This window comes from Methylorubrum sp. GM97 (assembly GCF_024347855.1).
In the GTDB taxonomy this organism is placed as follows: domain Bacteria; phylum Pseudomonadota; class Alphaproteobacteria; order Rhizobiales; family Beijerinckiaceae; genus Methylobacterium; species Methylobacterium extorquens.
Window position 1 is genome coordinate 112,257 of sequence record NZ_AP025942.1, and the last position, 57,671, is coordinate 169,927.

The following is a 57,671-nucleotide window of genomic DNA, read 5'->3' on the forward strand; positions in this document are numbered from 1 at the left end:
GGTCGGTCGTGGACAGTAGCAACCGTCATCGCTCATCATCCGGGTGGGAGGGGCGTCCGGCGCCATCGTTCGGGACCGGGGGCGGGGCGCGCCCTTCGGTCTCAGGGCTACGCTCCGCCTCACTCCGCCGGGGCGGCGGGAGCGATGCCGGTGACCTGGGCTGACGGCTCCGCGCTGATCCAGTGGTAGAGTATGCCGCCGAGCGCCCCGCCGAGGATGGGCGCGACCCAGAACAGCCAGAGCTGCCCGATGGCCCACCCTCCGGCGAACAGGGCCGGTCCCGTGCTGCGCGCCGGGTTCACCGAGAGGTTCGTGACCGGGATGCCGACGAGGTGCACGAGCGTCAGGCAGAGCCCGATGGCCAGCGGCGCGAAGCCGACCGGCGCCTTGCCGTGCGTCGCGCCCATGATCACGAACAGGAACATCATGCTCAGCACCACCTCGGCCAAAAGGCATGACAGCAGGCTGTACTTGCCCGGCGAGTGCTCGCCGTAGCCGTTGGCGGCGAAGCCCTTCGCCAGGTCGAAGCCCGGGGCACCGCTCGCGATGGCGTAGAGCAGGGCCGCGGCGACGATGCCGCCGATAACCTGGGAGGCGACGTAGGGGCCGATGTCGCGTCTGGGGAAGCGTCCGCCCGCCGCGAGGCCGACCGTTACGGCCGGGTTGAGGTGGCAGCCCGAGATGTGGCCGATGGCGTAGGCCATGGTCACCACCGTGAGGCCGAAGGCGAGCGAGACGCCCACCAGGCCGATGCCGACCTCGGGGAAGGCCGCCGCGATGACGGCGCTGCCGCATCCCGCGAAGGTGAGCCAGAAGGTGCCGATGGCTTCGGCAGAGCACTTGCGGATTTCCATGGAAACCTCCTGCGTTCAAGCCGGGCAGCGGTCCCAGAAGCCCTTCGTCCGAGAAGAGTCGGTGTAGTACCAGCAGTAGCCGGGGGCCGGCGGCGAACCCGCCCAAGCCGCGGCCGTCGCGGCGCCGACGAAGCCCAGGGCGGCCCCCGCCGCGAGGGCCCCGCCCGCGGGCCACCAGGCGCCGTAGGGCCGGTAGGCACCGTTCACGAACACGATCCGTCGCACGACGACGGCGTTGCGGCGGACGCCGCCGCCGTGCCAGCCGGGTCGGCCGTAGCCACCGGCGATGCCGCGGCGATACCCCCCATCCCGCGACCCGCGAACCCGCCGCGCGCGAAACCGCCCCTGGCGAAGCCGCCGCCCCGGAACCCGCCCCCGCGAAAACCGCCGCCACGAAAGTTGCGGCGCTGGGCGACGAGCTCGACTGCCGTATCCGACACCCCGACGAGGGGTGTCGGCGAGAAAGGCGCTGAAATGGCGGGTCCGATGCCGGTCGGTACGCAGTACGCGAAGGCCGCAAGGAACAGTGCTCGACAATGATGCCGCATGTCGCCTCCCACGAGTAGCTGCCGGATGCCCGCGCTCACCTGCCTTGTACGCCCGCCGGGCGCGTTTAACTTGGGTGAGACTAGTTGCTGCCGCGCTCCAAACCTATTGGGGCAAACCCCAGGTTGCGTTGGCGGAACGCCCGAGACGCCCCCGGAAAATACCCTAGGGTTCGACCAGCTTATTGCGGACGGCGTAGCGGACCAGGGCCGCCGTGCTGGTCAGCCCCAGCTTGTGCATGGCCGAGGCGCGGTGCGCCTCGACGGTCTTGAGCCTGATGGCGAGCGTTTCGCTGACCTGCTTGTTCGAGTGGCCCTCCGCGATGAGTTGCACGACTTCGCGCTCTCGGCAGGTCAGCGCGTCGAGCTGCGAGCTCTCGCCGGGATGGGCCAGGTAGTGGGCGAGCAGAGCCTCGTTCACTCGCCCCGTGAAGAAGGGCTGGTGGTGGGCCAGGGCGTCGACGGCGGCAAGGAGGTGTTGGTCGGCGTCTGACTTCAGCAGGTACCCGCGCGCGCCGGCCCCGAGCACGTCGCGCACCAAGGCATCGCTCTCGTGCATGGTGTAGACCAACACCTCGGTGCGTGGGCTGACTTCCCGGAGGCGCCGGGTCAGCTGCGACCCGTTCATAGCCGGCAGCGAGTAGTCGATGACCGCCACGTCTGGCTTGTGCCGCGCCGCGAGGTCGATAGCCTCGGGCCCGGTAGCCGCCTCGGCGGCGACCTCGAAGCCGTCGCGCCCCTCCAGAATGGCACGGACGCCGCGCCGGATGGCGATGTGGTCGTCCACGATCAGGATGGTCACCGTCACGAGTATCGACCTCCCGCGTAGTTCCCGGGCATGCCAAACGCCCACCGCCCCGGGACGGGCGAGGGGATCGCGGATTGCGGTATCAAGCGCCCGATGCCTGCCCTCGGCAAGCCTCGGTGCCACCGCTACGGTTCCTCCACCGGTCGGGAGGCATGCTCAAGACTTCGTCGCCAGCGGCCTGGGTTCCGGGGCCGCCTTCGGAGGAGCGACCCACAGCGGGAAGGACACCTGGAAGAAGCCGATGGTACCCTGGAAGCGGTTCTCCACCTCGACCTCGCGCAGCACCTTGATCCGGGCGGTGACCGGGATCTTCCCGAACTCGCCGGTCACGCCGATGGTCCCGCCGACGGCCGTCGTGCGTCCCTTGAAGGGGCCGAGCCGGGCGCCGGGGCCGCTGTCGCCGGTGAGCTGCTGGTAGTGCGAGGCGATGACGCCGACCGACACCTCCTTTGACAGGTACTTCGAGGCCGAGACGTCGATGTGGAACTCGTCACCGGTGTTGTAGCGCGTGGACGGGTTCGTACCGTTGACCGTGAAGCCGGCTGCCGCGGAAAGTTCGTAACCGTGGACCGGGTCGAGGTAGGTCGCGGCGGCCGAGATGTCGCCGATGTAGCGGTTCAGCGCGACGTTCGAGAGCTGCCCGGGCTCGTAGGCGCCCGCCGGGATGCTGAGCACGCCCGCCAGCTTCCAATGCCAGTTGCCGGAGTGCCAGCCGAGCGTGGCCGATACGATGGGGTCGCCGGGATTGAAGTCCCGGTCGCTCACGCCGATGCCGACGGGTCGGCCGACCAACTGGTTCACGAGAGGACCGTTGACGAGCACGCCCGCGCGTACGGCCGGCTCACCGAACGGCATCACGAAAGCGAACGCCAGGTCGCCGCCGAGGACGTTGACCGGTGTGACCCACAGCGCCGTCACGAAGTCGGCGACGAGGTTCACCTTCGCGTCGGCGATGACGTTGCCGCCGATCTGGGTCTGACGGTTGCCGCCGATCTTGGCGCTGTAGAAGTAGGTCGTGCTGTCGAAGTAGAGGCCGGGCGGCGGGACGATGCCGCCAAGCGGCACCGCCTGACCCTCGACGTAGAAGCTGAGGCCTCCCTCGGCGGCCCGGGCATCGGGGACGGGAGCGAGCGCGGACGCGAGGGCGAGGCTTCCGACGATACGCCGCGCGAAGGACCCCATGCTCACCTCCCCCGGTGCTACTTAGTATTCAAGCCGTAACTTCCCTGTCTGGCGCGGGCTCTGGCAATCAGGGTAAACCCTCAAAACGGTGGATTGAAACCCTGGTGTGTTCGCGCTGCCGCGGTCAGTACGGCCGCACGTGGATAGTTCGCGGGTGCCGGCGTTTGCCGGTCTAGGCGGCGCGAGATCGCCCTCGCGCAGGAATCGTCGCAAAGACGACAAGGTTCGGTAACCAGCCGCTACACCATTCAACCCTAGGATTTCCGCACGCGCGCGACAGAAGCTGAAGGTGGGCCGGCGCGCCGGAGGATTGACCGACAGGGAGGCCTCGCCGTGGAACCGAGCCACGCCAAAGGTGGAAGGAACCTTGGTCCGGATGGACCGGCGAGCACTTTCAGCTGGCCCTCCGGGGCGTGGCTGAGGGCACGTCCGCCGACCCTTGCCCTGTTCCTGAGCATCTGGTCGGCGTTCGCGGCGATGCTTGCCGTTCCGACGGTGCTCTGGGCGATACAGTCCCGCGGCGCGGCCCTGACAAGGGTGGCGGAGGAGGTCGCCCATGTAGCCGCGTCCGGCGCGCGGTTCACCGAGAGCACCTTCGGCGTCGTCGACGTCGTGCTGAGAAGGCTCGCCGAGATCGCGGTGGAGAAGGACATCGACCGCGTCGCCGACGACAAGGTTTGCCCGTCCCTGGTGTGCTCAAATAACGAGCGGCTATCACCCTACCTCCTCCTCGCCTTCGCCCGTCCGAACGGGGACGTGCCGGTCCACCGCCCGAAACTGCAAGGGTTGAACGTGGCGGACCGGGATTACTTCCTCGCACAGCGCGAGCGGGACACCGGCTTGTTCGTGGGTGCATCCAGGCCCACCCCGTTCATGCAGGGCCTCGTCCTTCCGATGAGCCGGCGCCTGTCCTCGCCGGGCGGGGAATTCGGAGGCATCGTCGCGGCGGGCGTCAGCGTCGACCTGCTCCGAACCGTGTTCCGGGGATTGGGAGCCGGCAGGGCGGACGCCATCGGCTTGCTGGGCGCGAACGGTCGGCACTTGGCCGGCTGGACCGCGACCGCCCCGGAAGGCGACCCGGGCACATCGGTTGCCGGCGGATCGCCGTGCAGGCCGGGGGAGGATGGATCCTCGCCTGACGGGATCACGTCGACGGTACAGGTCGGCCTGGGGAACCTCTCGGTGACGGCCTGCAGGTCGACGTTCGGGGCGCTTGAACGGTGGCGGGAGGAAGTCTTCCGGGTCGCGGCGGCAGAGGTCCTGCTCTTGCTGCTTCCGGTGCTGGCGTTCCCGGCCGCGCGGCGCCGTCTCCGTCGCAGTCTCCGGCAGCGAACGGGTCTGAGCGGCCTCGTGGCCGGGTACTCCGACGTGCAGTTCATCATCGCGCTCAAGCCGAACGGACGGTTCGTGCTGGAGGCGCTCACGTTCAGCAATACCACGGAATGGGGCGTGACCTCCGCGCGCCTGGTCGGGCGCACGACCCAGGAACTCTTCCCTCCCGCCGAGGCCGAACTCGTCGAGGCCGACTATTGGGCGGTGCTCGCCACGGGAAAGACGCGCCGGTTCGAGCGCGAGATCCGGCTCGGGGAGAGGCGTTTTGTCTGGAGCACGGTCCTCGTCCCGCTACGCGATGCCGGCGGCGAGGGTTACATCTATGGCGCCGCCACCGACCTGGGTGACGACGGGGCACTGGGGGATGGCCTCCGTCGCTTTACCGAGGATGCCCTGCACCGGGAGGACAACGAGCGGCGGCGCATCGCGCGCGAGCTCCACGATACGACCGGACAGAACCTGATCGCAGCGGGATTCGAGCTCGGGGCGGCCGAGCGCGGCCTCGTCGACGCGCCGCCGCAGGTTCGTGCCGCCCTGACCCAGGCGCGGGCGCTCATCGACGCCAGCGTGACGGAACTGCGGACGCTCTCCTACGTGCTCTACCCGGCACTGCTCGATGAGGCAGGCCTGGGGACCGCCCTCCAGACCCTCGCGGAGGGGTTCAGCCGGCGAGCGGGGGTGCAGGTGACCGTGTCCGTCGCTGACGGCCTGGTGGGCCGCCGCTGGTCTCCCGAGGTCGAGCTCGCGCTCTATCGGGTTGCCCAGGAGGCTCTCACCAACGTGCAGCGCCATTCCGGGACCAAGGCGGCCCGGGTCCTGCTGCGGGACGGCGGGCCGGCGCTCCTGCAACTGATCGTCGAGGACGGAACCGCCGTCCTAGGTGGCGCACCGGGCGACGCGGCCATCGTCGAGGGGACAGGCATCCGGGGCATGCGGGACCGTCTCGCGGCCCTGGAGGGTACACTGACGGTCTCGCGCCAGGACGGCGGCATCCGGGTCGTCGCGACGGTTCCGGAGCGAACCGTCGCCGAGGTCTGAGGTACGGACCAGGGGTTACCGATGGAAGCGCCCGCCACGGTGGAAGCCGCGGCCGCCATGGAAACCCACGACCCGGCCGCCGCGGAACCCGCCCGCCCGGTATGCGCCGCCGCGATAGACGCGCCCACCGTACACGCGCCTGCCGTAGACCGCCCGGCCGCCGTAGACCACGCCGCCGCGGTAGTAGCCCGGGCCACCGTAGTAGCCGCCGTAATAGTTCGGCCGGCAGCCGCCGTAGGGGCCGCGATGGAAGCCGACGCCGCAGCCTCCCGCCGCCTCGGCGGGCGCGAAACCGACCACGCCTCGCTCGACCGAACCAAGGCCAAGCCAAGTCGCCAAGACGAGGCTACCAAGTGCCATCCGCTTCATGAGGTTCATGGCGGGCTCCCAGGGTGAGGTCGCGGCCACGTTATGCGCGGGCGTGCTCGCCTCCTATTGGGGAGAACCCGGAGCGAGGGCGGGATTAACCCCGATCCGCCTCACGGGCGCCGTCCCTTCAGCCTGCCTTGCGCGCGTAACGGCCCTCGTCCCGGGGTTCGAAGTAGCGCCCGTGTGCGACGCGCACGTCCATCTTCTGCTTGAGGGTGACCGGGGTGAGCGGCTCCCTGTACAGGGCCGCGCCGCGAACGGTCACGCACTTGAGCCCCGGCAGGATCTCCTCCGGCGTCATCGCCCCCTCCGCCGGCAGGATCTTCCAGACCTCGCGCATCACCCGGTCCCAGAACTCCTCGGACCGCACCCGCTCCAAGCGGTTCTCCGGCCGCTCGACCCGCTCGCGCAGCCAAGCCGCCTCGGCCTCCGCCACGTCGAGGCGTGCCAGCGCCTCATCCAGCAGCTCCTCCCCCGCTCCCGCCCGAACCTCCAGGTTCTCCCGATCGATCAGCAGGGTCGCCGCAGCCTCCGCCTGCGTGGCCTCCCATATCTCGGACGCCGCCTTCGCCAGGGTCCCATGCAGGCGCTCCGGCAGCCCTGCAGGCGGAGGCCGCGGCCAGTAGGCCCGCTCCGCCTTCCAGTCCCGGAGGCCCCACGTCCCGGAAGGAGCCCCCGCGCGCCGGTCCTGCCTTCAGCGCGGCGATCACGCTGCGCAGCGATAGTAGCTCGCCGAAGGCGAACGTTGACCTGCCCGCGTAATGGGCCACGACATGCTGATATCGTGACCGCCGCACATAGGTCTGCTGCTTTCTACTAAGCGGACGTCTCAGCCAGCAGGCCTGAAGGTCTGCAAGGGGTCAGGAGTTAGCATGCCGCTTGTTCTGCTGTGCGCGATCAGCGGACCTCCGACCAAAGACACTGGAATGGCCGCTTGGAGGCCAATAGCTGCCGTTGAGATGGTATGGATGGTCCGGCGGCTACCACGTCCTCCTGTTGTGGCCCATCAAACCAACGTCCGATGTTGGTCAGGACCCGCCATTTCGCTCTACGGCCCACACTCTGGGCCCGCAATTGGTCCGCGACCTTTAAGACCTCGACCCTTTCGACTATGACCCGCGCCCCGAAACACTCGGGTGATCATGGGGCCCAGGCGTGAAGAAGCGGTCACTTCCGAGCCGATGGGTTAATCGCCGTGTCGGGAAGGCCGCGCCCCACCAAGCCCAGCTACTGGCACGGCCCAAGGACCGACGGAGGGGTCGACACTTCAAGCCGGAAATAACTTCCGATCCGCCGCTGCCTGCATCACGCGGGGAATGTTGCACGGTTATCCACCGTACGCCCGTCGGACGCGAGGACGGAACCACTCAAGGCGCTCGGGTCCACTTGCAGGCGCTTTGCCCACGCCTCAAGTCCTGGGGGTCTGTAGTCGGGGTTGGCTCGCCAACGGTCGAACACCGACCCGTCGATGGTCTCGTTGATCCTAGGGCCTGTTGTCACTTGAGCCAATCGAGCGTTGCGGCGAGGCAGAGGACACCGGCGAAGCTGACGGCGGTCTTCTCGTAGCGTGTGGCGACGGCGCGCCACTCCTTGAGGCGCGCCCATAGCCGCTCGACGATGTTGCGGTTGTTGTAGACCCAATCCGGACAAGCGAGTTGCTCCTCGTTGCGCTTGGTCGGGATCGCGGGGCGTGCACCGGTGGTCCAGATGTGCTCGCGGAAGCCGTGGCTGGAATAGCCGCGGTCGCCCACGACCCACTTGGGCACGCCGGGCAACCGGTCGAGGAGCGGGATGGCGTAAGGCAGTTCGTGGGCCTGCCCCGGAGCGATGCGGAAGGTGACGGCGCGGCCTCTCCCGTCGGCGATCACGCAAGCCTTGGTGCCATAGCCGCCACGAGAGCGGCCAAGTGCTTCACGAGCATCTCGCTCGGCCGCAGATCCCCCCTTTATGGATGGCCCGCCCCTCACCGGACTGCGCTGCTAGGCTTGCAGGGTAGCCGAGATGAGGAAGGGAGCGGGACGATGACGATTGCGGTTCTTGGGATCGACCTGGGCAAGAACAGCTGCAGCCTCGTCGGGCTGGACGCGGCGGGGCGGGTCGTGCTGCGCCGACGCATGCGGCGCGAGGGGGTGATCGCCTTCGGCGCGAAGCTGCCGGGGTGTGTCGTTGCGATGGAGGCCTGCTGCGGCGCCCATCACATGGGCCGCGCCCTGGCCGAGCAAGGCCACACCGTCCGGCTGATGTCGCCGGAGTACGTGCGCCCCTACGTCAAGGCGCAGAAGAACGACGACCGCGACGCCGAGGCCATCGCCGAGGCGGCCACACGCCCGACGATGCGCTTCGTGGCACTCAAGTCCGAGGCGCAGCTCGACGTGCAGACCCTGCACCGGGTCCGCGACCAGCTCGTGGGCGAGCGCACGGCGCTGACCAACCAGATCCGTTCCGTCCTGCTGGAGCGTGGCCACGTCGTGGCGCAGGGGCGCGCCAAGCTCACCGCTTGCCTGGCCGCGTTGCTGGACACAGACGCGGGCGCGTCGCTCACACCGCGCATGCGCACCCTCATGGCCGAGGTGCGCGAACGCTGGCAGGAGCTCGACCAGCGCATCGCCGCGCTCGACGCCGAGTTCGCTGAGCAGGCCCGCATCAACGAGGACGCTCGTCGGCTGACCACGATCCCGGGCATCGGCGCACTTAACGCGACCGCGCTGGTGGCGGCCATCGGCGACGTGGCCAGCTTCGCCCGCGGGCGCGATCTAGCGGCTTGGCTTGGTCTCGTACCGCGGCAGGTGACGACCGGCGGGAAGCCTCGGCTCGTCGGCATCACCAAGCGCGGCAGCAAGTACCTGCGCAAGACGCTGGTCCAGGGTGCCCGCGCCGCGCTGCCCTCGCTGCGCCAGAGCGACACCCATCTCGGGCAGTGGCTGCGCGGGCTGCTGGCGCGGTCGCACGTCAACACGGCGGTGGTCGCCCTGGCGGCCAAGATGGCGCGCATCGTCTGGGCGCTGCTGCGCCACGGGCGGGTCTACGAGCCGGCGGCCGTGGCCGCCTGATCCGAGTTCGGCCGGCGCGGACGCGCCGGCCTTTCGATGTCTGCGGGCGGTGAGAGGAAGATGGCCTGACAGTCGACCGGTGTTTTGGAAGCCTCTCCGCAAAAATGGCGCTCGACGCCGACCCCTTTATGAGGCCCAGGACGCGCGGATCTCCATCTTGGCCAACGGCGCTGCCGGAAGGCCGGATACGTTTATGCAGACTGCACAGACCAGCGGATCCGAGCCACTTGCGGACGGGGCGGGCCATACGTTTTGCGGCACCTGCCGCTTTCTGGTGCGCCCGCACGTTGCTGCCGTCGAGGAAGACCATGCCCAGCGCGACGCCGCGCTCCTGCACGCGATCGAGCAGCCGCTCCCACACCCCGGCGCGTGCCCAGCGGATGAAGATCTGTGCCGCCTGCCACCAGGGCCCCAACTCCTCGGGGATGGCGCGCCACTTCGCCCCGTTCTGATGTCGCCAGAGGATCGCAGAGATCGTCCGCCGAAGCTCCTTGGGCGGTGTCTTGGCCTTCGGGCGGCAGGCCTCGATCAACGGCTCCAACTCACCCCACTGCGCGTCTGACAGCATCACGTCTCCTCACTTGAAAACGAGAAAACGCGAGCACCGACAATCCGTTCAGGCGACGACAGGCCCTAGCACTCGTTCGTTGAGCGGCTCGTCTCCCGACAGCATGTCGCAAGGCAATCGTCGCGTGGGTCGCACGGCGGCCGGCACTTCATGGACGGACGCGTCCTTACCGGTACACCCGCACTGTGACCGTATAGCCCAGGTAACGTTTTCGCCGCTGAATGCCCAGATTGTTTGCGGGTGCCGACCCAAATGTTATGAACCATGAAATGATGCGATCCGGTCTCATCGACCACTACGGGGATGACCTCGCTTGAACGTACGGAGCGCTGACACCTTCGCGGTCGATCTGACGGCCTGCGACCGCGAACCGATCCACATCGTCGGCAGCATCCAACCGCACGGCTTCCTGCTGACCGTCGATGCGGCGAGCCTGGTCATCGTGCAGGCGAGCGCGAATGCGCCGGCCGGGACGGATGTCGGCGCGGCCCTGGAAACCGCGCTTCCCGAACTTGTCCCCATCGTGCGGCGCTATCTCGACGATCAGCCGACCGAGGATGGGGCCCACTACCTGCGGACCGTCACCCTCGCCGCCGCGGCATCCCAGGCCTACGAGGTCGCGGCGCATCGCGTCGGCGGCCTCGTCGTGGTGGAACTGGAGGAGTTCGCCGACCCATCGGTCGAGGCCGGGCTCGACGCGCTCAGCCTTCGCCTGCGCGCCTTCGTGCAACGCCTCCGCCAGGCACGGAACGTGGAGGATCTGTGCGCCATCGTCGCTGAGGACGTCCGGCACGTCACCAGCTTCGACCGTGCCCTGGTCTACCGGTTCGACCAGGACTGGCACGGTACGGTGCTGGCGGAAGCAGGCAACGGTAACTTGCCTTCCTACCTCGACCTACGCTTCCCCGCCTCCGACATCCCTGTCCAGGCGCGCGAACTCTACCGGCGCAACCGTCTGCGCATCATCCCCGACGCCGGGTACGTCCCCGTCCCGATCCGACCGACGCTGACGCCGGCAGGGCCACCGCTAGATCTCAGCCAGTCCGTGCTGCGCTCCGTGTCGCCGGTCCACGTCGAATACATGCGCAACATGGGCACGCTGGCGTCCATGTCGGTCTCGATCCTCGTCGACGACCGCCTCTGGGGCCTGATCTCGTGTCACAACGCGGAGCCGAAGCGTGTGCCGCTCCAGGCCCGCAACGCCTGCGACTTCCTCACCCAGATCTTCGCCCTGCAACTCTCGGCGCGCGAGCGCGCCGCCCAGGCCGAGCAGCGCCTCGCCCTCAGTGCGATCCAGGCGCGCCTTCTCGGCTTCATGGCCGAGGAGGACAGCTTCGTCGACGGCCTCCTGAAGCACCCCGATGACGTCATGGCGCTGGTGAACGCCGCCGGCGCCGCCATCGTCACCGGTGACCGCTGCCGCCTGATCGGCGCCACCCCGGGCGAAACGGAGGTGCGGGCCCTCTATGACTGGCTCTCCGCCCGCGAGGATGCTGACGAGGTCTTTGCCACCGATGCGCTGTCTGACGTTCTGCCGAAGGCGGAGGCCTTCGCCGCACAGGCCAGCGGACTCCTCGCGATCTCGGTCTCGAAGAAGTATGCAAGCTATATCCTCTGGTTCCGGCCCGAGGTGGTGCGCACCGTCAAGTGGGGCGGCAACCCGGCCAAGCCCGCGACCCCCGCCCCGGAGGGCGGCCCGGACCGCCTGCACCCGCGGAAAAGCTTCGAGATCTGGAAGGAGACCGTGAAGGCGCGCTCGCTGCCGTGGTCCCTGCCCGAGATCGAGGCCGCCAAGGACCTGCGCTCCTCCGTACTCGGGATCGTCCTGCGCCGCGCCGAGGAACTCGCGGCCATGAGCGAGGAGCTCCAGCGTTCCAACAAGGAATTGGAGGCGTTCTCGTACTCGGTCAGCCACGACCTGCGCGCGCCGTTCCGGCACATCGTCGGCTACTCGAACCTGCTCAAGACCCGCGAGGCCACGAACCTTTCGGACAAGGGCCGGCACTACGTCGACACGATCATCGAAGCGGCCTTCTCGGCCGGCACCCTCGTGGACAACCTGCTGACCTTCTCGCAGATGGGCCGCCACGCCCTGAACAAGGTGTCCGGGGAAATGAACGCCCTCGTCGAGGAGGTGCGCCGGAAGGTCCTTCGCGACGTGCCGCCGGAACGGACGATCCGCTGGGAGATCGGCCCCCTGGGGCGGGCCTACGCCGACCCGTTCATGCTGCGGCTGGTCATCGAGAACCTCCTGTCGAACGCCGTGAAGTACACGCGCGACCGCCCGGAGGCCGTGATCGAAATCGAACGCGCGGCACCGAAGGACGGCGAGGCGGTTTTCTACGTGCGCGACAACGGCGCCGGTTTCGACATGGCCTACGTCGACAAGCTCTTCGGCGTGTTCCAGCGCCTGCACCGGGTCGAGGAGTTCGAGGGGACCGGCATCGGCCTCGCCAACGTGCGGCGCATCGTCGAGCGCCACGGCGGGCGGACCTGGGCTGAGGGCGCGCTCGGCAAGGGCGCGACCTTCACCTTCACGCTGCCCCTCCGGGGCGAGGGATACTGAGATGGCCGGCCTGAAGCCGATCCTCCTCGTCGAGGACAACCCGAACGACATCGAGCTGACGCTGGCTGCCCTCGAATCGAGCCAGCTGGCCAACGAGATCGTCATCTGCCGCGACGGTGCGGAGGCCCTCGACTGGATCTATCGGCGCGGCCCCCATGAGCGGCGGGCGCCGCAGGACCCGGCCGTGATCCTCCTGGACCTCAAGCTGCCGAAGGTGGACGGCCTAGAGGTCCTGGCCAAGGTGAAGGGCGACCCGACGTCCCGGGGCATCCCCGTGGTGATGCTGACGTCGTCTCGGGAGGAAACGGACGTGGTCCGTTCCTATGACCTCGGGGTGAACGCCTTCGTGGTGAAGCCCGTCGGCTTCGAGGAGTTCTTCGCGGCCATCAAGGACCTCGGCGTGTTCTGGGCGGTGCTGAACGAGGCGCCTCCGCACAGGGGAGGCTGGCCATCGAACGTGTGACTGGCACGCCGGGGCCCTTGCGCATCCTTCACCTGGAGGACAGCGACCTCGACGCCGAACTCATCGAGGCGGAACTCGACGGTCTCGGCCATCCGGTCGTGATCGAGCGCGTGATGACCCGCGACGCCTTCGCGGCGGCGGCGCGGCCAGGACGCTGCGACATCATCCTGGCCGACTACGTCCTGCCGACCTTCGACGGCGTCAGCGCCCTCGGCATCGCCCGGGAGCAATGCCCCGAGGTCCCCTTCATCTTCTGCTCGGGCACCCTCGGCGAGGACGTGGCCGTCGAGGCCCTGAAGAACGGGGCGACCGACTACGTCACGAAGCAGCGGCTCGACCGCATGCCGCGCACGGTCGTCAGGGCGCTGGCGGAGGCGCGCGTTAAACGGGATAAGGCGGCGGCCGAGGCCGCGCTCCAGGCCGTGAACGAGACCCTCGAAGCCCGCATCGCCGAGCGGACGCAGGAGCTTGCTGAGGCGAACGCCGCGTTGCAGGCGCAGATCGCGGAGCGCGAGCGCGCCGAAGATGCGCTCCGCCTCGCCCAGCGTCTGGAGGCCGTCGGGCAACTCACGAGCGGTGTCGCGCATGATTTCAACAACCTGCTGACCGTCATTGCTGGCAACATCGAGTTCCTGGAGCGCGCCGTGTCGGACGAGCGCTCGAAGCGCCGCCTCGACATGATGCGCGGCGCCGCCGAGCGCGGGGCCCGGCTGACCGCGCAACTTCTTGCCTTCTCGCGCCGTCAGAGGCTGGTGCCGGCTCCCGTGAACCTGAACCAGACGGTCGCCTCGATGCAGGATCTCCTGCAAAGCTCCATCGGCGGCGCCGTGCACATCGAGACCGCACTCCAGACCGACCTCTGGCACGCCCTCGTGGACCCTACGCAGATCGAGCTCGTGATCCTGAACCTCGCCATCAACGCCCGCGACGCCATGGCGGTGGGCGGGCGCCTCGCCATCGAGACCGCTAACGCGACGGTTACCGAAAGTCCGACCCGGCCCGAGCTTCCCGCTCCCGGCGAGTACGCGATGATCGCGGTCAGCGACAGCGGGACGGGGATGACGCCGGAAGTGCTGGCCCGCGTGTTCGAGCCCTTCTTCACCACCAAGGAAGTCGGGAAGGGCTCGGGGCTCGGGCTGGCGCAGGTTTTCGGCTTCGTGAAGCAGTCGGGCGGAGGCATCCGGATCGATACGGTCGTCGGCGAGGGGACCTCGATCAAGGTGTACCTTCCCCGCGCCGAGCCGAGAGAAGACACGGTGGCGGCCTCAGATGCGGACACGGCACAGGTTCATCGCGCCGGGAACGCACCGACTCTACTCGTGGTCGACGACGACGGCGGCGTGCGGGAGGTCTCGGCGACCCGTCTCTCGGAGGCCGGCTACCATGTGCGCGAGGCAGCATCCGGCCTGCAGGCGCTCGCAGCGCTGGAGGCCGACCCGAGTGTCGACCTCGTCGTCATCGACTTCGCCATGCCGGGCATGAACGGGGCGCAGACCGCGGCGGAGATCCGGAAGCGCTGGCCCAGCATCCCGATCCTGTTCGTGACTGGGTTCGCGGACACCTCGGCCCTGGCGCAGGCCGGGTCCGCCGGGGCTGACGCCATCGTCCAGAAGCCGTTCCGGGTGGGCGAACTCGAACGCAAGGTCACCGCTGCCCTGGCGACGCGAGCGGGACCGAACCTGCGGCTCGTCTCGGGTCGAGCGCACGGCTCCTGATCGAGGAGAAGCCCTTTTTCGGCACGCTGACTGAGGCTGGCTGTCAGTCGATTCCCGGGTATCGGTGTCGATGCGGTTCGGGACGAGCCGCGAGGGCCCGCCGATCACTTGATATCGGTGGGAAGCTGACAGGCGAAGAGAACCTTCCTGCACGCCGAAGCGGTGCTGTAAGGCGTGAGCTCGGTTCGCGGGCTCCGACCGAGCCTGTGAGGTGATCTGCCGGGGGCGCGCAAGCGTCCTCGGGCAGGCCCGGTCGAGCGGGCGGGGGATCACGTGGCGAGGGCCGCTCGACTCGGCGGCTATCGCGTAACGGGTCACGTTCCCCGTTACGCGAACCTTGGCGCGGACGGCCGGCCCCACAACATTGGCGTCCTTTTCACGACGACCGACCGATGCTTGCGAACACTCCCATCTGGCCCGTCCCTGGCGGGGCGACCGACCTCGGCGAAGCCGTCCCCGGCGTCGGCCAGGCGGATGAGGTGGAGCCGCAGCCATGCCGGGATCAGCGGCAGCCCGGCTCGCTCGGCGCGCTCCTTGAGTTGGTCCGGCAGCGACAGGTGGATGGCGTGGACCCACATCGCCCCCCGCTGTTCGAGCACGCGGGTGACCGCTACGCGCACGTCGGCCCAGACCGGGTCGGCGGCCTCGGCGGTGTGCCGGTCGCGGACTTTGCCCTAGACGGGGTTGAGGTCCGTAGGCGCGGGGACCTTCACCGGCTCCGGCTCCGGGGATGCGACCGCGGGCGGCGCCGCGCGCAGCCGGGCGAGGTCGGCCTCCAGCATCGCGACCCGCGCCTCCAGCAGGTAGACCTGCGCCAGGGCCTCCTCCAGGATCTCCCAGTGGCCGGCTTTCCGGGCCGCCTCGCCCTCGGCCTCGGCGATCCGGTGGCGGGTTTACTCGATGCGGACGTGTTCGAGGAACGCAGTGCCGAAGGCGGCGAGTTGACCCTGCAGCGCCTCCGGCAGTTCGGCCTGCTCGATCAGCGGCCGGTAGCCGACCCTGGCCTTCCATTCCGCGAGCTCGCGGGCGATGTCCCCGAAGGAGCCCTTGCCAAGCGCCTTGCGGACGGTGCGCACCGAGACCCGGGGCTTGGCGCCGTCGGCGTCGCGGGCCCTGGCCCGTATCCTATCCGCCGCCGCCCAGACGTCCTTCCTCGCGACTATGCCCGCCCCCGATCCGATGCGGTCAGGATGCGTGACAGCGATGAAGAAATGGTCGCCCCTTCCGAGAGACCTTAGTCGGAAGGGGCCGTAGCCTCAGGCCAGGGCTACCACGCGACGAGGATCTTGTGTCTCCCGGCTTGAACATCCCGGGCTGTGGCAGCTTGCGGGACAAGAGCGGCCATTCCAGAAGCCATGTTTGAAGGTCTGGAAGTGGCGCACAGCTGAACAAGCGGCATGCGAACTCCTGACCCCAAGCGGACATTCGACCTGTGCCCGCCGAAGGTCCGGATGGGGTCGGAAGCGGCGGTTCAGCGCCTGCCTGCTGACGGTCGGCTCATGGCGCACACTCTGACTGAAGACAGCCGTTCGCCGGCGGTCGCTCGGCTACCGACCACCGGCCCCGGAGGTGTTCGTGCCGGCCTTCACCGCTTGGCCGGCCGCGCTTACCCAGTCGGCTCCGCCGGCCAAGCGACCCGTGGAGCAAAGGCCGACCCTGCACTAACTTAGAACTTGGACCACCGCGTGCAAGCCGATCATTACCTCTATGAGTGTATTAGACAGCAGGATGGTCGGCTTAATGTATTACAGTCAAATCCGAAAATTTTTCCGTGATGAACGTTGAATTTAATCGGACACGGCCGCGGATTTAGCCCGCGGCCCTTTGTGATCTGCCGCAATTTTAGTTGCTCATATAATGAGCCCTAGGTTGTCGATAGCCCACCAGCCAGTATTGCTAACACCTAAACCGCTTTGCTGGCCTCCAACTACGTTGATCTGGAATTGATCTATACCAGAGAAATCTAGATCTACATGGTCGAAATGGTCGTTGCTTAACGAGACGAGCTTCGAATATGTCTGAGCGCCGTTTTTCATTCCTACAAATTGTACAGTGTTAGCATCGTTGGGGGTATCGCTAAAATGAGCGTAGGTGGAATCTGCGATGTCTAGCCCAGAGACGCTGAAAGTTCCTCCATTTGTTTTCGTTATGCTGCTGTATTTTCCTGCCCACCCGTTAAAGACGAACGAGTCGTTGTCGCCATTCCCGTACCCGTATCCAGTATTCAAGATGTCTGCCGTGCCGCTATAGAATGACCCATTGCTGTTCCAATTCAGACCACCATATCCGTCTGGAACGGGGCCGCTAGAAATATTGTCAAAATTGAGCACGAGATTTGGGGTCAATCCATCATTGGTGCCGGTGATGGTGACGTCGATGAGCTGGGTGTCGGTGCCGTCGAACGAGGTCACGTTCAGGGTGTCGTGCACCACCTGGTCCTTGGCCAGGCTATCGGCTTTGGCGTGGTCGAGCGCATAGCTCCACGCACCCGTGGTCTCGTTGAACGTGAACGAGCCGTAGGTCTTGGTCAGAGCCCCGGCGGCGATGGCCTGGAAGTGAGCCTCGCCGGTATCTACGTCCGTGATGGTCAGCTGGCCTGAGGTCGTGGTGACCGCGTCCTCGGTGACCGCACCGGTCGCAGTGCCGCCGATCACAGCCGCATCGTTGGTGCCGTAGACGGTCGCATCGATGACGTGCGTGTCGGTGCCGTCGAACGAGGTTACCGTCAGGGTGTCGTGCTTCACGTCCGTGCCGGTCAGCTTGTCCGCCTTGGCATGGTCGAGCGTGTACTTCCAAGCGCCGGTGTCCGCGTCGAACGTGAAGCTGCCGTACTGGCCCTCAAGGGCGCCAGCCGCCACAGCTTGGAAGCGGTTCTCGCCCGCATCCACGTCCTGCACGCTCAGCGAACCCTGTGTGAGGCCCTGGCCGGGTGTGTCCTCAGTGACGTTGCCGTGGTCGCCACCGCTGGCCACGATCGTCGCCGCATCATTGGTGCCGGTGATGGTGACGTCGATGAGCTGGGTGTCGGTGCCGTCGAACGAGGTCACGTTCAGGGTGTCGTGCACCACCTGGTCCTTGGCCAGGCTATCGGCTTTGGCGTGGTCGAGCGCATAGCTCCACGCACCCGTGGTCTCGTTGAACGTGAACGAGCCGTAGGTCTTGGTCAGAGCCCCGGCGGCGATGGCCTGGAAGTGAGCCTCGCCGGTATCTACGTCCGTGATGGTCAGCTGGCCTGAGGTCGTGGTGACCGCGTCCTCGGTGACCGCACCGGTCGCAGTGCCGCCGATCACAGCCGCATCGTTGGTGCCCTGGATCCTGATCGTCACCACACCGTCGCCTGTGCCGGTGGGAGCATGCCCATCATCAGGAGTGATGCGGTATTGCAGCTCGAGCACTTCGCTTTGAGCGAGGAAATCGAAAGCCTGCGCACCGGAGTTGAACGTCCAGGTGAATTGACCGCTTGTATGGCTGCCGTCGACAATGGTTCCTGGTGTGATATGGAAGTAGCTCAGGAGCTCTGCATTTGTCAGGCTGCCGGTCGGCCCGGAATGGGTCACGCCTGAGACAGCCACCGAGACCTGATCCACCACGTCGAGATCTATGACCGTGAGAGTGCCGGACGTCGCCAGACCTGCGTCGGTTTGGAGCAGCGGTGTTGCCGTTCCGGCACTGTCGCCCACGCTCGCTGGGGTGACCACCGGCGCATCGTTCGTGCCGGTAATCGTGATTGAAACGGTTTTGCTTACCGTCGAGGTACCATCGCTCAACAGGATCTGGAAAGACTCGACTTTGGTCTCCCCCTCGGCCAGGTATTGGACCTTGGTGCTATCGACAGTGTAGCTCCAACTGACCGAGCCGACGCCGTTCAAATCAGCCGTCTTGTTGACCGTGAGTGTGCCTAGCGCGGCCCCTGACGGCATGACGCTGACTGTATGCGCATCGTTCAGATCTGCATCCGTGAACGACAGCACGCCCTCAGCAGCCACATTGCCATCTTCGGTCACAGTCCCTCTGTCGGAGCCAGCCGTAGCGGCCGTGATCAACGCGTCGTCATTGGTGCCAGTCAGCGTGAGAGTCACTGGCTGAACTGAGCTGGCTCCTTGGCTATCTCTGACAGTGATTTGATACGTCACCGTCAATGTTTCGTGTACCCCAAGAAAATCAGCCAACTTATCGGCTAGGGCAAAGTCGACCTTGACTGAGCCGGTGCCACTACCGGTCGAATCCATTTTGGTGAGCGTCAGCGCACTTGCCAGGGCAGCTGCCGTATCGGCCGGGATGTGGGCTCCGCCCGTCCAGGTGACACTCGGAGCACCATAGCTCACTGTGTGTGTGTCGCTCAGGTCTCTATCAGTGAATGTCAGCGTAGTGGAAGCTGTCTCGGTACCCGAGCCAGATGTCGCACCCGCGATCTCCGTCATTGCGTGCGTGGCTGTATCAGCCGCCAGTATTGGCCCATCATTGGTGCCCTTGACGGTCACGTACACGGTTGCAGTGCTGATCGTGCCGTTCCCGAGTCGCTCCTCGTAGACGAAGGTGTCGACCGCTGTCTCGCCTTGCGCCAGCGCCTGGATTCGCGTTGCGCTAGCCGGGTCATAGTAAACCTGGCCGTCGCTGGTGATGTAAATGGTGGCACCCAGACTGCTTGTGGCGGTCTTAGCGACAGCCAGCGGGTCGCCCTGGCTGATGGAGTAGAGGGATTTGGCCGCACCGCCGGAGTCGTTCGCGAGGACGTTAATTTTTGTGCCTACGTCTTCAGCCGTAGTGACGTAGTCGTCCTTGGCCTGCGGCGTGTTGGAAACGGACGTCGCTGCGCCATTGCTCACAGTAGCCATTATTGCCCCCTCCCGCCCTCAACGCGTCGGCCCTGACGTCTTGCCAGTGACTGTTATTGGGCAATGATTAGCATCCAGATTTGAGGTGCGAAACCATCAAATGGGGGTACTGCCTTTAGATTTTTTAATTGGTACCAGTGGTGTTGCCGGGCCGGCACATGCTTTGTTGTCTCCCGATATTATACCGTTCCAATAAGGTTCAACATCTATTTGCATGTGATTTGCTGTCGTCTAGATCTATAACTTTTTATGTCATATCGAGAAAAGGCGCAGATATTGTATGTCTTTGCGTCAGTGTTGCCGGTCCGGCCAAAGCGGCGGCTTAAATTTGTATAGCTTTGTTCGGTGATAGTATTGGCGTTGCTGCGAAACAGTACTTCATATGGTAGGATTTTCAGATTTTACAATTTCTTAGGTTCCTGCGGGCTCTTCTCTGGTCTGTGTCATTGCTCTGACGGCCGTTGCGCTTCGAACTGACGCTAACGTTGTCCGTTCAGGGCCAGGGATGATTCCGTGGAAGGGAGCACCAAGTTGTCAGCCGTGCTGGTCCAGCAGACTGCTGAAAACCTGCTCAAGCCCTTGACAGAACTGCCACTTAACGCAGTGGGGGGGTGACCTGACCGGCTGGCATTGGACCGGGCTGACTGAGAGGATCAGCTATGACCGAAGGAGTCGGACATGCGACGAGGACAGAAGACGAGCGCGGAGCAGGTGGTGCTGAAGCTGCGCAAGATCGAGGTGCGGACAGCTCAGGGCAAGAGTTTAGCGTTGGCGTGCAAGGAGGCGGAGATCTCCGAGCAGAGCTGCGCGACGAGTGCCTGCGCCAAGAGATCTTCTACTCGCTCAAGGTGTGCAACCGCAATCATCCGCTTCCGCACCTTGGCCATGCGGTCGTCTTAGCGTTCGCTCAATTCAGCAATTGTCGGTGCCTCAGGCTCAGGCGCCGTGATCTTGCTCCATGCGAGCCGCGCTTCGAACGAGGGCCAGAACCTCGCGGCGTAGCCGGTCATCCTCGATCGTGATGAAAGCGTTCAGCAGATCGACGGCGCCTGGGGCACGCAGCAAATCGAAGACCTCTGTTTTCTCCTGCGCCGCGGCGGCATCCCCTTCCTCAAAGAAGACGGAGACCGGCGCTCCAAGTACCCGAGCGATGTCGCTCAGGCGACCGGCGCCGACGCGGTTGGCGCCAATCTCATATTTCTGGATCTGCTGGAACGACACGCCGATGGCAATGCCGAGCGCAGTTTGTGAGATGCCCCTCGACTTGCGCAAAGTCTGGATACGCAGGCCGAGGATAACGTCCTCCTTTGTCGCCTGCTTCGGCGATGCACTATGATCGTCCATGGGTTCATGCTCTACATTGCGAGTGGCGGGGCAACTTGATTGCGACCCGATCGCCGCCAACAGCCCCTAAGCAATGTATTTAGTTTGGGCAATCATAAGTTAAAAATCAAATGGCGGCGCGAGCATCGGCTTTCGCACCTCGGCCTTGCGGTCGTTATCGCTGGCGCCGCCCGCTGCGGCTTCCCAGAGGGCCGGCTCGTAAACCTGCCGCGCGGTCGAATGGTCCAGCGGGAGCCGGCATGAAAGTGAATCAGCTGTTCCGCACTTGTTCGACGCGAGCAACCGTGCGCACAATCGCCAGAACCTCGCGGCGCAGTTGATCATCCTCGATCTCGCTGAAGGCGCGCAGGAGATCGATGGCACCGTGAGTGCGTAGAAAACCAAACACCTCGGCTCGGTCCTCGCCCTCGCCCTCGTCGCCATCGTAGAAGGACGAGACTCGCACTTCGAGCACGCGAGCGATGTCGCTCAGACGGCTAGCGCCGACGCGGTTCATGCCGTTCTCGTACTTCTGGACCTGCTGGAACGTGACGCCGATGGCCTGACCGAGCGCGGTCTGCGTAAGACCCTTGGACTTGCGCAGCACCTGGATGCGCTCTCCAACAAGACGGTCCAGATCGGTCGCACGCTTTGGTCGTGCGTTCGGGGTGTCCATGGCATTAGGCCCTGTATTGCAGAGCAGCCGGCCAGGCTTGTGGCCGAGCCAGCCGGGCGGGGGCCTTAGCAACTCTCACGTCGGGATTTTCGTTGCGGCAATCAGATGCGCGTCAGTACGGGCGCCCGCTTTTGTACGACTTCCGCCGGTTATGCTCGACGGCGTCTCGTATTAATTTACCGCCGCCAGCATCCACTTACGCACCTCGGCCATGCGGTCGTCATCGCTGGCGCCGGCTCCCACTCCAGAACTCACCTATACTGCAGACGTCAAATATTAGTGGAAGTCAGGGGCATCCCTTTGTGCAAGATCGCCGGGCATGTCTTTCGCGATCCGGTCCTCAAGAACGCCGGCATTCTGGTCAAACTCGTCGGCCAAGCTACGAAGTTCCGAAGCGACCGGACTTTTCTGTTCGACTATAGTATCGGCTAGCTCCCGACAGAGGTGAGCTTTGGCTCGAAAATATGCTGCGAGGACCTTCATATCTCTTAAATGCCGAAGCCGTTGTCAAATGCGAGTCACAAGACTGCGTAGGACCGGCTAGGTCAAGCCGATGGGCCGAATAACTCAGTCCGCACAGTTTGGCGCCTGTTGGCGCAGCGTCGGTCACGTCCAGTCCTGATCCTCGGCCACAAACCACGCAGCCAGGAACTCGGCGCCCTGCTCGCGCAAGCCGGCCCGTCCCATGAACCGGCCGTTCTGATCCTGGATGCGCCAGAGGCCGGGGTGCTCGTCACAGGCGATCACGCGCCCGACCATCTCGCGGTCAACGACGACCGTAAAGGCGCCGGGCCCGCCGTCCTGTTTGAGGCTGTAAGTCTGCATCGCGCCCCCCCTCAGGCAGCCTGCAGGCTCCCGGCGAAGTCGTCCGGCACCTCGCCGAACTGCCCAAGAATCGTTGCGCCCTCGAGCTCACCGGTCTCGTCGTCGGCTACGATCTGCAGGGTGGCCGTGCCCGGCATGCGGGCCGCCATCGCCTCGGCCCGCTTCAAGGCCGATGAGCAGCCCAGACCTGACCGGTATTTTGGACCGGCCCATTTGCGAGGCTACTGCATGGTAGTGGCCATGGGTAGCCGGAAGGCCAGATCTGGGAAGCTGACAGGCGCGGGCGGCCGGTAGCCCAGCGACGAATGCGGCCGGACACGGTTGTAGATGTTCTGCCATGGGCCAATCACGACCTGTGCTTCTCTCAGCGAGTAGAAGATTTCCTGGCGTAGGCACTCGTCACGAAGCTTCTACTCGGAGACATCCGCCTCCTTGCACGCGACGGCGATGCTCTTGCCTTGCGCCGTCTGTACCTCGATCTGGCGCAGCATCAGCACGACCTGCTTCGCGCTCGGCCTCTGTCCTCGCTTCATTCCCAACTCCTCTGATCCAGGCTGATCCTCTCAATCAGCCCGGTCCCAAAGCCAGCCGGTCAAGTCACGGCGCAGCCATACGTAACCAAGCAGGTGCTCGCCGAGCTTGGCAACGCGTGCATCCAAGGTCCGCTCGTCCACCAAAAGCGCACCTTCAGCCTCTCACAAGCGAAGGTCCGTTGATAGCGCAAAGCTGAACAACCTGAGAGTGAACTCCTGACCCCAAGCGGACATTCGAGGTGCTGCCGCTAAAGGTCCGGATGGGAGCGGCGACCAGACCTTGGCGCTTCGTCCGGCAGCAGAAGTTCCGTGTCCGACCCATGACGGTCGACAATCGACCTGCTCAGCCTGCTTGGAAGAGGGCGTAGATGCGCTCGGCTGGAACATGATCCGCTTTGGACGAGAAAGCAGCATCGCATGTCACATCCGAGTCGCTCGGCTCGTCATGGCTTTGAACGTCGATCTCTGGCGCTCCGAGCACAAGGAAATGACATGAGCGAGAACAAGCGACTGGTCTGGAACGAGGTGGCTCCGCAGGGTGCCAAAGCGCTTTATGGCATTCACCACTACATCACCACTGGCACCGATCTACCCAATGAGCTGATCCATCTCGTCTTTCTGCGAGTGTCGCAGATTAACGGCTGCGCGCACTGCATCGACTTGCACACCCGGGATCTCCTTAACACGATGCCATTCGAGAAGGTCGCCCTGGTTCCGGTCTGGGCCGAGGTACCCCACCTGTTTTCTGACCAATACCGCGCCGCGCTCGCGTGGGCGGAGGAAGTCACGCTGGTCAGCGATACGCACGCTTCCGATGAGGCCTATGCGGCCGCAAGCACAGCCTTCGCGCCCAAGGATCTAGTGGACCTCACAATCACCATCGCCGCGATGAACGCGTTCAACCGCCTCGGTGCACCCTTCCGCCTCCCGGTCCAGGCGAAACATTAGTCGGTTCTACGCTCTGTCAGGGGCGGCGCCAGCGCCGTCCCGTTCCCGTGGATGTCAATTGATCTCCGGCGGCAGTTCCACGTCTCATGTCGCTAATTTTTTTTCTGGGGCATGTCACATTAAGACCGACCCGCCTCGTCATTTGTTCGACGGACGCCTGAAAGCGGCAAGGAGCCGCCCCGTCCGTTCTCGAACAAGGAGACGGGTACCATGAAGATCGTGGTCATTGGCGGAGGCGGCCTCATCGGCAGGCATCTGACGGCCGAACTGTCGCGACAAGGACATGAGGCCATTGCAGCTTCGCCGAGCAGCGGCGTCAATACGCTAACGGGCGAAGGCTTGGCCGGGGTTCTCGCCAGAGCCGACGTCGTCGTTGACGTGTCGAACTCTCCGTCCTTCGAGGACGCGGCGGTGCTGGCCTTCTTCGAGCGCTCTGGCCGCAATCTCCTCGCCGCGGAGCGCGAGGCGGGTGTGAAACATCACGTCGCCCTATCCATCGTCGGCACGGACCGCCTGGAGGGGAACGGATACTTCCTCGCGAAGGTCGCGCAGGAGCGATTGATCGCGGCTTCTGGCCTTCCCTACACCATCGTCCGGGCGACGCAGTTCTTCGAGTTCGTCGCGACGATCGCCCAGACTTCCGTCGCAGGCGACCGCATCGTTGTTCCCGATGCCGACTTCCAGCCGATCGCCGCCGCCGATGTAGCCGCAGCGCTCGCCGATGTCGCGCTTGCTCCCCGCGCAACGCGACGATCGAGATCGCCGGGCCGGACCGCCTGCCGTTCCGCGACTTCGTCGCCCACTCGATCGCATCCACCGGCGACCGTCGGGAGGTGCTTGCCGACAGGGCGGCGCGCTACTTCGGCGCTGCGCTCGATAAGGGTTCGCTTGTTCCCGAGCATGCGGAAGCGGCACGGCTCGGACCGACGCGGTTCGAGAGCTGGCTCGCTGCTGCCTGAACCGCTGCGCTTCTCCCCATCCACGAAGAAAGACCCTTCCATGTTCAGAGCATTTCTGCTGGGCGCCCTCGTTGCCGTCTCCGTCGTTCCTGCGATGGCGGCCGATGTTGCAAGGGGCGAGGCCCGGGTCACGACGATCTTTGACCATCCACTACCTTCGGTTCCCGGCAAGAGCCTGCGCGGCGTCCTCGTCGAGTACGGTCCGGGCGGGTCCTCACCGTCCCACACCCACGCCGCATCTGCCTTCATCACGGCAACTGTGATCGAGGGCGCGGTGCGCAGCCGGATCAACGACGGCCCGGAGAAAGTCTTCCGCGTCGGGGAGAGCTTCGTCGAAATGCCCGGGGATCACCACGGTGTCAGCGCTAATGCCAGCGACGTCGAGCCCTCCAAGCTCCTCGCCGTCTTCGTCGTGGACACGGCTGACCGGGTGTTGACGACGCCGGACCGGCCCTAACAGCGGCGGCACGGGAACTGAGCTGTTCAAGGCGGCAAGGATAGCCGATGGTCATCCACATTCGCTCAACCGGCTTCGTTTACGAGGAACGGGCCATGTCGCAGGCCGAAATTGCCACGGCGACCTTCGAGGTCCATCGCGCGCGGCTGTTGCGCATCGCCTACCGCATGCTTGGCTCGCGCAGCGAAGCGGAGGATGTCGTGCAGAATGCCTGGCTGCGCTGGGTGGCGGTGGACCAGACGAAGGTCTCTGCTCCCTATCCGTTCCTCGCGCGCATCGTTACGCGCCTCTGCCTCGACGAGATGAAGTCGGCCCGCGCCCGCCGGGAGACCTACGTCGGCGCTTGGCTGCCCGATCCACTCGTCGAGAACGAGGAGGATGGGCTGGACAAAGATGACCTAACGCTGACGCTGATGATGGCGCTGGAGCGTCTGTCTCCGCTTGAGCGGGCGGCATTTCTCCTCCACGACGTCTTCGGCGTGCCGCTCGGCGAGGTGGCGGATGCGCTCGACCGGGAGGCGGCGGCCGTGCGCCAACTCGCCGTCCGGGCACGGCGGAACGTGGAGGCTGCGCGTCCGCGCTTCCCCGTAGAGCGCGAAGAGGGCGAGCGGATTGCACAGGCCTTCTTCGCGGCATCCACCAGCGGCGACACCGCAGCGCTGCGTACACTTCTCGCCGAGAATGCGGTGCTGCGCTCCGATGGCGGCGGCAAGGTTTTGGCCTTCATCAACCCCATCACTGGATTGGACCGCCTCCTGCGCATGTTCGAGGGTGTGCGGCGCAAATGGGGTCAAGGCTGGGCGCAGATGCTCGAACCCGTCTGGATCGACGGCTTGCCCGGCTATATCAGCCGCGAACGCGGCGACGTTCTCCAAACCACGGCGCTCGCCATTGAGGACGGCCGGATCACGGCGATCTACATCACTCGCAATCCCGACAAGCTCCGCCACGTCGTGCAGACGCTTGAGGTGGCACCGGACCCTACCTCGCGGACACACTAATCAGACAGCGGGCGCCCCCGAGTCGCCCTACGCGACATTCAGCTCCTCAAGGTGTACCCCGGCCGTTTGAAGCTGAAGGCAATAACCGCCGAGGTCGCGGCCGACCGCCCCTTAGTCTTCGGTCGACAGTAGGAAGCAGGCGCGGCGCGATGTCCGCTCTTGCGTGCTGCCGACCGAAAGGGGACCAGCGGAAATCCAACTAACGCAGTCGTCGACCTTTGCCGCGTCAACAGCCTGGAAGCGGACCTGCTCGGGGACCGCAACGGGTCGAGAGCGTCGGTTCTGCGCGTGTCAGCCGGAGGTCAGCTCATGGCGCGAAGCTGAATTGGGCGAGCTCGAACTCCTGCCCCAAAACAGGCTCTCGCAATGTCCGATTCCTCGCAGTCTTAGGAACGACGCGAAAGATTGATGATGGCCCAAAGCTGCCAGTCTGCTTCAGGGAAGAGAACCGGAAAGGCGGTCGTCTTCCTCTCGATCATCGACCACCACTTAATCTTTTAGCTTGGGTCTGAGCGTGTTTTAGGAAACTCCAGCGGGAAGTTGTTGATCACGCGCCAGAGTTCGTAGCCCACCGAAACCGTCTCCATCTGTATCCAGCCCCGCGCCTTGGCTCCAAGCGGGATGAAATCGACCTGGGGCCATGCGAATCGTCCGGGGTCCTGCTCGACGAGCACGCGAAACAGGCCGCTCGCCTGGGCTGAGGGGTCGACGGTTCGCACCCGCCCGTCGAACATGCCATGGGCCACCGAGGGCCATCCGCTGAACTGGATGGCCGGCCAGCCCTCAAAAGCAAGGCGCACGCCCTGGCCGGGCCGGATTAGGGCAACGTCTCGCCCGTCGACCAACAACTCGACGACGCGTTCCGGCTCGTGCGGCGCGAGGGTGGCCAGGGTGTCTCCCGCGTTCACCAGCGTGCCGGCGGCGGCCGCGTTGATGTGGAGAATGCGGCCATCCCTCGGCGCGCGCACCAGCTGCGCCGATTGGCGGTTCACGGTCACTTCAAGGCGGCTTAGCTTGGCCTTAGCTTCGGCCAGTTTCGCCCGCTGCTCTGCCACGCGGATCTGGGCGGCCTCGAAGTTGCGCCGTGTCACGAAACCCTTCTCGGCGGCCTCGCGCGTCTGACTGACCTGGCTCTCCGCTACCCTCACCGATTGATCGGCCGCGGCGATCTCGGCCTCGACCTGCTCCCGCTCGGCAGCGAGCCGCTTGAGCAGGTATGGATCGTTGTCGACGAGGCGGGCGATGGGATCCCCAGCGCTGACTCGCTGGCCATCCTCGACGTACCAATGCTCCACCCGGCCCTGAACCAGGGCCGTAACCGTCTGAACCCTGTCGGCAGGGTTCGGCGCGATGACGCGCCCGGTCCCAGCCGAGGTCTGCACCCAGGGCACGTACAGGAGGACCAAAACTGCAAGGATGGTCGCGATAGCGATGATCCAGCCGAGGGCGACCGACGCTCGGGGAGGCCGCATCGCGGTCAGGGTGGGGAAGTGATGGAGGTGTTCAGGCCGCGACAGCATGGGTCCTATCCTTCAGCATTGTCTTATCGAGCAGCTCCTCACCCTCGCTGGCGCGCCCATAGCCATGGGGGCCCAGCCGGATTTGGTCGTTGTGGATTGGCATTGGGGGGCGCCGGGTGACAGCCGAGGCGTTTGGCGTCGGCACAGCGACGCCACGTCTGCCAGCTGAACGGAAGCAGGGGCCGGGCGCGCCGGCGTGGGATCGGACGACGTGACGTCATGCGGCGACCGTCGATTTCGGCCGTCGAATGACGGCCGCGCATCTGCGGATGTCGATCGGATGGGCTCCGCTACGCCGCACGTTGCCGTGCAAGGCGAGCGCGTTCCTTTATTCGAAGGAACGGCGCGGGTCGTCTCGCTTGACGAAGCCGCGTATGCAGCCGATCCTGAAGGTATCGGATGTCGATCCGATCCCGCCGGCCTTAGAGGTCAGTTTCGGCGCAAGATCGGTTGCGCCGAAACGCTCGCCCAGTCTCGTAGACGATAATGCACATTGGCTGCAATGCAAGCGAAACTTTCGATTTTCTGAGCGCGGCACTTCCGCGCCGCACGGGTTCTTTTGGATTGGACCCAGGACGAACTCGCCCGGAACGCTCGCGTCGTGCGGCGGACCATCGTCATGCTGGAGGCAGGAGGATGCCGAACCCAGTCTCGTAATGTCCAAGCGGTGCTGGCGGCACTTCAGGCAGGAGGGATAAGATTCGCCTGCAATGCGGACGGCGAGATCAGTCTGATCGATGCGAACACGCAGACCGGTGAGGACCGTGCATCGTTACGCCGCGGTGCAGGCCGAGCCGAGCGTCTGCGGACCAGGGTTAGCGGTCGGCGTCCGGTCGCTTTATGAGGAGCCAAGGCTCGAGCCGGAGGCCGGCAGCCAACCGCTCCAGGGTATCGATTGAGACGTTCCTCAGACCGCGCTCGACACCGCTGATGTATGTGCGATCGATTTCGCACAGGTCCGCAAGTGCGTCCTGGCTGAGCCCCTTCTCGGCTCGGATCCGTCGCAGGTTCGTTGCGAGGATCTCACGGAGAGCACCTGGATGCGTACGTTTCACCCGCGCATCGAGCGCGGCTGTGGACGATAAGGCGACGGACTTTAAGTCACAATCGCCACTGGAGCTTGCCTGACCGCACTACACCGAGCAGATCGCCCTGCACGCGACATCCCGGATCCGTTGGCGGGCGTGACCGGCGACGAGTCGATGGTCCTGCACACCCGCCTGCCGCCGAAGCAGGTCGGCACTGTACCCTGGGGCGGCTTTCCAGTGCCTCTAATCGTCCGCCAAGACGGAAACGATCTTCGTCGAGACGCCAACTTACTCCACGATGATTACGTCGTGAGCGCTGTGGCAATTCGATTCAGCTGCCGGCTGGTCGCTCCGGTTGCCGATTGTAGCGATTCTGGCGGTGGAGGCCGCTGCGTAAGTTGGCTGAGGTGAGCGGATGGAACGTTGATAACGCATCTTCTCCGCGATACCCTTATCAGGCATCTGGCCGAGTACCCTGCCTTGGCCGGCATCGGCTACGCCACCGCAAGTCGCCTGTAACTGACGTTTAGCGAGGACCTCCCACCTGTCCTGGGTGAGGGCGACGTGCCGCGCCTCGCTCAGATGGTTGGCAATCAGCCCATAGGCACCGCTCGCATAGACGCGGCGAGTTGGTCACCCCAGAACATCAACAACGTGCTGATCGGGGAGAATGCGGTGCTGCACTTTCCGACCTTCTAACAAGCGAACTGCGCCGGAGATCGAAGACGAGATGACCCATGGGCCTAACGAGGCTCATTCCTTCGTGCGACACCAATCGATTCGCTGGTGCGAAGGAGCGATACCCATGAAATGCCATATCGCGATGCGCATCCGCGACCTGGCGGGCATCAACGCTTGTGCGACCCATTTGCGACCCAGGTCATGGGAAGCTGACATTCTGGATCGGGTATTTGAGCTAAGTCATTGGAGATATTGGTAGCGAGGGAGGGATTTGAACCCCCGACACAAGGATTATGATCTGAGCGCGAGCACGCCTAAGTCATTGATCCTGCACGCTCCGACCCAAAGCTGCGCTAGCGGTGCGCTAGACGATGAAGCGGTCAGCTAATAAGGCCTGCGATTCTGCTTTGGATATGACGAGTTTAGCTGCGCCCTGGCGAATCAGTCTGATGATGCTCGACTGCACAGAGCTCTCACAGATGCTTGACTCACCGATTAGGCCATCCTAAGTCGGAGAGGCATTTTGGTATGCAGCAGTCCTGTTCCAGTCCCTTCCGGTGTCCAAGTTCAGACTTGGGTGATCGCTGTACTGGATGGCCCCTGCAGCCGAACTACGGTGGCAGCAGTCCTGGTTCAATATCGGCAGAATTCAAGCTTGCCTTGGGTGTCTGACGAAATTGGGGGCTTCCGCAATCGGGAAAACTTGGGGCTTCGGCCTCAAATTTTTTCGAGCAGACGTGCGTTGCACGTCGGCGGGAGTTCGGCTGCGCCTAAACCTCGTCGATGTTCTTCGCACTAAGCGCCAAAATGCTTGTGTGATGAAATGGATGAGGTACAGATATGCCAGACGCAAAGCGTAAGTTTCATCCCATCATGGTGCCGGTCGGTCTTGTTGATCTCGGCCTGGTGCATGGGGTTGACGTAGTCGAAAAAGACGGCCGCGTCGTGCTTAACCGCGAGAGCGGTGACGCGCTCATGTTCTTGAATCCGGGCACCTTCGGCGGTCAGTTCGCCGATGATCCGATCCGGATCGCTCGTCAATTCAGCCACATGGTGATGGCACTGGCCAATGGTCAGTCTGTTCAGCAGCCTGACTGGCTGCCGGATGATGAAGACGCGTAGTTTCGCATAGGCAGGGTTGCTCGGGGTGGCGTAGCACCCCGAGCGATTCAAGCGCGATCAGCTGGCCATCAATGTGTCCCTAAGTCGCTGAGAAATTTTGTTGATTTTCTGCGTGTAAAACTTCCATTGGGGTCACATACATGCCCTTACACCGTCTGCTTCGGTCGACGGCAACGCCCCCGCGCGTGTCAGCGCCTGTAACCATCGCCTTCGACTGTGAGTGGGTAGGTCGCGTCGATCGAGTTCGGAAACACCGCTACAACCACATCTTGAACTACGCGGTGGTCGTCGAGTGTGCGGGGCGGCAGACCAAGTTCATCTACTACACGACCGGTCCCAGTAAGCGTCACCGCCTCACGATCGGTGGCCTGATTGATCGTGCTTTGCGGCGGGCGCTCAGCGAGGGAACAATTGAGGAATGGCCCGATCGGGTGACCATGGTCGGTCACTTCCTGCGTGCGGACCTCGCAGCCCACCGGGATTTCTGGGCGCACAAGCGCCAGTTCCAAGGGTTCGGTAAGACCTTCACCGGCACTGGCCTCTCGTTCTCGCTGGATGATGGCACCGGAGCTCAAGCTTCAGAGGGAGCCAAGCCTCGCCGCTCGCAATGCGTGTTCGTCGATGGCAAAGCCAAGCGGCGCGTGATCGTTCGTTTCGTCGATACGATGCTGCTGACGCCGGGCCGGGGAAGCCTCGAGACCGCAGCTCAGCTCCTGGGGATGTCCAAGGTCGCTCTGCCCGAGGGCTATGCGATCCATGAGATGGATCGGTTGCTGAAGGAGAACCGAGCGGCGTTCGAGGCGTATGCGCTTCAGGATGCCCTGATCGCTCTGCTCTACTACCTCCGCATCCGCGATCTCGCAGCGCAGTGTGGCCTACAGCGGATGCCGGCTACGCTTGCGGCGTTCGCCATTGCGATCGCCCGCCGAGAGATCAAGAAGGCCGGGATATCGCTGGATGAGGCGCTCGGCGTCGATACACGCAAGCGCACCATATACAGCCCCAAATCGGGCCGGATGCGAACGATCCGCGTTCGCGTTCCTGCGTTCTCGAGATTGGTCAACGAGGAACGAGGTGCTCAAGGCTACCATGGGGGTCGCGCTGAGTCGTTGACGAACGGCCCAACTGAGTTGGGTACCTTCGAAGATTTCGATCTCAGCGCGGCTTACGCGACTATCCTATGCCTATTACGGCCTTTGGACTACAAGGGCGCTTGGAAAGCGTCGCATGTAGATGATTACACACCCGAGGTAATGGGTGTGGCAGAGGTAGAATTCAAATTCCCCGCTGGCACAAGGTGCCCCTGCCTACCGGTCCGCGACGACAATCTTTTGTTATGGCCGCTTGAAGGCGTAAGCGTCTGTACGGCTCCCGAGATTTACCTGGCGAAAACGCTCGGCGCAGAGATGGAGATCCTCGACGGGATGATCATCCCGTGGGCCTCCGATCTACCACTTTTCGAATCTTTCACCCGCTTCATCCAAGAGCAACGCGATGCGGCCGGCAAGGGGTCGTTGCTGGCGCAGATCTGGAAGGAGATCGGCAACAGCCTCTACGGGAAAATTGCCCAGGCTGTGCACGCGAGCTCGGTGTTCGATCCTCAGCGGGGTCAGCACACCCGCATGCCTCCATCCACTATCACATCGTCGTGGTTTGCCGCCTACATCACGGGCGTTTGCCGAGCGGTCATCGGCGAGCTGATGGCCAGCATCCCTGAGGAGTACACGCTCGTCAGTGTGACCACCGACGGCTTTCTCACGAACGCTCCGGAATCTGCCTTAAGGCTTGATGGTCCGCTGTGCCGGATGTTTGCGGAGGTTCGTCAGCAGGTGTTTGGATCGCCCAAGTTTCTTGAGAAGAAGCACACTGTGGGTCAGGTCATTGCGATCAAGTCGCGCGGTCAGATAACCTCCGAGTTCATTGCCGGACATGACGAGCCTGTTCTTGCAAAAGCCGGCGTGAAGCCGAACGTGCCAAAAGCCGAGCACAACGAGTACGTGCTAAGGCTCTACTTGAATCGTGAGGTAGGCCAGGTTCATCGCCAGAGCTCTTTGATCAGCCTTCAAGAAATGTGGCATACGGAAAGCGATCTGGTAAGCATTGAGCGCGATCTCACACTTAATTTGGAGTATGATTTCAAGCGGCGCCCTGTTCGGCCTGTCGAGCGTGTCGTTCGTGGCCGGCCACACCTCGCGTTCGACACCGAGCCGTGGCGTAATGCCGAGCAGGCCCGAGAGGCCATCGAGCATTTCAGGGCATTCCGGGAGAAGCGCCTACTCAAGACCCTGCCGGACTTTCTTGCCTGGGAGGGCGTGATGGCGGTGGGCCCCCGCGTTCACAAGGCGGGGATGAACCTCCGTGGTGGGCCGGCCGGCATCCTCTATCGGCAGTTCCTGAGGGCTCTCAAGCGAGAGGAGTGGGGGCTCAGTATGAAGGATGGTCCTGGCGGCGTCCCTCGCACGCACAAGGACATCGAGGTCTGGCTGATGTCACGAGGGATTCCGGCTAAGGCCGACGACCTGAAGAACGCGGGCCGAGATGCGTCCAAGCTGGCTGATCACACGATTTGGTTGAACGATGAGGCAGAGCGCCTCCTATGGATCATCGTCGAAGAATTTCCGGAGTTCGACCTAGAAAGAGCCATCGCTCCGGAGTGTGTTGAGCGTGCTCGCGAAGTGGTTCGAGATCTTCGTGCTGCATAGTAAGAAGCATAAGGCGGACAGGGTTAAACCCTGTCCGCCAGATCTTTCTATCAACGTTGTTGGCGGAACTGATTCCAGCTAGCCGCCGGACTTTCATCGATAAATACCTCAGGTTCAATGGGAGAAAACCTGATGTCGTATTTATCAATGAGAGAATTTCGCGCAAATTTGATTATGCTGTTTGAGCCGTGGGAGCGGCGCCAGATTCGATGGCTGAGCCCAGGGATGCACGAGCAACGCACCCGGGTACTCAATGCGCTGGGCATGATGCACCCGCTATACGAGCGTATGGAAGCCTGCGGCTCCATGGACGAGAGCCGCAACAATATGCGGACCTGTGGTGTGCCAATGTGCCCGCGCTGCTTCATGCGTCGCCGGGGCAAGGAAACGGGTCGTGCGTTGAAGCAGGCGTTCGCTGGGGTGCCGAACGACCAGTTGGCGTTCCTCACTCTCCTGTTGCCGCCGACCCTGCAGCTGAGCTCCGTAGATGCCTCTATCGCGGCGACCAAGCGCCGGATCCGGAACATGATCGCTCACCGGCGGCGTCAGGATCCTCGCTGGAACGCCGTGCAGCTGACCGGTTGGTGGGAGATGGGCCGGGATAATTTTGGAGATCTGCCGGGGTTTGGCCGCAACAAGCGGATCGCCATGGATGCGCTGGAATGGCCGCTTTTCGCGGCTCGTCACGACTCCACGGTGTGGCGTCCGCATCTGCATGGAATCGTGGCCTTGGGCGAGGTGAGCCGAGATGAGTTTGCCGAGGCTCTAAGAGCCAAAGGGCATAATGCGCCGTATCAGGTGGATTTGCAGACGTTCGACGCGACTCGATCCGTCGTGAAGAACATCAAGAGCGTCATCCGTTACGCTCTGAAGTTCCGCATCGAGACTGATTTCAAAGCGAATGGCAACGCCTCAGACGATGTAGATGGCAGTGTTCTTACTCGTAGCTGGTGGGACAATGACGACATCAGATCGTATGCGGAGTGGCTGATGTCGAAGAGAGGTGGCTTTGAGAGGATCAGGTTCGCAGTCAGATCTTGCTAGTTGTATTATTCATGACTTTTACATACATGATACTAACTGGCTTATTGACTGCTCTGGCCCGTTCAATCGTCGTTGAAGATAAGCGATGCCAGTACGTTGCCGTGAGCGATCGTGCGCTGGTGTGCGTCCTTCGTGGTGTCGGTTTGAGGATCGTAGAAGCCGAGGGTTCTGCGGCTCGCAACCAACGCTCGCTGCCTCCCGCTTGATTGTGTCTCGATATATCCGAGGGTTCGCTGGTAGCGGTCTTTGATCGTCTCGGTGCTCATCGGATCCCTCAAGCTATATGTGCTGACCAGGGCGCTTAGGGCAGCGCGGGAGGCGACTGCCCTTGAGGGGTGTGGCCCTAAGCTGTTTTGGAACGGCGCTTTGCCATCATCACGCCCTGTGCAGCCAAGGCATCCATCAGCATCGGGTCGAGCTCTCCAGCTCGCACCGCTGCGATGAGCGAGTCGATCAGGCCCGGCAGTTTGTCGAGTGTACCCACGTTGATCGCGGGTTTGCCCGGCTGCAATTCCAAGAGTTTTGCGCCGAGGCCAATGCGCATTACGAACTGATATGCGCCTACCTGATCCTGATAGAAGTTCTTTCGCACTCGGCGCGGCACTTCAATGCGGATGCGTTCGCCTTCTGCGTTCTTGCGCAGCGCAATGCGTTTCGGCGGTTGATAGACGGTTCCTTCAAGGCTAGCTGTCGCGATATCACGCTGTTCCGCGAGTTGCTCCAGCAGTCTACCACGAGCACGTGAGAGTGGATCAGCGGTCGACACGGCAGGCATCGCAGCGCTGAGCTTGAGAGTCTTCAGAAGTCCGCTCACATTTGCCTCCTACTTCGCGCTCGACGAGCTACTATGCGGAGACGGTAATGCCGCTGTTCTGCCGTTCAACCTAATTGATCGTCTGCCGTTTTGTGATTCAACTTTGGTGTTAACGTAGCGTGCGTGAACTGTTGCATCGCCGTTCATCGATATGAAGACGCCGCTATCTGTCAGCCGCCGATCGCAAATCGTTGCCAAGAAGCGGACCTTCGGGTTTGCGCTCCATCTCGGCCATTCAGCCGACCTTCGCGGCCTCTCCGAAGCGGACGCTACAGCAGCTCAGCTTGTGGGTCTTGGTTGCGCCACTTCCAGACCTTCAAACATGGCTTCTGGAATGGCCACTCTCGTCCCGCAAGCTGCCACAGCCCGGGATGTTCAAGCCGGGAGACATAAGATCCTCGAGGCCGGCCCTCCTGGCGCGAGCGGGCGAGTTCCGCACGAGCTTCGCGAGGCTCGCAGGCCGAGGCGGTTCCGGTCTGCTTCGTTCCGCCAGCCGCCGCCGACCTCCACGCTTTCGGAAGCTCTCGCGCGTGAAGGCGGCCGGGGCGGGCCTTTGGTGCCTCACTGTCACGCAACCAGCACGAATGGTGGGGTGGCCGGAAGCAAATCTGTTGTTAAGGAGCATCCACGGCCGGCTTTCCGGCGTCCGAGGTGATAATGATGATCAGTGCCGACGATCTTGAAAAGAGCGAGGACGAACTGCTTCTCGACTTGGCCTCCCAGCTAATCGCGAGCGGAGCGATCCGCTACAGCGGGCCACTGGACGACAAGAGCAGGCGGGAGCGCGCAAGGCGCTGGATGGCCGGGGTGCTCGAGTCCGTCAAGCGATCGATATGCAACGATCCGCGCGTGATCTCCTACCTGCACGATCCTTCCACCCAGAGCCTCGCCGAGATCGCCGGCGTCGTTGTCGATATCCTGAGCGCGGCCAGTATCAGCGTCCCGGTCGGGACGTTGGCGGTCCTGATCGTCAAGGGACGCATACATAGCTTATGTGGATGATGGAATGTCGCTGGCTCTTCTTCAGGCTGACTATGTCAAGTTTCTAGGCGAGGACGGACTTCGCCTGGTGATGGGCGACGAGCCGGCCACTTGCGTGGGTAACGAACTCGATCTCTACGCCAGGAAGGCGGGGCTCGCGAATGCGTGCCGGTATCTCCTTTCGCCTAGCTTCCGGGATTGCGGGATGCTGAGCCGAGACCGTGGCAGCTTCGCCCCGGTCGTCACGGACGTGATGAACCGCTCGGTAAGCGCGGCGATGGCCATAAGCGCGCTGCCGAGTGAAGGGGCGATTGCTCTGGCGATCTCCCCCTACGACGGCTTCGGGGCGGAGGTCATGCGCACCGAGCATGGCTTTCTCGTGCTCTTCAGCCCGGTGACGTTCTCGATCTGCTTTCTCTACGCCGTGTTAGCGGTGACGTCGGCTCAGGCCACCGGCCTGTTGCATCAGGGACGCGTCCCGCGCGGTCCCGACGGCGCGCCGCTAATCGACCCGTTTGAGTGGGCATACGCAAGCCATCGTGCGCTCAGGTCGACCGTCCGGGAATTCCTGGAAAGCGGGACCGTCGCCGATCCCCTGGGCAAGGTGGCCGAGGCCCGCTTCGACCTGCTTCCTTGGCATTACGTCGTTCGAGCCCAGGCCACTTACGAGCAGATGCTCGACTTCCTGGCATTGCATGAGCTGGGTCACATCTGCCTGGGCCACATGGACGGGATGGAGCAGGTCCGACGAGCGGTGCCGTCCGCCTCGATTTCGTATGAGGTCGCATCGCCGATGCCTGCCCAGGAGGAGGCTGCCGATGAGTTCGCCCTGGAGTGCTTGGTCGGTCGGGGCGGCGGGGAGGAACTGGATGCACTCTTCGACTTGGTCAAGAAAGGTGGGGAGCGGTCGGCCGAAGTGGACAGGCTTTGGACAGGCGGCACGTCGCTCGGCCGCTACATGTCGGCATTGCAGCTGATGAAGCTGTTCGACATCTTCAGTTCACAGCAGATCGGGATGGATGTGGGGGTGACGTTCACGGATGCCTGCGAGGTGAACGGCACACACCCTGCCGGGCAGCACCGTCTCATAAGGATGATGGCAAGCCAACGGGTACTCGAGCTACCTACTACGCGACGGTTCAACTCCGGCCCCCTGATCCAGTGGAGCAACTGGGTGAACTTTGACGCGGCTACCCACACGCGAGAGAGGGTGCGAGAATTGTACCGGATGATCAACGGCCTCGAATAGCGTCGATCGTCCTCCCGGGCGGAATACGTCGGCGCGTCCTCAGCAAGGCCGTTACGGCGGCCGCCGCTGGGGCCGAGCGTGACGACGATGCTCGGCAGGCGAGGTTCAGTTGCCGGGGTCACAGCGCATCGACCAGGCCACTCGGGCGAGCCGAGCAGCGTGAGGAGCCGGCGGCAAGCGATAGCGGCGATGATCTGCAGAGACCGCGCGTCACCACTGCGTAGGCTCACGCATGCGCATTCGCTGGTGCCCAGACGCGGACCTTCGTGCCACCCTCAATTCGGCAGTGAACCGCTGGCCCATGGGTGAGGTGTAGCCACATCGAACCTGCTGATGTCGTGACCGCCGCACAAAGGTCCGCTTCTTCCGACCAAGCGGACGTCTCGGCCGGCAGGCTTGAGGGTCTGTAAGGGGTCATCAGGTTGCCTCCACCTGAACCGCGCCGAACGTCCGCTCTCGGACTTCCCAAGCCTCGAAGCGGACAAGCTGCTTACAGCCAGGTTCCGCCTTTTGAGACGATTCGGATTGACGGTTAGCGGACGTTCTCGAAGCTCTCTGACGTGGGCGCGAAGTTCGAGAGCCGCCCAAATGACCCCAAGGGCAGCTCGTTCCAGGCCCGATTCTGGAGGAGACGCAAAACATCATAAAATATAGTTTCTATGAAGTTCGATGTTAAGTTGCTGATATCTTTGAGGTGGACTCAGCGGTCGCTCTTCACTCGTTCTGGAAACATCATGATTTGTCGCTGATTCCCGCGATACATGAGGTATCCATGAAGCAGGCCAGGGTACCGACCGAGCCGGAGTTCAAACGGCTGGTGGTGGTGGTGAGCCAGAGCAAGTATGGGCCACGCAATCGAATGGCCCTCATGCTGAGCTACTTAGCAGGCTTGCGCGTTGGTGAGATTGCATCGCTCAGCTGGGGCGACCTCCTCGACGGCGAGGGCAAGGTGCGTGAACAGCTCCGGCTGAGTGCCGCCGTTACGAAGGGCGGCCACGCCCGAGTGGTGTTCATGAACGCTCGGCTGCGGAAGGAGGTCGAGCAGTATCGGGCAAGCCTCGCTCAGCCCCCTACCCTGCTGCAGCCTGTGCTGATCACTCAGAAGCGTTCGGCGTTCAGCGCGAACACGCTCTGTCAGCTCATGAGGGGGTGGTACGACTTAGCAGGTTTGAATGGCGGATCGAGCCACAGCGGCCGTCGATGGTTCATCACACGGCTGGCCCATGCCGGGATCTCACCCAAGGCCATCATGATGCTCGCGGGTCACCGGCACCTCACGACCACGCAGCGTTATATCGACGTGAACGACGAGATTATGCGTGCCGCAGTGGAAGCGCTTTGACAGTATCGCCAAGCTAAAATTCTATGCGCCTATGATGAAACTAAACTCCAATTAGCCAAAAACCACAGGATAGACCCAAGTTCTACCAACGCCTTTGCTCGTCTCACGAGAATATCTGGTAGAAAAAGGGTAGATAATGCTTGCAGCAGCGCCCTCAAGCTCCTTGAGATAAAATAGACCGAAGCCAAGCGCTTGAGGTTTCGTAGCGAGAGGACTTAAATACAAATTACTAATTCCCCCAGCATTAAGGAAATACTGTACCGTTTCTGAGAGGGCCAAAGAGGTCAAATAAGGATCGTTGGCACTGCTGAAGAAAATCTGACCGTCGAGCTGAGCAGCTGATCCTTCGGCGACCCGATCTATTCTCAATACGCTCTCTTGGTACATATCTGCACTCAGCGAAGGGAAGCAATGCAGTTGAGCGAGACGTGCGCTCTCCTTATTCTGTATTATTCTACCGACTGGATTGTGATCGTATCCCACACCGACAATCAACAAGTCCTTCGCCATTGACGTGTGATGTTGACCTTCGAACCCGGCCACAGGCCTAACCGTCGAAACATCGTCCAACGTGAATCGTGTTTCCGCTTTGAGAGCATAATGCTCTGGCTCCGTGTATATCATATCAAAATTCTTCACCCCGCTATCCCTGAGATACTTCAATAAAAAAAGGATGTGAGGCATCATAAAACCGGTAATATCTATACATATCCGGCCCGACGCAGAAAAGTCGATGGACATAGAATCAAAATTGTTAGATATCAGATCAGCTTCATTTGTAGCGTTCGATGAAATGTGAGCAGGTAGCTGCGCCGTCTCCTCGGAGCTGTATGCATATTCCGGCAGCAGCCACCAAGACTTATTTACTGCCTTGATGTCACGAAAAATCTCTCGTACGCGTGAGCTATCATTATAAGCGGAAATGAAGATATCCCAAGCTGGATTCTCAATTGAGTCTTCCAGATGCAGACGCCGCTTAGCATCAATGATGTGAGAGAGCGCCCGTGGTATCATTAGAGCAAAACATCCTGCGTATCTGAACGTTGGGCGAAAAAGCTGGGAGCTGTCATCTCGGCTATCCGTCGCTTAAACAAACCAGCCAGATGCTTACGTTCGGACCGATCAAAAAGAGCATTCGCAAGCTCAGGTTTGATCTCGATCGAACCTCTCCGATGCGGTGATAGACCCCATTTTGGCGCCAGCATCGGTCCAAGCTGGAATTTGGCGTCGAGACTATCGTCATTTCTATTGCTCGCACCGGATCGGATCGCGATTAGGTACGACCAGCTTTGAGCCATCCGAAGCACAAGTCTGCTGCCTTCGCTCAAGCTTTCGATATCGACGCTGAAGGTGCACAGATCACATTCAGACGGACGTTCGCTATATCTGATGGTGCGAAACAGGACAGCTAAAGCTTCAATGCCATCTCGGACTTCAGTGCCGTAACTATCCGGCTGGGCATCGTCCCAAAACCAAGAGGCACTATCCATTACGCCTTCAGACTGCGCTGTAACACTGATGGGGTCATAGACGAATGGTGCCTCGCCGGCGAATAATGCGCGACGGTAAATGTGTTTTAGGATACCCAACAAATTTCTAGGCACGCCCTGGGAGAGATGGATAAGCGGCTTCAAGCCTGCATATGGGACTTTTCGTTGGCAATCCCGGAATAGCTGGGCGAGGATATCGGAGTCAAAATGAGAGAGCATTTGAGCATACTTCGGCGAAGCGTCTTTCCCGCCGCGTAGAAAGATTTCCAATTCTTGACCAATGCGAACGGCAGTATTATCGACGTCCACACTTTTCCTTGGCCACTGCCTATAAAATCTAAACACATTAGCTTTTTCGAGGTATGGATTTTCAACAAATCTCAATGGTTTGATCAAATTATTAGATTGTTCTAATGATAATCCGAACGCGATGTTCAGGTGCTTTTTCAATCTTTTTATGTATGGTCGATCATCACCTCTCTTATCCCATGACCCAACAGCCTCCAGCGCGGGCGCTTCGTAATAGTTCTTTTTGTCGAGTTCTTGGAAAAACTCGTGCAGATTCTCCGGCTTGAAATCCTTAGCGACAACCCCCACTCTTTGAAGTCGCTTCACAATTAAGCTACAAACAAAACGCTCATAATCAACGTCATGATCACGCAAAAAGCTGTCTAGTTCAACTTTTTCATATTCAGCACTCTGTTTGATTGGTTCTCCGGCACCTATCGTATCATATGTTTTGATGCCATAGAGCCGAGCGCCCACCTTGATTGTGGCGTTACCGGAGCGATACCTGATCAGTGAATTCAGAAATTTTTGCTGCGACTCTGTAAAGTTCTCTGCTTCGTCGATAAGATAAACAAAGATCGTATCTTTTAAGTCGACCACTCGTGCAGCGATTGCTTGAGGAATACCGAATACAAGCCGTCCCATCGAGAAATTGATATTGATCCCCTCAAGCCGCCTGGTAAGCGCCGCATTATTCACGGATAAGTCGATCGACTTCCTTACTTTGACAAGGTACTGCCGAAGTTCTTCCAAATTTGAAAACTCTCTACCAACATCTTCGTCAAATAGATCACCAACGTCAGCCGCGAATGCAGCTTCATCCAGCGTGATTGCTGAATTGCTGTCTAACAAAACTCGAAGGTTATTTAGCAAGCTTGTCGCAAGCCATATTTCTAGATACATACAAAATATCGCTGACCATGCAGTCTCTGATTGGCCTTTATCATTGAATTTACCGACATTAAGCCCTTCTGCTCGGACGTAAATACCAATGTATCCATCATTACTGACAGCTTTGGAAAGGTTACCTTCTGCCCGTGCCGCCTGTACTGGCGCAGAACAATACCTCATCAGATGCGTCTTACCGCTCCCCTTTCCGCCTAAAAGAAGCATCGGCATCGTCATCCTTGGTTTGAGAACGCTCAGCAGGCCGCCATGTTCTCCAGCGATGTCAACCCAGTAAGCCAGGATCTCGTTGTCTGAGAAGTCGGAAGCCTTAATCAGATCGAACGGATTTTCGTCAGGTCGTTGCGGTCTCATAGCGCGACTCCGGATATCTTCGGATAGCGTCGGAACGCTGCATTCCATGGGATGCTAGACCCATTGGTACCATCCATCCAGATGATCGGTAACGTGTTGTCAGGCGTGTTGTGGTGGAAGCCCAGGAGCATCTGACTATCCTCATAGCCCCCGGCATGCCCTGGAGCGAGGATTCCTCCGTAATGAAACGCGAGCTTCCGAATTTTCTCAGGGTCGATCTGATTTGGAACAACTTTTAAATATCGGGACTCTTCACTCAAGCATCGATACGTACTGTCAAGTTCATAGACTGCAGCACACCTTTGACCGAAGACGCTATCATCTCGCACTTTCTTCATACCTTCCGCCGTTGAGAATATTGAAAAATAGTATAACTCAACATCCGGCTTGAGGGACTTTACTTCTTCTAGAAAATCCTTTGAATAGCGTACGGCAGTCTCACCCGACCCGCAAACGTCATCAACGAAGATATACCTTTCAATATCTGGATACCGCAAAGACCTTTGGAAACCCGACGTAGTGTTATCACGCGCCAGGATTTGTGCACTGTCTAAAAAGTTTTCTTTTAAGAGCTCATTTTCTTGCCGAAAGTAATAAAGAAGATGGACGCCACTCTCTGAGGGCGTGCCTACACCAAGGAAGCGGGTCCGTTTGACTGCCGTTATCAGATTCGCGCGCAACAAACTTTCATCGCGCGATCCAGCGCATTTAGCTCTGACGCTCTGCACCAACGGGACAAAGAAAAGATCGATGTAGATCGCCCGCAGCAATCCGCGGATCTCTCGGCTCCCAAAATACATAAACTGAGCTAAAATATATAGCGCGTGGATCTGCTCATCTTCGACAGACAGCCCTGATTTACCGTCGAAGTTTTTGAGCCATCGCTCGACGATAGGCCAGTTGAGCCGACTTTCCCATGCACGCTCATTCAGAACCGTGATCCTGCGACGTAGGTCATCCCAGGTTCTATGGTACTCGTCGACTCCTTCATCATCTAGAGGCAGTACGCCAGCGAGATCGTCAAGTATCGACATGCCTTGTTAGACCCCTTTCTCTAGGACGATGACCCACTCGCGAGTAATTACTCCGGCGGTGTGATGTCTTTTTGTGATCAATCCTCTTGACAGTATATTGTCCACTAGCTTTACTTTGACGATAAATCCCACTTCTTCGAATAGCGCCGTAAGGTAAGAAGAGGTCTCGAAGACGTGCCCACATACTTCATTGTCTCCGATTATCAGGACAACAAATCCGCCCGGCTTTATGACTCTTCCCATCTCTGAGACGGCGTCGCGCATCTCGATTAAATAATTCGCAGCGATCTTGGCTCTTGTTTGATTTATCTTAAATACTTTTTCTATTAGCAGGTCGGCCTGGGGGAGGCCTGTATGCTGTAGATGCTGACATTCAGATTTGAGGTAATGTTCACGGCCGATGGATAGGTTTTCCAATGGCTTGAGTTCTTTTGCGCCCGCTAACCCCAGCCATCCGAGACTTAGACTTGAAGACCTGATATACTTCTGTGCGCCGGCATATGGTGGAGATGTAATGACAAGGTCTATCGACTCATCTGCCAAGCGATCTAGATTTGCCGAATGATCGAGTTGTGGACTTAGCAATTTCCGCGCATCAGAGCCGACATTCATTGCTATCGGCTTGTTCGGACAAAGACCGAAAAAGTTTCGCATTCTTAATCTATTGGCAGCGTACTGGCTTGCGAATGTATTCCAGACGAACTCATCTCTTTCATCGCGAGGTAGTTGGTTGTTAAGTCGGGAAAATTTACTACGCACAGGCACAGAAAATCTTGGATCGGCGAGGCTTACCTTCTTTGCGGTTGATGAAAACGTTAACTGAAGCAGATTCTTGACCCCGCGATCAGCTTCAACGTTGATCGCCACCTTCAAACGGCCGAGCTGCGCAATTATATCTGGCTCATACCAATGGTTGATGTTTATGACGTCCGGTAAGACGCCTTCTCTCGTTGATTGAAACTTGTCCTTAACGCGCCGAATTGCCTGCTCAATATTATCTTCTCCCAATGGGGTGGTTTTCACATCCGTTATAAGGCGTGCAAGCGGGTTTGCATCCGCATAAAGGGCGGTGCGATTTGATAGGATTGTTTCGAGTGCAACAGTGCCGGTACCAGCAAAGGGATCCAAAACGGAGCCACCTGGTTCTACGAGGTTCTGTGCTGCAACAAAAAAATGCGCTATCTGCGGCAGCAACTTCGCGGGATAAGAATGAATATAGTGCGTCGCGCGCTCTGGTTTGACCCAGGGCACCAGCTGGCGAAACGAAACTGTTATAGGTTCTTTGTTGCTGCTGAAGTCGCGTAAGAACCCTCTGAGTATCGGGGTAGTATCAACGGGAAATGCTTTTTCGAATTTCGTCGCGATGTTGGCGCTAGCTTCTATGTCCGTAAATAGCTTGCCACCGCGTTCCACGTCCTCAATATCGGCCAGAGCCGTCTCGACATTTGTTTTTTTCGCCGGATCGACGACTTCCGACCGACTGAGATTCTCTTGCATCGGTCCGGCTTCTTGATTCCAGCGCAATTGTGGTTGGCGTCTTCCTAGCTTGGCAGTCTGAATGCCGCCGTGAGCTCTGTCCACTCCCTTGCTGAGAGCCCGCTAGATTCCTGTGTTATTTTTTCGCCGTTGATCGCTGCTTGAATCACATCTTTTGCCGTTCTCGACAGAGTAACGGCACCTTGGCGGTATTCCTCAAATGCCTCAAAAGAAAGCGGCACCCAGAGTTTTGTGATGTCCAATAGCTTTTCAGCGTAGACACGTATTTCGTACTGAGCATGCGCATCTGCGCGAAGACGTAAAAACCCCAGTAAGTTATGCAGGTTAGTTTTCCAATACCACTGGGTATACGTGTTCAAAGTCAGATTCATTCGCGCGAGTTCGCGGGCCAGGCCTGTTCGGCCAGGATCTTCCGGTTCCCCCTTTGCGTTCTCATTCAGCAGCCATTGATAATGCCGATACGTTTGTTCCGCGTCGCCGCGGAGAAGAGCAAGAACTTTTTCATTTTCGTCGTCATTAATTAGTTGTCCTCGTCCCTGACGATTTGTTTTCGACTGTGTTGCCAGCTGATCAGGGTGAGGAATGTAAAATTCTTTGTCAAGAATGGAGTATCGAGCTGAGTACTCGTTCACACTAGCCGTTCGATGTCGGATCCATTGTCTCGCGACGAATATCGGTAATTTGACGTGAATCTTTATTTCTGCCATTTCGAACGGAGTTGTGTGCCAGTGCCTCATCAAATAACGAATAAGGTTCCTATCTTCACTGACCTTTTTCGTCCCTTTTCCGTATGAAACACGCGCTGCTTGAACCACAGAGGTGTCGTCACCCATGTAGTCGACCACTCGAATAAAGCCGTGGTCCAGGATGGGGAACGCTTTGAATAGCAGTGCGTCTAGTGCTGGGACTGTCGGCCTTAGGGTTTGCTGGGGAGCAGTGCGTGCTGCTTCAATCTCTGCTGTCTGGTCGGGGGAAAGACTCACCATTTTCTCCTGAAGCTTCGCCTTTTTGACAGGAGCTGTTCCGAACCCCGGTGCATGGGTGCGGTTTAGCATGGCAGCTGAGCTAGGTGCTAGCGGGTGGCAGCATGTGCGGCGTGGTGTCGTTCCGACCGATCCCATAAATGTGGCGGGAGTTGATAGCCGGCCCTTTACGGTCGGGAGGTCTCACGCTCTCGTCCATTCCGGCCGCAGCCGATCCACCACTCGCTCAAGTCTGACTTGGCCGTAGTGCTTGTCGATCATTGCCAATGACGTGCGGCAATTCCGGGCCACGTCGAGCACCTCGGCCCCGTTCGCCAGCTGTTCGCTGATGTAGAAGTGCCGCAGTGAGTACGGCGTGCGCTTGATGCCGCGGTGGTCCCGCTCGAGCCCGGCCGCCTTCACCAACTCGGTGAACCCGTTGGCCACTGAAGTGATGCGCTTGCCCTGCTCGTTCGCAAACACCGGCTCGCCGTCATCGGGCTCACGGCCCATGCTGCGATGGAAGAGCATCCACAGGGTGTCGAACCAGGGGATCGCCGCCTTCTGCGGAATGGCCTTGCCGCTCTTGCCCTTGCCTCGCACCTGTAGCCGGATGTCCCGTTGATGCACCGGCTTGTTCCGGCCCGCTCGATAGCCCAGCACGTCACCCCAGGTCAGGTTGTACATCTCCGTGGGACGAAGGCCAGAGAACGCACCGATCATCACGTACGCGTGCAGCAGCGTGCGATCCCTGCGGGTGTGGTCGTCCAGCCGCTTGATGCGCCAGCTACGCCGGTCGCTGGCCCGCACGTCAGCACCGGTGCCATCCATGATCGGATCCACCAACCGGCTGAGGCTCACCGCTTCGAGCTTCGCGAACTCGTGGGGCTCGAAGCTTGGCCGTCGATTGTCGGGCGAGCGCCGCGCCTTGATGCTGATCTCCGGCGGGGTCTTCAGGTAGCCCTGCCGCGAGGCCCAGCGGAGTAGAGCTCGCAGCACCACGGTCTCACCGCGCTGACGGCTCAGGGACGGCGCTGAGCGCCGCACAGGCCGGCGCAGGCGATGTCCGTCGCGCTCGTACTCGATATGGCTGACGAGCTTGCCTGGGCCTTCCGTCCAGTAGGTGCGCCGCCACTCCGCATAGCGCTCCAGATCGGTCTCTGTGACGGCATCGATGGGCTTCTGACCGAAGTAGCCGACGAAGTAGCGGCGGATCATCGCCGGTTCGCTCTTGCCCTGGTCAGCCCGCCGTTCGCCCCGCTCCACCTCCCGCAGGATCTGAGCAATGTACTCCTCGGCTACGCTCTCGAAGGTGTGAGCGCGGGCAGTAAGGCCCTGCTTGGCGCGGTAGGTGGCCTCGTACCAGATGGCGTCGGCCTTGCGCTCGGCCTCTCGGCGGTCGTCCGTGTCCAGTGAACGCTTGAGCTGCCCCTGCCCTTTGATGCTGAAGCGCATCTGCCACTTGGTGCTGCCCTTGCGCTGGAAGAGCTGGTAGCGCTCAGCTTGAGCGCTGGCTGGGGTGCTCACGAGGGGGCCTGTCTGGTTACTGCGGTGCGGAGGACTGCGCTAGAAGTGCGCTAGGGTGCTCCTTGAGCCCCCAGCAAACCGTTACGCCTGCACGACAATTTTTTCGGGTGCGCTAGCGCTGTTCTAGGATTTAAAGCCGAAATCCGCAGCGGACAAGCCAAAGAAAAAGCCCCGCTAAGTGCTTAGCAGGGCTTCGAAAAATGATGGTAGCGAGGGAGGGATTTGAACCCCCGACACAAGGATTATGATTCCTCTGCTCTAACCAGCTGAGCTACCCCGCCACTGTTGCGGACGGCGCTGACGCGGCGTCCGATGGGCGGGATATAGGGAGAAGGGCGCGAGGGTGTCAACGGTCTGTTGCGGCCCCCGCGCAGGTTCTCCCCCTCAGAGCGTTTGACCGAAGATCTGCGCCACCTGCGGGATGTCCTTGTCGCCGCGGCCGGAGAGGTTCAGCACCATCAGGTGCTCCGCCGGCTTGGTCGGCGCGAGCTCCATCACCTTCGACAGCGCGTGCGCGGGCTCCAGAGCCGGGATGATGCCTTCCAGCATCGAGCAGAGCTTGAACGCCTCCAGCGTCTCCGCATCGGTCGCCGACAGGTAGGTGACCCGGCCCATCTCGTGCAGCCAAGCGTGCTCGGGGCCGATCCCGGGATAATCGAGGCCCGCCGAGATCGAGTGGGCGTCGGCGATCTGGCCGTCCTCGTTCATCAGCAGGTAGGTCCGGTTGCCGTGCAGCACGCCCGGGCGGCCGCCCGTGAGCGAGGCGGCATGGAGGCCGCTCTGCACGCCGTGCCCGGCCGCCTCGACGCCGTAAATCTCGACGTCGCGGTCATCGAGGAAGGGGTGGAACAGGCCCATGGCGTTCGAGCCGCCGCCGATGCAGGCGATGAGCGAGTCCGGCAGGCGGCCCTCCATCTCCAGCATCTGCTGTTTCGTCTCGATGCCGATCACCGATTGGAAATCGCGCACCATTGCCGGATAGGGATGGGGGCCGGCCACGGTGCCGATGCAGTAGAAGGTGTCGGAGACGTTGGTGACCCAGTCGCGCAGGGCCTCGTTCATCGCGTCCTTGAGCGTGCGCGTGCCGGATTGCACCGGGATCACCTCGGCGCCGAGCATCTTCATGCGGAACACGTTCGGAGCCTGCCGCTCGACATCGACGGCGCCCATGTAGACCACGCATTTCAGGCCGAAGCGGGCGCACAGCGTCGCCGTTGCGACACCGTGCTGGCCTGCGCCGGTCTCGGCGATGATCCGCGGCTTGCCCATGCGGCGGGCGAGCAGGATCTGGCCGAGGACGTTGTTCACCTTGTGCGAGCCGGTGTGATTCAGCTCCTCGCGCTTGAAGAAGATCTTCGCCCCCTGCCCCGCCGGAGCTTTCCCGCGCAGATGCTCGGTCAGGCGCTCGGCAAAGTAGAGCGGGCTCGGCCGGCCGATGTAGTGTGTGCCGTAGGATTCCATATCCGCCTTGAACGACGGATCGGCCTTGGCGTCGGCATAGGCCTTCTCGAGATCGAGAATCAGCGGCATGAGCGTCTCGGCCACGAAGCGGCCGCCGAAAATGCCGAAGCGACCGCGCTCATCCGGCCCGGTGCGGAAGGAATTGGGGGCGGGGTTCAGCGTCACGGGGACGGTCCTTCGCGAAGATCTGATCGTTGCCTCGCGTGCTAGACCCATGCGCGGGTCGCCGCAATGCGGCACAGCCGGACAAACGCGCTGAAGCAACCGCTGGGCACTGCCCGCGATGATCAGGCTCTGCGACGAGCGGCGGCGACGAAGGCCGCGATTCTGTCCGGATCTTTCTCGCCCGGCCGGATCTCGACACCCGACGAGACATCGACGGCGACGAGCCCCGTGCGTGCGAGCGCCGTGCCGACATTCCCGCTATCGAGGCCGCCCGACAGCATCGTGCCGGCCGGTAGCTCCGCCCCGTTCAGGATGTCCCAGTCGAAGCTGCGTCCGTTCCCGCCCGGCAGATCGGCGCCGGGGGGAGGCTTGGCGTCGAGCAGAAGCCGGTCCGCGACGACGGCATAGGCCGGGAGCGCGCGAAGATCGGCGACCGCGGCGATGCCGACGGCCTTCATGACCGGCCGGCCGGTCCGGGCGCGGATCTCGGCGACGCGCTGCGGCGTCTCCTGGCCGTGAAGCTGGATCAGGTCGGGATCGAACGCCTCGATCGCGGCGGCGAGCAGCGCGTCGTCCGGATCGACCAGCAGCACCACGCGCTGCGCCCTCCCTCGCGCCCGCTGCGCCAGGCCTCGGCCCTGTTCCAGGGAGACGTGGCGCGGGCTCTTTGGAAAGTGGACGAAGCCAACGAGGTCGGCGCCTGCGTCGAGGGCCGCGTCGAGCGTCGGCTCGGTGCTGAGGCCGCAGATCTTGACGCAGGTGTCTGCCATGGGTGGGACGAAGCCCTCAGCGCGCCGCGGCCGGGGCCGGCAGGGCGGTGTAGGTGCCGGCGCCAGCGTAACCCGGCTCGACGCCCGGCGTGCCGAAGGTCTTCAGCTCGGCCGCCTCCTTGGCGAGACGGTCGGCCTCACGGCGGTGATAGCGCGCGCGCTGGCGGGTCCGGCTCTGCCCGAGCCAGCTTCCGATACCACCGACGAGAATGCCGAGCGCCACCGAGCCGAACACCACGGCGTAGAGCGGCAGGACGAGGCTGAACACGGGCTCAGGCGAGAACGGATCGAAGGACAGGGTCACGGCCTCGCGATTGGCGACGGCCAGCAGGACCACCACCACCGCGATCGGCAGCAGGATCAGCGCCTTCAGAAATCGAATCATGCAAGAGGTCTCCGACGGACGGCATGGGCCTTCGAGGGGCTCACCGGTGCCGCTAAGGGCTTTCGAGCGAGGGGCTTTTCGAGGCTCAGACCGCAGAACTAGAGCGTTTCACGCCGAAGGGGATGCCGGTTCGGCGCAAGCGGCGTCGAAATGGGCGCGGCGAAGCGAGATGTCGAGCGCATGCCCCGTGTCACACCCGTAACGACGCTTCGGCGCGGATGCGATCAGGCGCTCGGCTGCTCGTCGCCGATACCGGCGCGGTTGAGGCGCAGGCGCATCTCCTTGCCGGTCTTGAAGACGGGGATCGCCTTTTCCGACACGGCCACGGATTCGCCGGTGCGCGGATTGCGCCCGCGGCGCGCCTCGCGGCGCTTGACCGAGAAGGCGCCGAAGCCGCGCAGCTCCACCCGGTCGCCCTGCGCCAGGGCGTCGGCGATCGTGTCGAGGATCGCGTTCACCAGGGTCTCGACGTCGCGCTGGTAGAGATGGGGGTTCTGCTCAGCAATCTTGAGCACGAGTTCCGACTTGATCATGCGGCTCTCTTCCGAATGCGGGGCTGGCGCGGCGCGAGACCTCAGGGAGCCGGCCGCCAGACGGCCAAGAGCCCGCCGCTGAGCCCGGCGGCTTCGTCCTCGACGGCACGGAGACGGCTGGCAAGCCCTTCGAGGCCGAGAAGATCGGCGCCGAGACCCAGAGTCGACCAGAGCTTGAACCCGCCGTCAGCCTTCGGCTTCCAGTCCTTCACCGGAAGCTTCTCGGGGACCTTCTTCTCCTTCTCCAGCCATGCCACCGCCTGGCGCTCGCCGCCGAGCTCATCGACGAGCTTGAGGGGCAGGCTCTGGCGGCCGCTGAACACGCGGCCATCGGCGACGGCGGCAATCTGGCTTTCGTCCATGCCGCGGCGCTCCGCCACCAGGCCCTTGAACCAACCGTAGGTGTCGAGGACGATCGATGACAGGGCCGCGCGGGCTTCCGGCGAAGTCGGGCTGAAGCCCGAGGGCTCCGCCTTGAGCGGCGACGATTTGACGGACTCGACCTTCACGCCGACCTTGTCGAGCAGGCCGGACACGTCAGGATACTGGAACAGCACGCCGATCGAGCCGACGAGCGCGGTCTCGCGGGCGACGATGTGATCGGCGGCGATCGCGGTGATGTAGGCGCCCGAGGCGGCCGTGCCATCGACGAAAGCGACCATCGGCTTCTTCGCCGCCAGCGCGCGCAGGTTGCGGTAGAGCTCCTCCGAGCCGGTCGTCGTGCCGCCCGGCGACGAGATCGAGATCACCACACCCTTGACCGCGTTCGACTCGCCGACCCGCTCGATCAGCTTGCGGGTCGAGTCGCTGCCGGCGATGAAGCCGCCGATCGAGATCCGGGCGATCTGATTCTCGGTGGCCGGGAACAGCCGGCCCTCGCCGACCCGCGCGCGGTAGCCCAAGGCACCGACGGCGACGATGGCCGCACCGATGCCGAGCATCCGCCACAGCGTGAGCTTGCGGCGCAGACGGCGGCGGTCGATGAGAAACTCGGCGTCTGCAGCCATCCGACGATGTACTCCTCTCCAAGCGGCGCGGTGCAGCCGTCGTTTCTTTGGAACCGTTCACGCCATGCCCCGCGGGAGCACGGCCCTGTCCGATCCGGATGCCGGCCAAACCCTTGATGGACTTGGGTTCGGTTGCTGCGACCGAGTCCGCGCACGTGTTTAGCGCCGCCCGAGGCGCGCGGGCAAGAGCCCGTTCCGGCCACGCCGGTACAACCCGCTGCGGTCGTCGTTGGACGCCATGTCCGCGGGAGGCAGCCGGTTCAACGTCGAGCGTAGATTTCTTCGACGTAGCCGTCACGCATCCAGAACAGATGCCGGCCCAGCCTGCGGTAGCCACCGTCCCGCGCAACCAGATCGGCGACGACGGCCTGCCGGAATGCGTCGGTGTTCGGTGCCGCCGCCTCTTGGTTGATCGAGTAGAACAGCGGCGCGATGGCGCGGATCCGCGCGATATACATGGCGGCCGTCTCCGGCGGCATTTCCGGCAGCGAATCCTGATTGATCGCCAGATCGTAGCGCTCGTTCCGCTCGATCTCCCACCATGGCCAGACCCGGATCGCGGCGTCCGGCTCGCCGGCCAGGGACACATTCAGGCCCGCTTTCAGCAGGAACCAGCCCTGGAGCACGTTGGTGAACGGCAGATCGAGGATCGTATAGTGCCGGTCGGGGTGGCGCAGGAACCAAGCCAGCCCGCCGAAACCGCCGCCGATCTCGACCACCCGGCCAAAGCGGCCGAGTTGTCCGACCCGCCAAGCGGCGTAGGCGTGGGTCAAGGCGTGCTCGGGCAGGATGTTGGCGCCGTAACGCACGCCGAACGGGGCGCCGACCTCGGGGAAAGCCAGGGGGAAGCCGAGCTCAGCCTCGAGACGCGCGGGCGCGACATGGTGGGCAAGGGGGCCAGGGAGCGCGGCCGCGTAATCGCCCTGCTCGGGTGAGCGGATCGGGGCGAGGCCGACCGCCTCCGAGAGCCGCAGCAGCCGGTCGCACCAGCTTGCGGCGAACGGCGTGGGCGCGTGGCGGGCCAGCGTCGCCATCGTTCGCCCCATGGCGATGCCGTGCGCGAGATGCGACTGGAACAGGTTGTTCAGCAGGCCAGCGAGCGCGCCGGCATCCCCGCCCTGCAGGGCACGGTGGAAATCGGGAAAACCTTGGGTGCGGGCCGCCCACATGCCCTCGTTGTCGGCCTGGACCGGCGCACGTCCGGCACCGGATTGCCAGGCGGCGATGAGGCGTCGCGCGATGGCGTCGTCCTCAGGGCCGGGTCGGGGCGCGGCAAAGGCGATGGCCGGCAGCTCGGGCCAAGCGCGGTAGGGATATCGGTAGGTCCACTGTCCGGCGATCCCGCCGCCGAGCTCGGCCGTCGCGGACGGGACCTGGATCGGGCGCCCCTCGCGGCGACCGAAGACGCGGTAATGCTCTTCGGCCGAGGCGACGAGACCGGCTTCGACCGCCATCGCCACATCGGCGTTGAGGTCGAGATAGCGCTCGGGGTCGAAATGGGACGGGAGCGAGTCGGAACGGCGTCCGGGGCGCTGGCCCCTCAACCATCTCAGGCTGGCGCCTAAGCTCGAGAGGCGGTTTGCCATCGCGCTCGCTTCGGGACGATTCGAAAACGGGACCGGAAAAAGTTCGGGGCCGGCAGAGCCGGCCCCGAGGCATTATCGGAAGGCAGCGAGGCTTACTCCTCGTCGCCACCCTTCTTCTTGTTGAAGGCGGCACCGAGGATGTCGCCGAGCGAAGCGCCCGAATCGGCGGAGCCGAACTGGGCCATCGCCTCCTTCTCCTCGGCGACTTCCAGAGCCTTGATCGAGACCTGCACGCGGCGGGCCTTGCGATCGAACTGGATGACGCGCGCGTCGAACTTCTCGCCGGCGGCGAAACGCTCGGGACGCTGGTCGCCACGGTCACGGGCGAGTTCGGCGCGGCGGATGAAGGTCTGCATGTCGGTGTCGACGAGCTTCACCTCCAGGCCGGAATCCTTCACCTCGACGACCTCGCAGGTGACGATCTGGCCCTTCTTGACCTCGCCGGCTTCGGCGAAGGGATCGCCGCCGAGCTGCTTCACGCCGAGCGAGATGCGCTCCTTCTCGACATCGACGTCGAGAACCTGGGCACGCACCATGTCGCCCTTCTTGAACTCCTCGATGACCTGCTCGCCGGGACGGTTCCAGTCGAGATCCGACAGGTGAACCATGCCGTCGACATCGCCTTCGAGGCCGATGAACAGGCCGAACTCGGTCTTGTTCTTGACCTCACCCTCGACCTCGGAACCGACCGGGTGCTTCTCAGCGAAGGCATCCCACGGGTTCTGAAGGGTCTGCTTGAGGCCGAGCGAGATACGACGCTTGACCGAATCGACTTCCAGGATCTGCACCTCGACCTCCTGAGAGGTGGAGACGATCTTGCCCGGATGGACGTTCTTCTTGGTCCAGCTCATCTCGGAGACGTGGATCAGGCCCTCGATCCCCGGCTCCAGCTCCACGAAGGCGCCGTAGTCGGTGATGTTGGTCACGCGGCCCTTGAGCTTGGCTTCCTCGGGGTAACGGGCGGCGATGCCCTCCCACGGATCGGCCAGGAGCTGCTTGATGCCGAGCGAGATGCGGTGCGTCTCGTGGTTGATCTTGATGATCTTGACCTTGACCGTCTGGCCGATGGTCACGACCTCGGACGGGTGGTTCACGCGGCGCCACGCCATGTCGGTGACGTGCAGCAGGCCGTCGATCCCGCCGAGATCGACGAAGGCGCCGTACTCGGTGATGTTCTTGACGACGCCGTCGATGACCTGACCTTCCTCAAGGTTGGCCACCAGCTCCGAGCGCTGCTCGGCGCGGCTCTCTTCGAGCACGGTGCGGCGCGACACGACGATGTTGCCGCGGCGGCGATCCATCTTGAGGATCTGGAACGGCTGGGGCGTGCCGAGCAGCGGGGTCACGTCGCGAACCGGGCGGATATCGACCTGGGAGCGCGGCAGGAACGCCACGGCGCCGTCGAGATCGACGGTGTAGCCGCCCTTGACCTGGTTGAAGATCGTGCCGGTGACGCGCTCGTTGGCTTCAAAAGCCTTCTCGAGCTTGACCCACGACTCCTCGCGGCGCGCCTTGTCGCGCGAGATGACGGCCTCGCCCAGCGCGTTCTCGATGCGGTCGACGTAAACCTCGACCTCGTCGCCAACCTTGAGCTCGCCCTCGCGGCCCGGGCCGGTGAATTCCTTGAGGGGGACGCGCCCCTCGGTCTTGGCACCGATATCGATGACGGCGACATCTTTCTCGATGCCGACGACGGTGCCCTTGACGACCGAACCTTCGGTGATCTCATGCTGGAGGAAGGATTCCTCGAGCAGGGCCGCGAAATCCTCGCGGGCCGAAGAGCTTACGTTCAGACCAGCTGACATTCTTACTCCTGAATGGCCCCATTTCGTGAGGCCTGCGTCGGCGGCTCGTGTTGCAAAGGACCCCCGTCACCGCCGCCCGCCGGATGGACGATCCGGCCGGGCTCGCCTCCTTTCGGAGGGCCGACGCATGTTGAAAGCGATGGCCGAGGGCTCGATCCCCCCGACGATGCGTCCGCCGGGCGAGAAAGCCTGGATCCTGACGGTATCGATGAGGAAATCGGTGCGAGCGATACCGGATCCGCGTGCGCGACGCAACGTCTTGCAACGACTTGGGATGCCGGGGTCTCGGACGCGAACGCCGCCGCGAGAGCTGAGTTCAGGCGGACACGATTCGTCCGGGATCTTGTCGTGATGAGACCGGAGCGTATCGGTCTGCGGATGATGCCCGGCGCCATCCGGCGCCGGGATCAGGTGTCAGGCCGCCGTCCCGGCCGAACGCGTCAGGGCGTAGAGGGTGATCGCCGCGGCGTTCGAGACGTTGAGGCTGCGGATGGCGCCGGTCGCGTCGATGCGCACCAGCAGGTCGCAGCATTCGGTAGTGCGCTGACGCAGGCCCTTGCCCTCGGCCCCGAGCACAAGCACCGCCGGTCGGCGCGGACCGACCGCGTCGAGGGTTGTGCCAGCATCCGAATCGAGACCGATCCGGGTGAAACCGCGCTCGCCGAGCGTGATCAGCGCCTCGGCCAGATTGCGGACGATCACCAGCGGGACGTGCTCCAGGCCGCCGGACGCCGATTTCGCCAGCACACCCGTGGCATTCGGCGAGTGGCGCGCGGTGGTGACGATGGCGGTAACGCCGAACGCGGCCGCCGTTCGGACGATGGCGCCGACATTGTGCGGATCGGTGATCTGATCCAGCGCGAGCAGCAGCGCGTCGTCGGGCATCGCGTCGAGTGCGGGTGCGGCCAGCGGCTCGGCCTCCGCATAGAGGCCCTGATGCACCGCGTCCGGACCGAGCAGCCGGTCGATCGCGCTCGGGCGGACCATCTCCGGTTCGATTGGCAGTTCGATGCCGGCCTCTTTCAGGCGCGCCAGCGCATTCTCGGTGGCGAGCAGCCGATGGAAGTGGCGGCCCGCATTGGCCAAGGCCTGCGAGACGGGGTGCCAGCCATAGAGCACGACATGATCCCTCCCCTCCCGCGCGGCCGGTCCCGGAGGCTGGGTTCGCGGGCGGGGCCGGAAGCCGTACGGCTTGGCCGGGCGGTCGCGCGGCGGGGTCATGGGCGGGTCTTTCAGGGCAGGTAAGGGACGCGGCGTATCGGATGTTCGAGAAGCCGATGGGACCGCCCCGCGTCAAGTCGCGGAATCATGCGGCAAAGCCGTTGCCGTCGGCGGCGAACCCGACTATAGACCGGTCGCCGTCAGACAGCGCCCTTCGTCTATCGGTTAGGACGTCAGCCTTTCACGCTGAAAAGGCGGGTTCGATTCCCGCAGGGCGCGCCACTCCCCTCTGGCCTAAAGAGCACATTCAGTCGCAATGCCTTCGGGCTCACGGTCTTTGGCCGTGAACCCTAAAAGTGCGGCGATATGAACCCCAGCTTGGCACTGCCGGTTTAGCGACTTTCCGTCCCCTGCCGCGGCATCGCGGAGCGCACGAGGCTTCGACCCTCCTATGGGGTTGCCTCTCCATCGTGACGCTCGCCACGCGCCACCGCCTTCGTGCGCCCATCAAACAGTGGACGTTGGTGACGGGCTGTTCGCCGAAAGCTTTCGGCCCAGAGGTGCCCCACCGCATCATCGTCAGCACGCGGCCCTCCTCACGGGCCAAAACCATGGGGCGATCTGGTCGGGGAAGATACCAGGCATGGGAGGGAGGGTGCCGACGACAGACTGTGCCTTGCTCGGCTTGGTCAGTCGCCGGCAGCTCCGATCTAGTAATCGCGCTCGCTGCTGCGGCTCATGCGTCTCGCGACGTAATCCCCTGAATAGGAGTGCTGGCCGAACACCAGCCAGCCGAGCCCGAAGCCAATAGCCCCCGCGACGAGGAAGCCCGTCATCGTGGTTGAATCCACATTGCCGACTGCTCGGCTTCCCTGACGGTAGTACCGCGAGCCGTACTCCGAGGCGCTGTCCCAGGCGTCGGAAGCTTTATCCGTCGCATCCCGCAATGCCTGTCGCGCCTGATCCGCTGCCCCGCCGCCACTCGATGAGCCGCCCCGGCCAGATGCTGGCCCGCCATCGGATCTGCCAAGCGGGTCGTGTGAGCGAATGTCTGCCATAGCGGTAGCTCCCTCCTGCTCGTGAGGCCGATGGTGAGCCGCATGCTCGGACGCCACGTCATCGGCTTGCATCAACGGAAACCCGCCTGCACCCCAGAGGTATCCGGCTGAGGTAGCCATGCGGCCAAGGCGGTGCGTCGCCAGCACCGGTGCGGCGCTCATGGAGATGTGGAAAGCCCGCTACGGGCGCGCTGAGCAAGCCGAAGCATGTTCCTCTAGCGGGGTCTCAGGGCCAAGCCGAGCGGCCAACCGGGCGAGCCGGTAGCTGCCCGTGCGGTTCGGATGATGAGGACAGGCCACGCGCACGATGACGTAGGGATAGGCCGCGAGGCAGGGAACGTCGGGCCGGATGGGCGGGCGCATGACGCGCCTACCGAACGGGGGCGTGAAGGGCCGAGAACGGCATTTTTGGAAACGATACGTTTCCTCAGTTTCCATTTTCGTTCGCCCACGCTCATTCCATAGTGCTTTCGACGACACGCCGTCACAGGATGGCGGGCGACGCGGCGACCGACACGCTTCTCGAGCCGTGCCGTGCCGTCGGTCTCGGCCGAACAGGGAGAAGGGCGATGAGCTGGCACAGTGCGGATGATCCGATCCCGGGCGACCATTTCAGTTGCGACGCGATCCAGACCCTGATCGTGCCGCGCTCGCGCGATCTTGGCTCGTTTGCCGTGCGCCGCGCCCTCCCCTCGACCCAGTGCCGGATGGTCGGCCCGTTCATCTTCTTCGACCAGATGGGACCGTCCGAGTTCCTGCTCGGTCAGGGTATGGATGTCCGTCCGCACCCGCATATCGGCCTCTCGACCGTCACCTACCTGTTCGACGGCGAGATCATGCATCGCGACAGTCTCGGCACCGAGCTGCCGATCCGGCCAGGCGAATTGAATTGGATGACGGCCGGACGCGGCATCACCCATTCGGAGCGCACCGCCCCGACCCTTCGCCAGACTGGCTCCCGCCTGTTCGGCATCCAGAGCTGGGTCGCCCTGTCGGCTCGGGAGGAGGAAAGCGCGCCGGCCTTCGAGCACTACGAGGCCTCGGCGCTTCCGGTCCTCACCGGCGAGGGCAAGACCGTGCGCCTGATCGCGGGCGAAGCCTTCGGCGCGCGCTCGCCGGTGCGGACATCGAGCCCGATGGTTTATGCCGATG

Annotated in this window: 48 protein-coding genes, 3 tRNA genes and 6 pseudogenes (2 of these 57 cut by a window edge); 19 read left to right on the forward strand and 38 right to left on the reverse strand. The window is 62.8% G+C overall.

The features are described 5' to 3' along the window. The 5 genes from MSPGM_RS00540 to MSPGM_RS00560 all read right to left on the reverse strand — a co-directional run. Positions 1-29, reverse strand: partial view of a formylglycine-generating enzyme family protein gene (locus MSPGM_RS00540; protein ID WP_261926085.1) — the 5' portion only. The gene continues 943 nt to the left of window position 1, outside the view; only the first 29 of its 972 coding nucleotides appear in the window; the start codon lies at positions 27-29; its stop codon lies off the left edge, out of view. 90 nt (positions 30-119) lie between these two features. Then, positions 120-854: an aquaporin Z gene (gene aqpZ, locus MSPGM_RS00545; RefSeq protein ID WP_261926086.1), complete on the reverse strand. Its 735-nt coding sequence runs from the start codon at positions 852-854 to the stop codon at positions 120-122. 15 nt (positions 855-869) lie between these two features. Next, positions 870-1,061, reverse strand: coding sequence for a hypothetical protein (locus tag MSPGM_RS00550; protein ID WP_261926087.1), 192 nt, complete (start codon positions 1,059-1,061; stop codon positions 870-872). A gap of 504 nt (positions 1,062-1,565) precedes the next feature. Further along, entirely contained in the window at positions 1,566-2,207 is a 642-nt protein-coding gene (locus MSPGM_RS00555; protein WP_261926088.1) for a response regulator transcription factor, read from the reverse strand. A gap of 156 nt (positions 2,208-2,363) precedes the next feature. Then, a complete protein-coding gene (locus MSPGM_RS00560) occupies positions 2,364-3,389 on the reverse strand; it encodes a transporter (protein WP_261926089.1) in 1,026 nt (341 codons plus the stop codon). Positions 3,390-3,722: 333 nt separating this feature from the next. Here MSPGM_RS00560 and MSPGM_RS00565 point away from each other — a divergent pair, with 333 nt between their 5' ends. Beyond that, a complete protein-coding gene (locus MSPGM_RS00565; protein ID WP_261926090.1) occupies positions 3,723-5,759 on the forward strand; it encodes a histidine kinase in 2,037 nt (678 codons plus the stop codon). 15 nt (positions 5,760-5,774) lie between these two features. On the opposite strand, the gene MSPGM_RS00570 is transcribed toward MSPGM_RS00565, so the two are convergent. The 3 genes and pseudogenes from MSPGM_RS00570 to MSPGM_RS00580 form a co-directional block, all read right to left on the reverse strand. Continuing rightward, positions 5,775-6,137 (reverse strand): GCG_CRPN prefix-to-repeats domain-containing protein, encoded by a 363-nt coding sequence (locus MSPGM_RS00570; protein ID WP_261926091.1) that lies wholly within the window; start codon positions 6,135-6,137, stop codon positions 5,775-5,777. Positions 6,138-6,255: 118 nt separating this feature from the next. After that, the gene (locus MSPGM_RS00575; RefSeq protein ID WP_261926092.1) at positions 6,256-6,564 is read right to left on the reverse strand and encodes a hypothetical protein; all 309 of its coding nucleotides are present in this window, start codon (positions 6,562-6,564) and stop codon (positions 6,256-6,258) included. A gap of 1,060 nt (positions 6,565-7,624) precedes the next feature. Next, a pseudogene (locus tag MSPGM_RS00580) lies at positions 7,625-8,086 on the reverse strand (IS5 family transposase); the annotation flags it as partial. A 63-nt stretch (positions 8,087-8,149) separates the two neighbouring features. Here MSPGM_RS00580 and MSPGM_RS00585 point away from each other — a divergent pair. Beyond that, positions 8,150-9,178: an IS110 family transposase gene (locus MSPGM_RS00585; protein ID WP_261926093.1), complete on the forward strand. Its 1,029-nt coding sequence runs from the start codon at positions 8,150-8,152 to the stop codon at positions 9,176-9,178. Positions 9,179-9,386: 208 nt separating this feature from the next. Here the strand turns inward: MSPGM_RS00585 and MSPGM_RS00590 are convergent. Beyond that, positions 9,387-9,746, reverse strand: a pseudogene (locus tag MSPGM_RS00590) (transposase); the annotation flags it as partial. Between the two features lie 313 nt (positions 9,747-10,059). Between MSPGM_RS00590 and MSPGM_RS00595 the strand changes: the two are divergent. The 3 genes from MSPGM_RS00595 to MSPGM_RS00605 are packed head-to-tail and all read left to right on the forward strand — an operon-like array spanning position 10,060 to position 14,490. Further along, the gene (locus MSPGM_RS00595; protein ID WP_261926094.1) at positions 10,060-12,312 is read left to right on the forward strand and encodes an ATP-binding protein; all 2,253 of its coding nucleotides are present in this window, start codon (positions 10,060-10,062) and stop codon (positions 12,310-12,312) included. Between the two features lies 1 nt (position 12,313). Next, a complete protein-coding gene (locus MSPGM_RS00600) occupies positions 12,314-12,775 on the forward strand; it encodes a response regulator (RefSeq protein WP_261926095.1) in 462 nt (153 codons plus the stop codon). A gap of 17 nt (positions 12,776-12,792) precedes the next feature. After that, entirely contained in the window at positions 12,793-14,490 is a 1,698-nt protein-coding gene (locus MSPGM_RS00605) for a response regulator (RefSeq protein ID WP_261926096.1), read from the forward strand. An 893-nt stretch (positions 14,491-15,383) separates the two neighbouring features. On the opposite strand, the gene MSPGM_RS00610 is transcribed toward MSPGM_RS00605, so the two are convergent. Continuing rightward, positions 15,384-15,695: a DNA-binding protein gene (locus MSPGM_RS00610; RefSeq protein WP_315974126.1), complete on the reverse strand. Its 312-nt coding sequence runs from the start codon at positions 15,693-15,695 to the stop codon at positions 15,384-15,386. Between the two features lie 334 nt (positions 15,696-16,029). Between MSPGM_RS00610 and MSPGM_RS00615 the strand changes: the two are divergent. Then, positions 16,030-16,155: pseudogene (locus MSPGM_RS00615) on the forward strand (IS3 family transposase); the annotation flags it as partial. A 185-nt stretch (positions 16,156-16,340) separates the two neighbouring features. Here the strand turns inward: MSPGM_RS00615 and MSPGM_RS00620 are convergent. Next, on the reverse strand, positions 16,341-19,325 hold the full coding sequence (locus tag MSPGM_RS00620) for a VCBS domain-containing protein (protein ID WP_261926097.1): 2,985 nt from the start codon (positions 19,323-19,325) through the stop codon (positions 16,341-16,343). 678 nt (positions 19,326-20,003) lie between these two features. On the opposite strand from MSPGM_RS00620, the pseudogene MSPGM_RS00625 reads away from it, so the two are divergent. Then, positions 20,004-20,129 (forward strand): annotated as a pseudogene (locus MSPGM_RS00625) (IS3 family transposase); the annotation flags it as partial. Between the two features lie 132 nt (positions 20,130-20,261). On the opposite strand, the gene MSPGM_RS00630 reads toward MSPGM_RS00625, so the two are convergent. From MSPGM_RS00630 to MSPGM_RS00655, 6 genes and pseudogenes are all read right to left on the reverse strand, one after another. Then, positions 20,262-20,669: a helix-turn-helix domain-containing protein gene (locus MSPGM_RS00630; protein WP_261926098.1), complete on the reverse strand. Its 408-nt coding sequence runs from the start codon at positions 20,667-20,669 to the stop codon at positions 20,262-20,264. 250 nt (positions 20,670-20,919) lie between these two features. Beyond that, positions 20,920-21,324: a helix-turn-helix domain-containing protein gene (locus MSPGM_RS00635; protein WP_012251975.1), complete on the reverse strand. Its 405-nt coding sequence runs from the start codon at positions 21,322-21,324 to the stop codon at positions 20,920-20,922. A gap of 606 nt (positions 21,325-21,930) precedes the next feature. After that, positions 21,931-22,149, reverse strand: coding sequence for a hypothetical protein (locus tag MSPGM_RS00640; RefSeq protein ID WP_261926099.1), 219 nt, complete (start codon positions 22,147-22,149; stop codon positions 21,931-21,933). Between the two features lie 11 nt (positions 22,150-22,160). Further along, a complete protein-coding gene (locus tag MSPGM_RS00645) occupies positions 22,161-22,298 on the reverse strand; it encodes a hypothetical protein (RefSeq protein ID WP_015821198.1) in 138 nt (45 codons plus the stop codon). A 72-nt stretch (positions 22,299-22,370) separates the two neighbouring features. Then, positions 22,371-22,559 (reverse strand): annotated as a pseudogene (locus tag MSPGM_RS00650) (integrase core domain-containing protein); the annotation flags it as partial. Beyond that, complete coding sequence (locus MSPGM_RS00655) at positions 22,560-22,682, reverse strand: hypothetical protein (RefSeq protein ID WP_261926100.1); 123 nt, start codon at positions 22,680-22,682, stop codon at positions 22,560-22,562. A 492-nt stretch (positions 22,683-23,174) separates the two neighbouring features. Between MSPGM_RS00655 and MSPGM_RS00660 the strand changes: the two genes are divergently transcribed. The 4 genes and pseudogenes from MSPGM_RS00660 to MSPGM_RS00675 all read left to right on the forward strand — a co-directional run bounded on the left by MSPGM_RS00660 (position 23,175) and on the right by MSPGM_RS00675 (position 26,047). Continuing rightward, the gene (locus tag MSPGM_RS00660; RefSeq protein ID WP_253386873.1) at positions 23,175-23,630 is read left to right on the forward strand and encodes a carboxymuconolactone decarboxylase family protein; all 456 of its coding nucleotides are present in this window, start codon (positions 23,175-23,177) and stop codon (positions 23,628-23,630) included. A gap of 210 nt (positions 23,631-23,840) precedes the next feature. Next, positions 23,841-24,589 (forward strand): annotated as a pseudogene (locus MSPGM_RS00665) (SDR family oxidoreductase). 94 nt (positions 24,590-24,683) lie between these two features. Next, positions 24,684-25,046 (forward strand): cupin domain-containing protein, encoded by a 363-nt coding sequence (locus MSPGM_RS00670; RefSeq protein ID WP_261926101.1) that lies wholly within the window; start codon positions 24,684-24,686, stop codon positions 25,044-25,046. A gap of 95 nt (positions 25,047-25,141) precedes the next feature. Further along, on the forward strand, positions 25,142-26,047 hold the full coding sequence (locus MSPGM_RS00675) for a sigma-70 family RNA polymerase sigma factor (RefSeq protein ID WP_261926102.1): 906 nt from the start codon (positions 25,142-25,144) through the stop codon (positions 26,045-26,047). A 497-nt stretch (positions 26,048-26,544) separates the two neighbouring features. On the opposite strand, the gene MSPGM_RS00680 is transcribed toward MSPGM_RS00675, so the two are convergent. The 3 genes from MSPGM_RS00680 to MSPGM_RS00690 form a co-directional block, all read right to left on the reverse strand. Beyond that, positions 26,545-27,567, reverse strand: a complete 1,023-nt coding sequence (locus MSPGM_RS00680; protein ID WP_261926103.1) for an efflux RND transporter periplasmic adaptor subunit — start codon at positions 27,565-27,567, stop codon at positions 26,545-26,547. Positions 27,568-28,382: 815 nt separating this feature from the next. Continuing rightward, positions 28,383-28,622: a helix-turn-helix domain-containing protein gene (locus tag MSPGM_RS00685; protein ID WP_261926104.1), complete on the reverse strand. Its 240-nt coding sequence runs from the start codon at positions 28,620-28,622 to the stop codon at positions 28,383-28,385. Between the two features lie 907 nt (positions 28,623-29,529). Beyond that, positions 29,530-29,635 (reverse strand) — tRNA-OTHER (locus MSPGM_RS00690). Positions 29,636-30,116: 481 nt separating this feature from the next. Here MSPGM_RS00690 and MSPGM_RS00695 point away from each other — a divergent pair. From MSPGM_RS00695 to MSPGM_RS00705, 3 genes are all read left to right on the forward strand, one after another. After that, the gene (locus MSPGM_RS00695) at positions 30,117-30,398 is read left to right on the forward strand and encodes a hypothetical protein (protein ID WP_261926105.1); all 282 of its coding nucleotides are present in this window, start codon (positions 30,117-30,119) and stop codon (positions 30,396-30,398) included. Positions 30,399-30,667: 269 nt separating this feature from the next. Further along, the gene (locus MSPGM_RS00700) at positions 30,668-33,100 is read left to right on the forward strand and encodes a DNA polymerase (protein ID WP_261926106.1); all 2,433 of its coding nucleotides are present in this window, start codon (positions 30,668-30,670) and stop codon (positions 33,098-33,100) included. A gap of 225 nt (positions 33,101-33,325) precedes the next feature. Beyond that, on the forward strand, positions 33,326-34,144 hold the full coding sequence (locus MSPGM_RS00705; protein ID WP_261926107.1) for a hypothetical protein: 819 nt from the start codon (positions 33,326-33,328) through the stop codon (positions 34,142-34,144). A gap of 62 nt (positions 34,145-34,206) precedes the next feature. Here MSPGM_RS00705 and MSPGM_RS00710 read toward each other — a convergent pair whose 3' ends face one another. Together MSPGM_RS00710 and MSPGM_RS00715 are read right to left on the reverse strand one after the other, a co-directional pair. Further along, positions 34,207-34,410 carry a hypothetical protein gene (locus MSPGM_RS00710; protein WP_261926108.1) on the reverse strand — a complete coding sequence of 68 codons (204 nt, stop codon included), beginning with the start codon at positions 34,408-34,410 and terminating at the stop codon, positions 34,207-34,209. 77 nt (positions 34,411-34,487) lie between these two features. After that, a complete protein-coding gene (locus MSPGM_RS00715; protein WP_261926109.1) occupies positions 34,488-34,958 on the reverse strand; it encodes a hypothetical protein in 471 nt (156 codons plus the stop codon). 660 nt (positions 34,959-35,618) lie between these two features. On the opposite strand from MSPGM_RS00715, the gene MSPGM_RS00720 reads away from it, so the two are divergent. The 3 genes from MSPGM_RS00720 to MSPGM_RS00730 all read left to right on the forward strand — a co-directional run bounded on the left by MSPGM_RS00720 (position 35,619) and on the right by MSPGM_RS00730 (position 38,530). Then, positions 35,619-35,960, forward strand: coding sequence for a hypothetical protein (locus MSPGM_RS00720; RefSeq protein ID WP_261926110.1), 342 nt, complete (start codon positions 35,619-35,621; stop codon positions 35,958-35,960). A gap of 4 nt (positions 35,961-35,964) precedes the next feature. Continuing rightward, positions 35,965-37,188, forward strand: a complete 1,224-nt coding sequence (locus MSPGM_RS00725; protein WP_261926111.1) for a hypothetical protein — start codon at positions 35,965-35,967, stop codon at positions 37,186-37,188. Between the two features lie 772 nt (positions 37,189-37,960). After that, positions 37,961-38,530 (forward strand): tyrosine-type recombinase/integrase, encoded by a 570-nt coding sequence (locus MSPGM_RS00730; RefSeq protein ID WP_261926112.1) that lies wholly within the window; start codon positions 37,961-37,963, stop codon positions 38,528-38,530. A 51-nt stretch (positions 38,531-38,581) separates the two neighbouring features. Here the strand turns inward: MSPGM_RS00730 and MSPGM_RS00735 are convergent, their stop codons facing one another. The 15 genes from MSPGM_RS00735 to rlmB all read right to left on the reverse strand — a co-directional run bounded on the left by MSPGM_RS00735 (position 38,582) and on the right by rlmB (position 55,521). Beyond that, the gene (locus MSPGM_RS00735) at positions 38,582-39,544 is read right to left on the reverse strand and encodes a hypothetical protein (protein ID WP_261926113.1); all 963 of its coding nucleotides are present in this window, start codon (positions 39,542-39,544) and stop codon (positions 38,582-38,584) included. Continuing rightward, the gene (locus MSPGM_RS00740) at positions 39,544-41,568 is read right to left on the reverse strand and encodes a hypothetical protein (protein WP_261926114.1); all 2,025 of its coding nucleotides are present in this window, start codon (positions 41,566-41,568) and stop codon (positions 39,544-39,546) included. The genes MSPGM_RS00735 and MSPGM_RS00740 overlap by 1 nt, the downstream gene beginning before the upstream one ends. Beyond that, complete coding sequence (locus MSPGM_RS00745) at positions 41,565-42,602, reverse strand: hypothetical protein (RefSeq protein WP_261926115.1); 1,038 nt, start codon at positions 42,600-42,602, stop codon at positions 41,565-41,567. Before MSPGM_RS00745 ends, MSPGM_RS00740 begins: the two co-directional genes overlap by 4 nt. A gap of 6 nt (positions 42,603-42,608) precedes the next feature. Further along, positions 42,609-44,099, reverse strand: coding sequence for a hypothetical protein (locus MSPGM_RS00750; RefSeq protein ID WP_261926116.1), 1,491 nt, complete (start codon positions 44,097-44,099; stop codon positions 42,609-42,611). A 44-nt stretch (positions 44,100-44,143) separates the two neighbouring features. Beyond that, the gene (thyX, locus tag MSPGM_RS00755) at positions 44,144-45,085 is read right to left on the reverse strand and encodes an FAD-dependent thymidylate synthase (RefSeq protein ID WP_261926389.1); all 942 of its coding nucleotides are present in this window, start codon (positions 45,083-45,085) and stop codon (positions 44,144-44,146) included. A gap of 180 nt (positions 45,086-45,265) precedes the next feature. Continuing rightward, positions 45,266-46,588 (reverse strand): tyrosine-type recombinase/integrase, encoded by a 1,323-nt coding sequence (locus tag MSPGM_RS00760; protein WP_261926117.1) that lies wholly within the window; start codon positions 46,586-46,588, stop codon positions 45,266-45,268. A 204-nt stretch (positions 46,589-46,792) separates the two neighbouring features. Then, positions 46,793-46,869 (reverse strand) — tRNA-Met (locus MSPGM_RS00765). Positions 46,870-46,972: 103 nt separating this feature from the next. Beyond that, positions 46,973-48,214: a tryptophan synthase subunit beta gene (trpB, locus tag MSPGM_RS00770; RefSeq protein ID WP_003600661.1), complete on the reverse strand. Its 1,242-nt coding sequence runs from the start codon at positions 48,212-48,214 to the stop codon at positions 46,973-46,975. A 122-nt stretch (positions 48,215-48,336) separates the two neighbouring features. Continuing rightward, positions 48,337-48,984, reverse strand: a complete 648-nt coding sequence (locus MSPGM_RS00775; RefSeq protein WP_261926118.1) for a phosphoribosylanthranilate isomerase — start codon at positions 48,982-48,984, stop codon at positions 48,337-48,339. A gap of 16 nt (positions 48,985-49,000) precedes the next feature. Further along, positions 49,001-49,369, reverse strand: coding sequence for a LapA family protein (locus MSPGM_RS00780; RefSeq protein ID WP_003600665.1), 369 nt, complete (start codon positions 49,367-49,369; stop codon positions 49,001-49,003). 224 nt (positions 49,370-49,593) lie between these two features. Continuing rightward, positions 49,594-49,902, reverse strand: a complete 309-nt coding sequence (gene ihfB / locus MSPGM_RS00785; protein WP_003600667.1) for an integration host factor subunit beta — start codon at positions 49,900-49,902, stop codon at positions 49,594-49,596. 41 nt (positions 49,903-49,943) lie between these two features. Next, on the reverse strand, positions 49,944-50,909 hold the full coding sequence (gene sppA / locus MSPGM_RS00790) for a signal peptide peptidase SppA (protein WP_003600669.1): 966 nt from the start codon (positions 50,907-50,909) through the stop codon (positions 49,944-49,946). 260 nt (positions 50,910-51,169) lie between these two features. Further along, positions 51,170-52,495, reverse strand: coding sequence for a putative sugar O-methyltransferase (locus tag MSPGM_RS00795; protein WP_003600671.1), 1,326 nt, complete (start codon positions 52,493-52,495; stop codon positions 51,170-51,172). 92 nt (positions 52,496-52,587) lie between these two features. After that, complete coding sequence (gene rpsA, locus MSPGM_RS00800) at positions 52,588-54,300, reverse strand: 30S ribosomal protein S1 (RefSeq protein ID WP_003600675.1); 1,713 nt, start codon at positions 54,298-54,300, stop codon at positions 52,588-52,590. 414 nt (positions 54,301-54,714) lie between these two features. Then, positions 54,715-55,521, reverse strand: coding sequence for a 23S rRNA (guanosine(2251)-2'-O)-methyltransferase RlmB (gene rlmB, locus MSPGM_RS00805; protein ID WP_012751964.1), 807 nt, complete (start codon positions 55,519-55,521; stop codon positions 54,715-54,717). 147 nt (positions 55,522-55,668) lie between these two features. Between rlmB and MSPGM_RS00810 the strand changes: the two genes are divergently transcribed. Further along, positions 55,669-55,743 (forward strand) — tRNA-Glu (locus tag MSPGM_RS00810). Between the two features lie 428 nt (positions 55,744-56,171). Here MSPGM_RS00810 and MSPGM_RS00820 read toward each other — a convergent pair. Further along, on the reverse strand, positions 56,172-56,312 hold the full coding sequence (locus tag MSPGM_RS00820; protein WP_238506209.1) for a hypothetical protein: 141 nt from the start codon (positions 56,310-56,312) through the stop codon (positions 56,172-56,174). A gap of 776 nt (positions 56,313-57,088) precedes the next feature. On the opposite strand from MSPGM_RS00820, the gene MSPGM_RS00825 reads away from it, so the two are divergent. After that, positions 57,089-57,671 carry the 5' portion of a pirin family protein gene (locus tag MSPGM_RS00825; RefSeq protein WP_003600678.1) on the forward strand. 356 nt of this gene lie beyond the right edge of the window, so only the first 583 of its 939 coding nucleotides appear in the window; it begins with the start codon at positions 57,089-57,091; its stop codon lies off the right edge, out of view.

Bases quoted from the DNA above. Each gene is read 5' to 3' on its own strand.
- aqpZ (WP_261926086.1), bottom strand. From the start codon at position 854: ATGGAAATCCGCAAGTGCTCTGCCGAAGCCATCGGCACCTTCTGGCTC.
- MSPGM_RS00560 (WP_261926089.1), bottom strand. From the start codon at position 3,389: ATGGGGTCCTTCGCGCGGCGTATCGTCGGAAGCCTCGCCCTCGCGTCC.
- MSPGM_RS00570 (WP_261926091.1), bottom strand. From the start codon at position 6,137: ATGAACCTCATGAAGCGGATGGCACTTGGTAGCCTCGTCTTGGCGACT.
- MSPGM_RS00585 (WP_261926093.1), top strand. From the start codon at position 8,150: ATGACGATTGCGGTTCTTGGGATCGACCTGGGCAAGAACAGCTGCAGC.
- MSPGM_RS00600 (WP_261926095.1), top strand. From the start codon at position 12,314: ATGGCCGGCCTGAAGCCGATCCTCCTCGTCGAGGACAACCCGAACGAC.
- MSPGM_RS00620 (WP_261926097.1), bottom strand. From the start codon at position 19,325: ATGGCTACTGTGAGCAATGGCGCAGCGACGTCCGTTTCCAACACGCCG.
- MSPGM_RS00630 (WP_261926098.1), bottom strand. From the start codon at position 20,669: ATGGACGATCATAGTGCATCGCCGAAGCAGGCGACAAAGGAGGACGTT.
- MSPGM_RS00635 (WP_012251975.1), bottom strand. From the start codon at position 21,324: ATGGACACCCCGAACGCACGACCAAAGCGTGCGACCGATCTGGACCGT.
- MSPGM_RS00640 (WP_261926099.1), bottom strand. From the start codon at position 22,149: ATGCAGACTTACAGCCTCAAACAGGACGGCGGGCCCGGCGCCTTTACG.
- MSPGM_RS00645 (WP_015821198.1), bottom strand. From the start codon at position 22,298: ATGGCGGCCCGCATGCCGGGCACGGCCACCCTGCAGATCGTAGCCGAC.
- MSPGM_RS00655 (WP_261926100.1), bottom strand. From the start codon at position 22,682: ATGAAGCGAGGACAGAGGCCGAGCGCGAAGCAGGTCGTGCTGATGCTG.
- MSPGM_RS00660 (WP_253386873.1), top strand. From the start codon at position 23,175: ATGAGCGAGAACAAGCGACTGGTCTGGAACGAGGTGGCTCCGCAGGGT.
- MSPGM_RS00670 (WP_261926101.1), top strand. From the start codon at position 24,684: ATGGCGGCCGATGTTGCAAGGGGCGAGGCCCGGGTCACGACGATCTTT.
- MSPGM_RS00675 (WP_261926102.1), top strand. From the start codon at position 25,142: ATGTCGCAGGCCGAAATTGCCACGGCGACCTTCGAGGTCCATCGCGCG.
- MSPGM_RS00680 (WP_261926103.1), bottom strand. From the start codon at position 27,567: ATGCTGTCGCGGCCTGAACACCTCCATCACTTCCCCACCCTGACCGCG.
- MSPGM_RS00695 (WP_261926105.1), top strand. From the start codon at position 30,117: ATGCCAGACGCAAAGCGTAAGTTTCATCCCATCATGGTGCCGGTCGGT.
- MSPGM_RS00705 (WP_261926107.1), top strand. From the start codon at position 33,326: ATGCACGAGCAACGCACCCGGGTACTCAATGCGCTGGGCATGATGCAC.
- MSPGM_RS00710 (WP_261926108.1), bottom strand. From the start codon at position 34,410: ATGAGCACCGAGACGATCAAAGACCGCTACCAGCGAACCCTCGGATAT.
- MSPGM_RS00720 (WP_261926110.1), top strand. From the start codon at position 35,619: ATGATCAGTGCCGACGATCTTGAAAAGAGCGAGGACGAACTGCTTCTC.
- MSPGM_RS00725 (WP_261926111.1), top strand. From the start codon at position 35,965: ATGTCGCTGGCTCTTCTTCAGGCTGACTATGTCAAGTTTCTAGGCGAG.
- MSPGM_RS00730 (WP_261926112.1), top strand. From the start codon at position 37,961: ATGAAGCAGGCCAGGGTACCGACCGAGCCGGAGTTCAAACGGCTGGTG.
- MSPGM_RS00735 (WP_261926113.1), bottom strand. From the start codon at position 39,544: ATGATACCACGGGCGCTCTCTCACATCATTGATGCTAAGCGGCGTCTG.
- MSPGM_RS00740 (WP_261926114.1), bottom strand. From the start codon at position 41,568: ATGAGACCGCAACGACCTGACGAAAATCCGTTCGATCTGATTAAGGCT.
- MSPGM_RS00745 (WP_261926115.1), bottom strand. From the start codon at position 42,602: ATGTCGATACTTGACGATCTCGCTGGCGTACTGCCTCTAGATGATGAA.
- MSPGM_RS00750 (WP_261926116.1), bottom strand. From the start codon at position 44,099: ATGCAAGAGAATCTCAGTCGGTCGGAAGTCGTCGATCCGGCGAAAAAA.
- thyX (WP_261926389.1), bottom strand. From the start codon at position 45,085: ATGGTGAGTCTTTCCCCCGACCAGACAGCAGAGATTGAAGCAGCACGC.
- MSPGM_RS00775 (WP_261926118.1), bottom strand. From the start codon at position 48,984: ATGGCAGACACCTGCGTCAAGATCTGCGGCCTCAGCACCGAGCCGACG.
- MSPGM_RS00780 (WP_003600665.1), bottom strand. From the start codon at position 49,369: ATGATTCGATTTCTGAAGGCGCTGATCCTGCTGCCGATCGCGGTGGTG.
- ihfB (WP_003600667.1), bottom strand. From the start codon at position 49,902: ATGATCAAGTCGGAACTCGTGCTCAAGATTGCTGAGCAGAACCCCCAT.
- sppA (WP_003600669.1), bottom strand. From the start codon at position 50,909: ATGGCTGCAGACGCCGAGTTTCTCATCGACCGCCGCCGTCTGCGCCGC.
- MSPGM_RS00795 (WP_003600671.1), bottom strand. From the start codon at position 52,495: ATGGCAAACCGCCTCTCGAGCTTAGGCGCCAGCCTGAGATGGTTGAGG.
- rpsA (WP_003600675.1), bottom strand. From the start codon at position 54,300: ATGTCAGCTGGTCTGAACGTAAGCTCTTCGGCCCGCGAGGATTTCGCG.
- rlmB (WP_012751964.1), bottom strand. From the start codon at position 55,521: ATGACCCCGCCGCGCGACCGCCCGGCCAAGCCGTACGGCTTCCGGCCC.